52 protein-coding genes and 1 pseudogene (1 of these 53 only partly in view) are annotated in these 56,118 nt (G+C 73.2%); 30 read left to right on the top strand and 23 right to left on the bottom strand.

What is annotated here, in order from left to right:
• The 6 genes from OO62_RS28160 to OO62_RS28135 form a co-directional block, all read left to right on the top strand.
• Window positions 1–1,686, top strand: partial view of a DUF4231 domain-containing protein gene (locus OO62_RS28160; RefSeq protein ID WP_129322966.1) — the 3' portion only. 135 nt of this gene lie to the left of the window's left edge; only the last 1,686 of its 1,821 coding nucleotides appear in the window; the start codon falls outside the window, past its left edge; it ends in the stop codon at window positions 1,684–1,686.
• Complete coding sequence (locus OO62_RS37135; protein WP_051733675.1) at window positions 1,683–3,320, top strand: DUF4231 domain-containing protein; 1,638 nt, start codon at window positions 1,683–1,685, stop codon at window positions 3,318–3,320. The genes OO62_RS28160 and OO62_RS37135 overlap by 4 nt, the downstream gene beginning before the upstream one ends.
• Before the next feature lie 102 nt (window positions 3,321–3,422).
• Window positions 3,423–3,782 carry a hypothetical protein gene (locus OO62_RS36615; protein WP_051733674.1) on the top strand — a complete coding sequence of 120 codons (360 nt, stop codon included), beginning with the start codon at window positions 3,423–3,425 and terminating at the stop codon, window positions 3,780–3,782.
• A gap of 234 nt (window positions 3,783–4,016) precedes the next feature.
• On the top strand, window positions 4,017–4,499 hold the full coding sequence (locus tag OO62_RS28145) for a hypothetical protein (protein WP_033270425.1): 483 nt from the start codon (window positions 4,017–4,019) through the stop codon (window positions 4,497–4,499).
• The gene (locus OO62_RS28140; RefSeq protein WP_033270424.1) at window positions 4,496–5,224 is read left to right on the top strand and encodes a hypothetical protein; all 729 of its coding nucleotides are present in this window, start codon (window positions 4,496–4,498) and stop codon (window positions 5,222–5,224) included. The genes OO62_RS28145 and OO62_RS28140 overlap by 4 nt, the downstream gene beginning before the upstream one ends.
• 42 nt (window positions 5,225–5,266) lie before the next feature.
• On the top strand, window positions 5,267–6,169 hold the full coding sequence (locus OO62_RS28135) for a transporter substrate-binding domain-containing protein (RefSeq protein WP_051733673.1): 903 nt from the start codon (window positions 5,267–5,269) through the stop codon (window positions 6,167–6,169).
• Here OO62_RS28135 and OO62_RS28130 read toward each other — a convergent pair.
• Complete coding sequence (locus tag OO62_RS28130) at window positions 6,109–6,723, bottom strand: dihydrofolate reductase family protein (RefSeq protein WP_051733672.1); 615 nt, start codon at window positions 6,721–6,723, stop codon at window positions 6,109–6,111. The genes OO62_RS28135 and OO62_RS28130 overlap by 61 nt on opposite strands.
• Before the next feature lie 152 nt (window positions 6,724–6,875).
• Between OO62_RS28130 and OO62_RS28125 the strand changes: the two genes are divergently transcribed.
• Together OO62_RS28125 and OO62_RS28120 are read left to right on the top strand one after the other, a co-directional pair.
• Window positions 6,876–8,438: a S53 family peptidase gene (locus tag OO62_RS28125; protein WP_033270423.1), complete on the top strand. Its 1,563-nt coding sequence runs from the start codon at window positions 6,876–6,878 to the stop codon at window positions 8,436–8,438.
• Window positions 8,439–8,522: 84 nt separating this feature from the next.
• Window positions 8,523–8,732, top strand: a complete 210-nt coding sequence (locus OO62_RS28120; RefSeq protein WP_051733671.1) for a hypothetical protein — start codon at window positions 8,523–8,525, stop codon at window positions 8,730–8,732.
• A gap of 76 nt (window positions 8,733–8,808) precedes the next feature.
• Here the strand turns inward: OO62_RS28120 and OO62_RS28115 are convergent, their stop codons facing one another.
• The 3 genes from OO62_RS28115 to OO62_RS28100 all read right to left on the bottom strand — a co-directional run bounded on the left by OO62_RS28115 (window position 8,809) and on the right by OO62_RS28100 (window position 11,994).
• On the bottom strand, window positions 8,809–9,873 hold the full coding sequence (locus OO62_RS28115; RefSeq protein WP_398742057.1) for a trypsin-like serine peptidase: 1,065 nt from the start codon (window positions 9,871–9,873) through the stop codon (window positions 8,809–8,811).
• 174 nt (window positions 9,874–10,047) lie between these two features.
• Window positions 10,048–10,983: an SDR family oxidoreductase gene (locus tag OO62_RS28110; RefSeq protein ID WP_078617391.1), complete on the bottom strand. Its 936-nt coding sequence runs from the start codon at window positions 10,981–10,983 to the stop codon at window positions 10,048–10,050.
• Window positions 10,984–11,073: 90 nt separating this feature from the next.
• Window positions 11,074–11,994, bottom strand: coding sequence for a DUF4429 domain-containing protein (locus tag OO62_RS28100; protein ID WP_033270421.1), 921 nt, complete (start codon window positions 11,992–11,994; stop codon window positions 11,074–11,076).
• A 165-nt stretch (window positions 11,995–12,159) separates the two neighbouring features.
• Between OO62_RS28100 and OO62_RS28095 the strand changes: the two genes are divergently transcribed.
• The 4 genes from OO62_RS28095 to OO62_RS28080 all read left to right on the top strand — a co-directional run bounded on the left by OO62_RS28095 (window position 12,160) and on the right by OO62_RS28080 (window position 17,438).
• Window positions 12,160–13,839: an alkaline phosphatase D family protein gene (locus tag OO62_RS28095; protein ID WP_078617390.1), complete on the top strand. Its 1,680-nt coding sequence runs from the start codon at window positions 12,160–12,162 to the stop codon at window positions 13,837–13,839.
• 146 nt (window positions 13,840–13,985) lie between these two features.
• Window positions 13,986–15,293, top strand: coding sequence for a multidrug effflux MFS transporter (locus OO62_RS28090; protein ID WP_033270420.1), 1,308 nt, complete (start codon window positions 13,986–13,988; stop codon window positions 15,291–15,293).
• A 107-nt stretch (window positions 15,294–15,400) separates the two neighbouring features.
• Window positions 15,401–16,456, top strand: a complete 1,056-nt coding sequence (locus tag OO62_RS28085; RefSeq protein ID WP_033270451.1) for a serine hydrolase domain-containing protein — start codon at window positions 15,401–15,403, stop codon at window positions 16,454–16,456.
• A gap of 31 nt (window positions 16,457–16,487) precedes the next feature.
• A complete protein-coding gene (locus OO62_RS28080) occupies window positions 16,488–17,438 on the top strand; it encodes a small ribosomal subunit Rsm22 family protein (protein ID WP_033270419.1) in 951 nt (316 codons plus the stop codon).
• A 24-nt stretch (window positions 17,439–17,462) separates the two neighbouring features.
• On the opposite strand, the gene ddaH is transcribed toward OO62_RS28080, so the two are convergent.
• Window positions 17,463–18,311: a dimethylargininase gene (ddaH, locus tag OO62_RS28075; RefSeq protein WP_228332422.1), complete on the bottom strand. Its 849-nt coding sequence runs from the start codon at window positions 18,309–18,311 to the stop codon at window positions 17,463–17,465.
• 121 nt (window positions 18,312–18,432) lie between these two features.
• Complete coding sequence (locus tag OO62_RS40040) at window positions 18,433–18,609, bottom strand: DUF6243 family protein (RefSeq protein ID WP_164993270.1); 177 nt, start codon at window positions 18,607–18,609, stop codon at window positions 18,433–18,435.
• Between the two features lie 158 nt (window positions 18,610–18,767).
• Here OO62_RS40040 and OO62_RS28070 point away from each other — a divergent pair, with 158 nt between their 5' ends.
• Window positions 18,768–19,367 carry a TetR/AcrR family transcriptional regulator gene (locus OO62_RS28070; RefSeq protein WP_033270418.1) on the top strand — a complete coding sequence of 200 codons (600 nt, stop codon included), beginning with the start codon at window positions 18,768–18,770 and terminating at the stop codon, window positions 19,365–19,367.
• A 161-nt stretch (window positions 19,368–19,528) separates the two neighbouring features.
• Window positions 19,529–20,281 (top strand): bifunctional DNA primase/polymerase, encoded by a 753-nt coding sequence (locus OO62_RS28065; RefSeq protein ID WP_033270417.1) that lies wholly within the window; start codon window positions 19,529–19,531, stop codon window positions 20,279–20,281.
• An 81-nt stretch (window positions 20,282–20,362) separates the two neighbouring features.
• Here the strand turns inward: OO62_RS28065 and OO62_RS28060 are convergent, their stop codons facing one another.
• From OO62_RS28060 to efeO, 4 genes are read right to left on the bottom strand one after another with little or no spacing between them, the layout of a single operon-like run.
• A complete protein-coding gene (locus OO62_RS28060; RefSeq protein ID WP_466978258.1) occupies window positions 20,363–21,292 on the bottom strand; it encodes an SCO2278 family lipoprotein in 930 nt (309 codons plus the stop codon).
• Window positions 21,225–22,217, bottom strand: coding sequence for an iron uptake transporter permease EfeU (efeU, locus tag OO62_RS28055; RefSeq protein ID WP_033270415.1), 993 nt, complete (start codon window positions 22,215–22,217; stop codon window positions 21,225–21,227). The genes OO62_RS28060 and efeU overlap by 68 nt, the downstream gene beginning before the upstream one ends.
• 45 nt (window positions 22,218–22,262) lie before the next feature.
• Window positions 22,263–23,600, bottom strand: a complete 1,338-nt coding sequence (efeB, locus tag OO62_RS28050) for an iron uptake transporter deferrochelatase/peroxidase subunit (protein WP_033270414.1) — start codon at window positions 23,598–23,600, stop codon at window positions 22,263–22,265.
• 24 nt (window positions 23,601–23,624) lie between these two features.
• Entirely contained in the window at window positions 23,625–24,779 is a 1,155-nt protein-coding gene (gene efeO / locus OO62_RS28045; protein ID WP_033270413.1) for an iron uptake system protein EfeO, read from the bottom strand.
• Window positions 24,780–25,073: 294 nt separating this feature from the next.
• Between efeO and OO62_RS28040 the strand changes: the two genes are divergently transcribed.
• Window positions 25,074–25,784, top strand: a complete 711-nt coding sequence (locus tag OO62_RS28040; protein WP_033270449.1) for a PhzF family phenazine biosynthesis protein — start codon at window positions 25,074–25,076, stop codon at window positions 25,782–25,784.
• Window positions 25,785–25,807: 23 nt separating this feature from the next.
• On the opposite strand, the gene OO62_RS28035 is transcribed toward OO62_RS28040, so the two are convergent.
• Window positions 25,808–26,521, bottom strand: coding sequence for a biliverdin-producing heme oxygenase (locus tag OO62_RS28035; protein ID WP_078617388.1), 714 nt, complete (start codon window positions 26,519–26,521; stop codon window positions 25,808–25,810).
• A 215-nt stretch (window positions 26,522–26,736) separates the two neighbouring features.
• Window positions 26,737–27,594, bottom strand: coding sequence for a type I methionyl aminopeptidase (map, locus tag OO62_RS28030; protein ID WP_033270412.1), 858 nt, complete (start codon window positions 27,592–27,594; stop codon window positions 26,737–26,739).
• Between the two features lie 66 nt (window positions 27,595–27,660).
• On the opposite strand from map, the gene OO62_RS28025 reads away from it, so the two are divergent.
• Window positions 27,661–27,891, top strand: coding sequence for a hypothetical protein (locus tag OO62_RS28025; RefSeq protein ID WP_033270411.1), 231 nt, complete (start codon window positions 27,661–27,663; stop codon window positions 27,889–27,891).
• 37 nt (window positions 27,892–27,928) lie between these two features.
• Here OO62_RS28025 and OO62_RS28020 read toward each other — a convergent pair whose 3' ends face one another.
• The 3 genes from OO62_RS28020 to OO62_RS28010 form a co-directional block, all read right to left on the bottom strand.
• Window positions 27,929–29,194, bottom strand: coding sequence for an MFS transporter (locus OO62_RS28020; RefSeq protein ID WP_078617395.1), 1,266 nt, complete (start codon window positions 29,192–29,194; stop codon window positions 27,929–27,931).
• A gap of 197 nt (window positions 29,195–29,391) precedes the next feature.
• On the bottom strand, window positions 29,392–30,021 hold the full coding sequence (locus OO62_RS28015; protein WP_033270410.1) for a hypothetical protein: 630 nt from the start codon (window positions 30,019–30,021) through the stop codon (window positions 29,392–29,394).
• A gap of 81 nt (window positions 30,022–30,102) precedes the next feature.
• Window positions 30,103–31,062, bottom strand: coding sequence for a dihydrodipicolinate synthase family protein (locus tag OO62_RS28010; protein WP_033270409.1), 960 nt, complete (start codon window positions 31,060–31,062; stop codon window positions 30,103–30,105).
• 265 nt (window positions 31,063–31,327) lie between these two features.
• Here OO62_RS28010 and OO62_RS28005 point away from each other — a divergent pair, with 265 nt between their 5' ends.
• From OO62_RS28005 to npdG, 6 genes and pseudogenes are all read left to right on the top strand, one after another.
• Window positions 31,328–32,011 carry a FadR/GntR family transcriptional regulator gene (locus tag OO62_RS28005; RefSeq protein ID WP_033270408.1) on the top strand — a complete coding sequence of 228 codons (684 nt, stop codon included), beginning with the start codon at window positions 31,328–31,330 and terminating at the stop codon, window positions 32,009–32,011.
• Between the two features lie 272 nt (window positions 32,012–32,283).
• Window positions 32,284–32,508: pseudogene (locus tag OO62_RS38355) on the top strand (sialidase family protein); the annotation flags it as partial.
• Window positions 32,505–33,839, top strand: a complete 1,335-nt coding sequence (locus OO62_RS27995; protein ID WP_033270406.1) for an ABC transporter substrate-binding protein — start codon at window positions 32,505–32,507, stop codon at window positions 33,837–33,839. The pseudogene OO62_RS38355 and the gene OO62_RS27995, both read left to right, overlap by 4 nt.
• Window positions 33,836–34,816, top strand: a complete 981-nt coding sequence (locus OO62_RS27990) for a carbohydrate ABC transporter permease (protein WP_033270405.1) — start codon at window positions 33,836–33,838, stop codon at window positions 34,814–34,816. Before OO62_RS27995 ends, OO62_RS27990 begins: the two co-directional genes overlap by 4 nt.
• Entirely contained in the window at window positions 34,813–35,715 is a 903-nt protein-coding gene (locus tag OO62_RS27985; RefSeq protein ID WP_051733670.1) for a carbohydrate ABC transporter permease, read from the top strand. The genes OO62_RS27990 and OO62_RS27985 overlap by 4 nt, the downstream gene beginning before the upstream one ends.
• A gap of 79 nt (window positions 35,716–35,794) precedes the next feature.
• Window positions 35,795–36,526, top strand: a complete 732-nt coding sequence (gene npdG, locus OO62_RS27980) for an NADPH-dependent F420 reductase (protein WP_033270404.1) — start codon at window positions 35,795–35,797, stop codon at window positions 36,524–36,526.
• 61 nt (window positions 36,527–36,587) lie between these two features.
• On the opposite strand, the gene OO62_RS27975 is transcribed toward npdG, so the two are convergent.
• Entirely contained in the window at window positions 36,588–36,989 is a 402-nt protein-coding gene (locus tag OO62_RS27975) for a hypothetical protein (protein WP_033270403.1), read from the bottom strand.
• 189 nt (window positions 36,990–37,178) lie between these two features.
• Between OO62_RS27975 and OO62_RS27970 the strand changes: the two genes are divergently transcribed.
• On the top strand, window positions 37,179–37,370 hold the full coding sequence (locus OO62_RS27970) for a hypothetical protein (RefSeq protein ID WP_033270402.1): 192 nt from the start codon (window positions 37,179–37,181) through the stop codon (window positions 37,368–37,370).
• Between the two features lie 76 nt (window positions 37,371–37,446).
• On the opposite strand, the gene OO62_RS27965 is transcribed toward OO62_RS27970, so the two are convergent.
• The gene (locus OO62_RS27965; protein ID WP_033270401.1) at window positions 37,447–38,244 is read right to left on the bottom strand and encodes a site-2 protease family protein; all 798 of its coding nucleotides are present in this window, start codon (window positions 38,242–38,244) and stop codon (window positions 37,447–37,449) included.
• 170 nt (window positions 38,245–38,414) lie between these two features.
• Here OO62_RS27965 and OO62_RS27960 point away from each other — a divergent pair, with 170 nt between their 5' ends.
• Window positions 38,415–41,768: an AfsR/SARP family transcriptional regulator gene (locus OO62_RS27960; protein WP_033270400.1), complete on the top strand. Its 3,354-nt coding sequence runs from the start codon at window positions 38,415–38,417 to the stop codon at window positions 41,766–41,768.
• A 51-nt stretch (window positions 41,769–41,819) separates the two neighbouring features.
• Here OO62_RS27960 and OO62_RS27955 read toward each other — a convergent pair whose 3' ends face one another.
• The 3 genes from OO62_RS27955 to panB all read right to left on the bottom strand — a co-directional run bounded on the left by OO62_RS27955 (window position 41,820) and on the right by panB (window position 44,972).
• Complete coding sequence (locus OO62_RS27955) at window positions 41,820–42,650, bottom strand: ABC transporter permease (RefSeq protein ID WP_033270399.1); 831 nt, start codon at window positions 42,648–42,650, stop codon at window positions 41,820–41,822.
• On the bottom strand, window positions 42,647–43,684 hold the full coding sequence (locus OO62_RS27950) for an ATP-binding cassette domain-containing protein (protein ID WP_033270398.1): 1,038 nt from the start codon (window positions 43,682–43,684) through the stop codon (window positions 42,647–42,649). The genes OO62_RS27955 and OO62_RS27950 overlap by 4 nt, the downstream gene beginning before the upstream one ends.
• Window positions 43,685–44,111: 427 nt before the next feature.
• Window positions 44,112–44,972, bottom strand: coding sequence for a 3-methyl-2-oxobutanoate hydroxymethyltransferase (gene panB, locus OO62_RS27945; protein WP_033270397.1), 861 nt, complete (start codon window positions 44,970–44,972; stop codon window positions 44,112–44,114).
• Window positions 44,973–45,199: 227 nt separating this feature from the next.
• On the opposite strand from panB, the gene OO62_RS27940 reads away from it, so the two are divergent.
• From OO62_RS27940 to OO62_RS27925, 4 genes are all read left to right on the top strand, one after another.
• A complete protein-coding gene (locus OO62_RS27940) occupies window positions 45,200–46,819 on the top strand; it encodes an MFS transporter (protein WP_033270396.1) in 1,620 nt (539 codons plus the stop codon).
• On the top strand, window positions 46,816–47,478 hold the full coding sequence (locus tag OO62_RS27935; protein WP_033270395.1) for a TetR/AcrR family transcriptional regulator: 663 nt from the start codon (window positions 46,816–46,818) through the stop codon (window positions 47,476–47,478). The genes OO62_RS27940 and OO62_RS27935 overlap by 4 nt, the downstream gene beginning before the upstream one ends.
• Before the next feature lie 275 nt (window positions 47,479–47,753).
• The gene (locus OO62_RS27930; RefSeq protein WP_063739063.1) at window positions 47,754–48,758 is read left to right on the top strand and encodes an endonuclease/exonuclease/phosphatase family protein; all 1,005 of its coding nucleotides are present in this window, start codon (window positions 47,754–47,756) and stop codon (window positions 48,756–48,758) included.
• A 149-nt stretch (window positions 48,759–48,907) separates the two neighbouring features.
• On the top strand, window positions 48,908–50,128 hold the full coding sequence (locus OO62_RS27925; RefSeq protein ID WP_033270393.1) for an MFS transporter: 1,221 nt from the start codon (window positions 48,908–48,910) through the stop codon (window positions 50,126–50,128).
• A 60-nt stretch (window positions 50,129–50,188) separates the two neighbouring features.
• Here the strand turns inward: OO62_RS27925 and OO62_RS27920 are convergent, their stop codons facing one another.
• The 3 genes from OO62_RS27920 to OO62_RS27910 form a co-directional block, all read right to left on the bottom strand.
• On the bottom strand, window positions 50,189–51,943 hold the full coding sequence (locus OO62_RS27920) for an NAD+ synthase (protein WP_033270392.1): 1,755 nt from the start codon (window positions 51,941–51,943) through the stop codon (window positions 50,189–50,191).
• Window positions 51,944–52,094: 151 nt separating this feature from the next.
• On the bottom strand, window positions 52,095–53,849 hold the full coding sequence (locus tag OO62_RS27915) for a multicopper oxidase family protein (protein WP_033270391.1): 1,755 nt from the start codon (window positions 53,847–53,849) through the stop codon (window positions 52,095–52,097).
• A gap of 87 nt (window positions 53,850–53,936) precedes the next feature.
• Window positions 53,937–54,125 carry a hypothetical protein gene (locus tag OO62_RS27910; protein WP_033270390.1) on the bottom strand — a complete coding sequence of 63 codons (189 nt, stop codon included), beginning with the start codon at window positions 54,123–54,125 and terminating at the stop codon, window positions 53,937–53,939.
• A gap of 196 nt (window positions 54,126–54,321) precedes the next feature.
• Here OO62_RS27910 and OO62_RS27905 point away from each other — a divergent pair, with 196 nt between their 5' ends.
• Together OO62_RS27905 and OO62_RS27900 are read left to right on the top strand one after the other, a co-directional pair.
• Window positions 54,322–55,077: a DUF998 domain-containing protein gene (locus tag OO62_RS27905; protein ID WP_398742058.1), complete on the top strand. Its 756-nt coding sequence runs from the start codon at window positions 54,322–54,324 to the stop codon at window positions 55,075–55,077.
• Entirely contained in the window at window positions 55,074–56,000 is a 927-nt protein-coding gene (locus OO62_RS27900; RefSeq protein WP_078617387.1) for an alpha/beta fold hydrolase, read from the top strand. The genes OO62_RS27905 and OO62_RS27900 overlap by 4 nt, the downstream gene beginning before the upstream one ends.
• The last annotated feature ends 118 nt before the right edge of the window (window positions 56,001–56,118 follow it).

Below are 56,118 nucleotides of genomic sequence, written 5' to 3'. Positions count from 1 at the left end.
AAGCTCCCGGTCCTCCTGGTGAGCGGCGGGGCGGACGAACCCCGTCCACGGGTGACGGGAAAGCCGGCAGCGGCTCTGGGCGGAGCCGTCTTACAGGCCGTGGAAGTGAGCGGCGCAGCTCTGGTCGACGACGCCGTCGGCTCCGTGACCCCTGCGGCCCTGGCCGCCGCCCGGGCCCGGGGATCGAGGCCGCCACCGGTCGTACTCGGGGTGATGCCGGGGCGTCGGGCAGGACGGCCGGGAGGCTCCGGAGGCGACGGTGCGGAGCCCGAGCCGGACCGTTCACCTGCCCCTGAGCCGGACCGTTCACATGTCATCGTGCTCGACGGGGCGGACAGCGCAGAAGCGGCCGCATGGAAGCCGAGGGCGGCCACCGCGCTGGCCGCGGGAGCGCCGGTGGTGATGGTGCTGGCGGGCGGCGGTGCGGTCGCCCGGGCGGAACTGCTGGCGGCGGTGCGCCGTGGGATACCGGTCTTCGTCCTCGGCTGGTCCGGTGGGCTGGCCAGGCAGCTCGCCGAGCGCCGGCAGCGGGTCCGCCGGACGGGCCGGCACCGTCGTCTGCCGCACCGGCCTCATCGCCCGGTCCCGCGCAAGGCAACGGACTGGGAAGCGGAGGCGGAGACGGAGGAAATCGTCCGGCACGGCGACCTGCGCGTCCTCGCCGAGCACGACTCCGGTGCCCTCGCCCGGCGCCTGGCCTGGGAACTGCAGGACGAGCCGCTGCTCAAGGCGGCCTGGCAGACGTTCGCCACGTACGACTGCCTCGCCTCCCGCCTGCGCCGGGCCTTCCAGCGCATGCAGGCGCTGATTCTCGCCCTCGGGGTCTTCGCCACGCTCATCGCGCTGATCGACGCGGAGATCGGCGGCCGGAGGCTGCACTGGGTCGTGGTTGCGACACCGGCGGCCGTCTCGGTCCTCATCGCCTGGTCCAGCCGGCACGCCCGCGGACCGCGATGGATCGCCCTCCGCGCCGCGGCGGAGGAGGTGAAGGCCGAGATATACCTCCACCGGACGCTGGCGGACGCCGACGACGTGCGGCACGACAGCGGACGCCCGTCCGGCGACCGGTGCCAACTGCTCAGAAGACTCACCGATATCGAGGGCCGGCTCGTCCGGACCAACGCGGCCACCGCTCCCCTCACGCCGTACGACGGTCCGCTGCCGCTTCCGGTGCGCGGCAGCGGGGACACCGACGACGGCCTGAGCCCGCTGACCGCCGCACGCTATGTCGAGATCCGGCTGGAGGGTCAAGTGGCCTACTACCACGCCCGCGTCCGGCATCTGCACCGTGTGCGGAGTCTCCTGGAAGCGCTGGCGATCTCTGCCGGCGCGGCGGGAACGCTTCTCGCGTCCGTCGGGGTGGACCCCTGGATCGGGTTCACCACCGGCCTGTCGACCGCTGCCCTGGCCGCCCTGGGCTACCTCCAGGCCGACAACATCATCATGGCGTACAACCGGGCAGCCGGCGATCTTGAAGTGCTGCAGCAGGGCTGGGAGATGCGCGGCCCCGAGGAACAGGGCAAGCGCCCGCTCCTCACTCTGGTCATGAAGACGGAAGCGGTCCTGCACGGGGAACGCGCCCGATGGGTGCACCAGATGAGCGAGGTCCTGCAGGCGCTCAGGGAAAGGCAGGAGCTGGAGGTCAAGAAGCCGGTACCCCACGGCGGTTCGAAGGGCAGGTCATGAACCCGAAGTCGTCGGCCACCGCACGGCTCACCGCCGGTGAGGGGCGCCTGCCCTTCATCCTCCGCGTGGGCGTGACCGGCCATCGCCGGCTCGATCACCCCGACGACCTCCGGCCGGCGATCCACGAGGCGGTCCGCGGGCTCGGCGCACGCCTGCTCGGCGCCAAGGCGCCGCTGCCGCCCGTACTCGTCCTCTCCGCGCTGGCGGAGGGCGCCGACCGCCTGGCGGCCCGCGAACTGCTGACCGGGCCCGGAGCCATGCTCGAAGCGGTGCTGCCGCTGCCCCCGGAGGACTACCTGAACGATTTCGGCAGCGCGGAGTCCAGGGCCGACTTCTTCGCCCTGCTCGGCCGGTCAGCGGCCACCTGGCAGGCACCTCCGAGCACGACGAGGGAGGAGGCGTACGAGAGAGCCGGCCGTCGGATCGTGGACCGGTCCGACGTGGTGGTCGCCCTCTGGGACGGCCGGCCCGCCCGGGGGCGGGGCGGCACCGCGACCGTCGTGAGCTATGCCGAGGACCGCGGGGTGCCACTGGCGTGGATCCGGACGACGGGTGATCCGGGACCGGAGTACCGGCTGGACGACGTCCGGGCCCGCGGCATGAGAGCGGCCGCGTACGAGTTCCGCCAGTACAACGCCATGAGAGTGGGGGACTTCCCGCGGCGCGTGAGCACGGAGCGGGACCGCCTCAGGCCGGAGCCCGGTGGCCGGTCGACGGCTTTCGCGCAGGCCCACGAGGTCGTGGCGGACTGGATCGTCCCCTACTTCGTCCGGGCGGACACCCTGGCGTCCCGCCTGCACCGGCAGTTCCGCCTGATGAGTGCGGCGATCTTCCTCATGGCGGCGGCGGCCGTCGTCGCCGTCGCCACCCAGGTCACCTTCCTGCCCAGGCATGACTGGATCACCGCGGTGGAGGTCGTCCTGCTCGCCCTCCTGCTCGTACTGCCGGTCCTGAACCACCGACGCCGGGTGCTCGACCGCTGGATCTCCTACCGGTTCCTGGCCGAGCGATTGCGGTCCGAGTACTTCTTCGCCCTCTGCGGAACGCGGAGCCACCGGGTGCGCCCCGGCAGCGGCAGCCAGTTCTTCGACCCGTCGGAGGCATGGGTCAGACGTGCCGTGATGGAGGTGGTCGCCGTCCGCCCGACCGTGCGGACGGCGCCGTCGGACGTCCACCTGCTCAAGCAGTACCTGTGCCGGCACTGGATCCGCTCCCAGATCGACTACCACCGAAGGGCCGCTCGGCGGCAGGGGGCTTGGGAGACACGGCTCTATCTCGTCACCAGCATCATCTTCGGCATCACCTTGATCGCCGCCGTCCTGCACATGCTGGGCACCGGTCAGGACGCGGACCGCGACTCCACCTGGGGCCTTCTCCTCATCGTGCTGTCGATCGGCATGCCGACTCTCGGCGCCGCCGTCCACGGGATCCGGACCCAGGCGCAGTTCCGGCAACACTGCCAGCGCTACCGGCGGATGGCCCAGCTGCTGGCGGACCTCGAAACGACGTTGCAGGAGGCCCGCACCCTGGAGCGGATCCGCGAAGTCGCGATCGAGACCGAACGCGTCATGAGGGAGGAGACCAGTGCCTGGTTCGGCGTCATGCGCTTCCACGACATCGAACTGATCTCCTGAGGCCCGGCATGCCCCGGGGGCGTCCGTGCGGGGCGTGTCCGGGAGTGGGGGATGTCGTTCTCATCGTAAAAGCTCATGTCCGCACCTTCTTAAGGAGTCTTGATGCGACGAGTCCTCACGGCGGCCGCTACCGCCGCAGCCGCCCTGATGGGGTCGGTCGGTGCCGCCCAGGCCGTGGAACTGCCGAAGGCGCCTGACGTGGGCGGGCTGTCGGCCGTCGACACGGGTGGCGCGGGGGAGGCGGCGGGTGGTGCCGCGGAGACGGCCGGCCGGGCGACGGGTGCGGTGGCGGAGACGGCTGGTGGTGCGGTGGGCGCTGCGGCGCCCGTTACGGGGGAGACCACGGGTGCGGCGGCGCCCGCCGTCGGCCAGGGTGCGGGCTCGGCCGCGGAGATGCTGGGGGAGACGGCGAAGATGGGTACCGAAGGCGCGCTTCCGGTGCCGGGGGCGGGCCTGTCGTAGTCGTCGCGCCTTCTCGGCCTCGCGTCGCCCCTGGTCGCAGGGGCGGGGCGGGGCCTTTTTGCGGGCTGGGGGGTGGGGTGGGGCGGCGCACCGTGCGTCTCTCGCAGTGCTGGTGGGAAAACCGGCCCGAAACCCCCCATTGGTATGGGTGTGATGCACCCTCAACATGGGTAACACGCCTTTCCCGTAAGGGTGTTGCGGCATTATGCCCGTGACCATGAGGGGGAGGCCCGGATGTCCGACCTGGCGACCGTATCCGCCGAGATCGCTCCCTATCTCGCGCTGGCCGCGAACAGCCTGGGCACGTCCGTCATCACCGCTGCCCAGCAGCGGATCGCCGAGCGCACCGTGACCGCCGGCGAGGGTTTCTTCCGGCGGCTGCTGCGCCGCGGGGACGACGCCGGCGGGGGGCTCGACGGCGGTGCCGATCAGCCGCTCCTCGACGCCGACCGCGCCGATGCCCTCGACGCGCTGCTCGCGTCCCTCACCGGCCAGGAGCGGCAGGTGCTGTCCGCCGCGGTGACGTCCTGGCTGCGGGCGCCGGCGGCAAGGCGGGACGCGCCGCACCTCCTGGACCAGGTCACCCGGCTCGCCTCGTTCGCGGGCGGGTCCACCGTCTACAACACGCCGACCGCGACCGGGCAGGGCTCCATCGCGGCCGTCGAGATCCACGGCGACATCCACATGGGCGGGTCGGACGGGCGGGGCGGGGCGTGAGTCGCGCCGGCGGGGGCGGCGACGTCTACAACAGCCCGACGGCGCACGGCGATCACTCCATCGCGGCCAACGACATCCGGAACGTGATCATCCGTTGGGTGATGCACCCCAGCGCGCGCTGGCTGCCCCTGCTGCTGGCCTGCGCCGCCGTGGTGGCCGCCGGGGCGCGGTGGCCGGACGGACCGGCCCGGCAGTACGTCCTGTGGGGCGTCCTCACCGGCCTCTCGCTGCTCGCGGCCGCCGCCCGGGTCCTCGACCGACGACCCCGTGACGCCCTGGTGATCGGCGTGCTGTCGCTGGTCTCCGTGCTGGCGACGGTCGGCGGCTGGCTGACGTTCCAGCAGGTCGTGGCGCACGGCGAGATCGATGTGACCGGGCAGGTACGCACCGAGGGCCGGCAGCCGCTGGACGAGGAGGCCCACCGCACGCTCACCCTCCGTCTCGACGCGCCCGCCCTCGCGGAGCCGCGCGACGCCCTGCGGCTGACGCTGGCCATCGCCGACCACGACCCGGCCGGCCCGACCTGCCTGCCGGACACCCGCGCCACCCTCTCGCTGCTCACCTCGGGCGCCGCCGCCCAGCCGACGGACGTCCGTCCCGGCGGCACCGCCGACTTCTCGCTCGGGGCGCGGGCCGGGGCCGTACGCATCGGGGTGCGGCTGCACACCGCCCGGGGCTGCCGGATGGACGTACGGGCGACGGGCGCGGTGCTGCACGACAAGTAACCGGACGCATGACGCCGGGCAGCCGGCGGGAACGGGGGAGAGATGACCACAGGAGCCGCACGCGCCCCGCACGGACGGCGCCGTGCCCGCCGGCACCGCGCGCTCGCGGCCGCGGCGCTGGCCACGCTCGCCGCGTCGGCCGCCGCCTGCGGCACGTCGGAGCCGCCGTCGCTCTTCGCGTCCGGCAAGGTCTCGGTCGGGGCGAAGAACGACCAGCCGGGGACGGGCGTGGTCCACACCTACAAGTTCTCCGGGTTCGACATCACCGTCGCGCGGCAGATCCTCGCGTCCGTCGGTGCCGAGCCGGACTTCGGGATCGTGCCGTCCGAGGACCGCAGCGCGGTGCTCACCGGGAAGAAGAAGGACCTGGTCGTGGCGACGTTCTCGATCACCGTCGACCGGATGAAGGAACTGGACTTCGCGGGCCCGTACGCCTCGACGTACCAGGGCATCCTGGTGCGCCGGAACGACCACCGGATCCGCAAACCGGACGACCTCTTCGGCAAGCGCGTCTGCACCTGGCCGGGAACCACCTCGGCGACCACGCTGGAGGGCCCGGAGTACAGCCGGATCGCGGTCTACGAGCGGCCGGACGCCTCCAGCTGCCTCGCCGACCTCAAGGTCAAGAAGGTCGCCGACGCGGTCTCGACCGACCAGATGATCCTGTACGGCTTCACCCAGGAGAACCCCGACCTGCGGGTCGTCCCCGACCTCACCTACGGCTCCGCCAACCACTACGGCATCGCCATGAACAAGGGGCACCGCAAGGACTGCCTGCGGCTGCGTGACGCGCTGCGCGAGTACGTCGGCAGCAACACCTGGAGCCACGACTTCTCGACCTCGCTGTGGTCCATCCCGAAGGCCGACCCCACCTGGGAGACCGACTACCGGCCGCGCGAGGAGACCATCGACGCGCTCTCCTGCCGGGACCGGCCCAGCGCCTGACGCCCGTAGTGGAGCAGGACGACCCCGTTGCCGAAGGTCCGGCTCCCGATGAGCGTGAGGCCCCTACGGGTGTCCGCGGACGGGAAGAGCGGCCTGCCGCGGCCGAGGACGACGGGGTGGACGTAGAGGCGGTACTCGTCGACCAGGTCGTGGCGCAGGAAGGACGCGGCCAGGTCGGCGCCGCCGAGCGCCAGGTCCCCGCCGGGCCGCGCCTTGAGCGCCTCGATCTCGTCGACGTCGACCTCCCGCGCGATCGTCGTGTTCCAGTCGGCCCGCGGCAGGGTCCGGGAGTACACGATCTTGGGCATCTCCCGCCAGATGGCGGCGAATTCGGCCTCCGGGCCGGTGGCTGCGGGGTCGGCGTCGGCGGTGGGCCAGTAGCCGGCCATCAGCTCGTGGGTGACGCGCCCGCTGAGGAAGGCGCCCATCGCGGCGAGCTGCTCGTTGAAGTGGCGGTGCAGCTCGTCGTCGACCAGGTGCCAGTCGAGCTCGCGGTCCGGGCCCTCGAAGAAGCCGTCCACGGACACCGACATCATCAGCACGATCTTCCTCATCGCACCCCTCGCCTCCTGCCCCGCCGCACCCCGCGCCGCGGTCGCCGCGGCGCCCGTCGAGGTGGGTCACGGGCGCGACCCTACGCCCGGCCGGGCCCGCGGCGGCGGCCTCGACATGCGGGCGGAGCGTTACCGGGCCGATACTTTGTGCTATGAATGAGCAATTTGTCCCCATTCCCGGCAGTGAACGCTCGGCGGCGCCCCAGGCGCGCTCCGCCGGCCCCCTCGCCGCGTCGGCGCCCGTCGAGGCCACCATCGTGCTGCGGCGCCGCGCGGAGGTCCCCCACGAGCTGGTGACCGGGCCCGAGACCATCCCGCAGCCCGAGCTGGCGGAGCGGTACGGCGCCGAGCCCGCCGACGCCGACCGTGTGCGCGACGTCCTGAGCCGCTTCGGCGTACGGGTGACCGACGTCGACCTGGCCTCCCGGCAGATGCGGGTGACGGGCACCGCGGAGCAGATGACCGCGGCGTTCCGCACCGAACTCTCCCGGGCGGCCAGCCCCGACCCGGCCGGCGGCGCACCCGTCGAACACCGGCACCGCGAGGGCACGCTGGAGGTGCCCGCGGAGCTGGACGGCCTGATCGTGGCGGTGCTCGGCCTGGACGACCGCCCGCAGGTGCGTCCCCATCTGCGGCACGCCCATGCCGAGGCCCGCCGGATCTCCTACAAGCCGACGGAACTCGGGAACGTGTACCACTTCCCGCCCGGGACCGACGGCAGCGGCCAGGTCCTGGCCGTGGCCGAATTCGATGGCGGTTACCGGAAGGGGGACCTCGACGCCTACTTCCGCTCGCTCGGTCTGCCGACGCCGCAGGTGACCGCGGTGAGCGTCGGGACCGGCCGCAACCACCCCGGCCGGGACGCGGACGTCGAGGTGGTGCTGGACATGCAGGTCGCGGGCGCGCTGGCGCCCGGCGCCGAGCAGAAGGTGTACTTCGCCCCCAACACCGACCAGGGCTTCATCTCCGCGGTGAGCCAGGCCGTGCACGCCACGCCCACGCCCGCCGCGCTGAGCATCAGCTGGGGCGCGCCGGAGGAATTCTGGACCGAGCAGGCCCGTGCCGCGTTGGACGAGGCGTTCGCCGACGCCGCGGCGCTCGGTGTGACGGTGTGCGTGGCGGCCGGCGACGACGGCAGCGACGACGGCGTCCACGACGGCCGGGCGCACACCGACTTCCCGGCGTCCAGCCCGCACGCCCTGGCCTGCGGCGGCACCAGCCTGGACGCCGACCCCGCCACCGGTGAGGTGCACAGCGAACGGGTGTGGGGCGGCGACGGCGGCGGCGCCACCGGCGGCGGCGTCAGCGTGGCCTTCGGCCTCCCGGTCTGGCAGAACGCGGCCGGTGTTCCGCACAACGGCAGCGCCCCCGGGCGCGGCGTGCCGGACGTCTCGGGCGCCGCCGACCCCGCCACCGGCTACGAGGTGCTGGTCAACGGCCGGGCCACGGTCGTCGGCGGCACCAGCGCGGTCGCGCCCCTCTGGGCGGCGCTGACCTGCCGGCTGGTGGAGGCGCTCGGCCGTCCGCTCGGCATGCTCCACCCGCTGCTGTACTCCGGCGTGACGCCCGGACACACCTCGCGGGGTTTCCGGGAGATCAACGACGGAACCAACGGCGCCTTCCGGGCCGCCCCTGGCTGGGACGCCTGCACCGGCCTGGGAGTCCCGGACGGTACCGAACTGCTGGCGTCCCTGCGGGAGTTGACCTCCCGCTGAGGGCCGTCCCCGGGCCGGGCCCCCACCCGGCGCCCAGTACCCTCAGGTGGATTTCCTTCGCATGGGTGTACGGGTGGGGGCGGCATGCTCAAGCACTACTACCGGTTGGTGTACTGGAAGCGGCGGATCGGCCGCGCGCTGGGCAGCGGCCGCCGGGGGCCCCGGCGGCGCCGGCCCCGGCTCGCCCCGCACCTCCAGCCGTTCCTGGTGTTCGGCGCGCTGGTGGCGATCGCCGTCGCGGCGTCGGCGCTGGCCGGGGCGGGCTACGACGATTTCGGCTGGGCCCGGCCGTGACGGGCCCACCGGCCGTGACCGGGCGGCCCGTACGGCGGCCGGGCTCCCGGCGCGCCGCACGGTCCGTCCGCGTGCGTCAGGACGCCTGGGCCTTGTCGTACAGGGCCTTGGCGTCGTCGCCGAAGTACGGCCCGAACATCGTGTTCGGGAGGAACTGGTAGCCGAAGCTGTTGACCGAGGACTGCAGCCCGGTGCCGGTCTTCTCGTCGAACGAGGTGAACCACGGGCCGCCGCTGGAACCGCCGGTCATGTTGCAGGACAGGCCGTGGTCGTTGGAGAACAGCGGGTCCTTGAGGGTGGTGCCGCTGCAGTAGATCAGCTTGGTGCCGTCGTACGGCGCCGCGGCGGGGTAGCCGAAGGCGTACATGGCCTTGTTGTAGCCGGAGTTGAAGGACAGCCCCTGGCCGCCGACGACGTCGGTGAGCTTCTTGCCGTCGAGCGGGGCGACGACCGCCGCCCCCACGTCGTAGTTGATGTCCTCGCTCGCGGTCCACTGCGGGGTGGAGAGCGTCGAGGCGGCCGCCCACTTGCCGTACGGGGCCTGGCCGTCGTGGTAGCCGGGGACGAAGACCCAGTTGGTGTGCCAGGCGCCCTGCAGCTTCACGCAGTGCCCCGCGGTGAGCACCGTGCTCTTGTTGGCGCTGGTCACCGCGTCGCCGGAGCAGGAGGCGTTGCGGCCCTGATAGGTGAAGAACACCCGCCCGGTGGTCCTGGTGACCGCGCCCTGGCCGGTCCAGGGCCCGCCGGCCTGCGGGAGGACGCCGGACAGCGCCGCGGGCACGTGCGGGAGCCGGGGGAACCGCGGAAGGGTGGGCGGCACCTTCAGCGGGGCGCCGTGCGGGACCGCGCCGGCGGTGCGAAGGGCGGCGGACGCGCCGGATCCCTTCGCCGGGGCGCCGAGGTCCAGCGGGGCGGCGGCGCGCATCCGGTCCGCGGTCCAGAAGGCGTCGAGGGCGGCGCGCGGGGCGGGGGAGCGGTGGGAGCCGTGCGGCGTGGCGGCGCCGGCCGGGCCGGTGGGGAGCAGCAGGGCGAGCAGCGTGCCGGCGGCCGTCAGGGTGCCGAGCGCGGCCCGGGACCCGGCCCCGGTACGCGCCTTGGATATGCCGTCAACGGCCTTTGTGCCACGAGCGGTTCGTCTCACGCGTAACTCCTTCTGCGGGGGCCGCGCGCGGTACAGCGCGCGGCCGCGGGGGACGGGGCCGCGCGACCGCGGCCCGGCAGACGAGTGGTGCGGATCCGAGGTAAGGGTGCCACCGGAAGCGGCAGGAGGGCAGGGGGCGGACGGGGATCGGTGGCCCGGGAGTCCCCGTCGAGGTCAACCCCGGCCGATGTACGGCATGTTCGTCGCCAGCACGGTCGCGAACTGCACATTGGCCTCCAGCGGCAGCTCGGCCATGTGGACGACCGTGCGGGCGACATCGGCGGCGTCCATCACCGGCTCGGTCGCCATCTGCCCGTTCGCCTGCAGGATCCCGCTCTGCATCCGGCCGGTCATCTCGGTCGCCGCGTTGCCGATGTCGATCTGGCCGCAGGCGATCCGGTACGGACGGCCGTCCAGGGACAGCGACTTGGTCAGGCCGGTCACCGCGTGCTTGGTGGCGGTGTACGCGATGGAGTGCGGCCGCGGCGCGTGGGCGGAGATGGACCCGTTGTTGATGATCCGTCCGCCCTGCGGGTCCTGGTCCTTCATGACGCGGAACGCCGCCTGGGCACACAGGAACGCGCCGGTGAGGTTCACGTCCACCACCGCGCGCCAGTCGTCGTGTCCCAACTCCTCCAGCGGCCCCGTCCTGCCGAAGGTGCCGGCGTTGTTGAAGAGCACGTCGAGCCGGCCGAAGCGGTCCCGTACGGCGGCGAAGAGGGCGTCGACCTGCTCGGGGCGGGTCACGTCGGTCGGCACGGTCAGCACCGCGGGGCTGTCGGGGCCGGTGAGGCCCATCAGGCGGGAGGTCTCCGCCAGCGCCTCGGCGCGCCGGCCGGCCAGCGCCAGCGTCCAGCCGGCCTCGGCCAGGGCCCGGGCCACCGCCCGTCCGATGCCGGAACCGGCGCCGGTGACCACGGCCACCTTCCGGGGCGCCGCCCCGCCCTGCCGGGCCTCCTGCGGCGCCGAGGCCGTCTGCGCGCTCTGCCCGGCCCGTGAGGCGGGGGCCGGCAGCGTCGGCCGGGTCGCGGTCGCCGCCCCGCCCACCTGTCCGGCCCGCGCCGTCGGGGATGCCTGTGCCGCCCGTGCCCGCTCTGTGTTCTGTGCCATGGCGGCAGCGTAAACGCCGCACCCGGAGCAGACCGGGCGGCCGCGGCGCGTCTCGCGGATCGGACGCGCCGGGTCCGGCCCGGCGCACCGTCAGGGGGTGTGGAAGCGCCGCAGGACGGCGGCCTTGGTGGCGGTGAACTCGTCCTCGGTCAGGATGCCCTCCTGGCGCAGCGTGCCCAGTTCGCGCAGCCGGCGCAGCAGGGCGTCGTGGTCCTCGGCGGGGGCGGCCGCCGGCCCGGGGGCGGGGAGCGCCCGGGAGTCCGCGGACGGTGCGAGGGCGGCCGGGGCGTCCGCGGTCCTGGTGCCGGCGGCCGGGTGCGGCAGCCGGACCGTCACCGCGGCCGCCAGCAGCGCCGTGGTGCCGCTCTCCTTCTTGAAGCCCCACAGCTCGATGGAGTTGGGGTCGTGCTCGGGCTTGGGACGGTCGGTCGTGTGGTGCGTACGGAAGCGGAGGTAGCCGGACTCCAGGCCCGCGGCGGCCCGCCACTCCACCGCCGCCAGATCGGCCAGTGCGAACTCCCGGGGGCCGTGATTCCGTTTGATCTCGCTGGTGTTCCAGCGCCACTCCAGTGTCACCCGCTCGCCGTCGAAGGCGGCCACCCCGTCGACCCCGGCGGCGGTCAGCGGCACGGCCGGGCCGGGCAGCAGGTAGCGGTCGCAGGGCCCGTCCGGTATCTGTTCCAGCAACAGGGCCTGCCGCACCGTGTCGACGAAGTACTCGGCGACGTCGACCCGCCCGGCGTCCACCGCCATCTGGTACGGGTTCGCGTCGTCCGGCAGGCCGCCGCCGGTGACCATCAGCAGCGGGTCGGCGCCGTCCCGTAGTCGCAGGCGTAACCGGCCGCCCTTGCGGGCCGGTTCGTGGGCGATGCCGGCCAGCGCGGTCAGCGGCACCGTGAACTCGCCCAGGTCCTGGCGGAGTTTGTGCACCCCGCGCTCCCGCCCGGGCACGATGCGCACGCCCTCCCCGTCGAAGCTCCAGCTGCCGTCGCGCCCCATCAGTTCAGCCATGGTCCGAATCCTACGGAGCCACGCCCGGTGCCGTGATTGTCCGGGCGCGTCCGATGCGGGTCCAAGCATCATCCCGCGGTCACGCATGCGTCGTGCACGGGACAGCGGCGCGCCGTCCCGCACCCCTCCAATCCTTGGGGACAACCGCCGCCAGGGGAGGGCCAGATGCCGCAGACCGCAGCGTACGAGCAGGAGATCCGGGCAGCCGCCGCACACCTCGCGCACGCGGTGCGCCCCGCGCGGGCAGGCGCCGGCGCGCACGTCGGCCGCCGGCGTTTCCTCACCGCCACCGGGGCCGCCGCCGCACTCGCCTTCGCGACCAACCTGCCGGGCGCGGGCGCCGCGTACGCCGCCGAGGCCGACGCCCGCAAGATCACCGAGAACCCCTTCACCCTCGGCGTCGCCTCCGGGGACCCGCAGCCCGGCTCCGTGGTGCTGTGGACCCGCCTCGCGCCGCGCCCGTACGAGCCGAGCGGGGAAGGCATGCCGCATGCCAGAGTCACCGTCCGCTGGGAAGTCGCCTACGACGAGCACTTCACGCGGCTGGCCGGCCGGGGCCGGGCGGAGGCGCACCCGGAGTTCAACCACTCCGTGCACATCGAGCCCACCGGTCTCGCGCCCGACCGCGTCTACTACTACCGCTTCCGGGCCGGCAGCTGGATCAGCCCCGTCGGCCGCACCCGCACCGCGCCCGCCCGCAGCGCCCAGCTCTCCGAGCTGAAGCTCGCCGCGGTCTCCTGCCAGGCGTACCACGACGGCTACTTCACGGCGTACCGGCACCTGGCGCAGGAGGACCTCGACGTCGTCTTCCACCTCGGCGACTACCTCTACGAGTACCCGGTCGGCGCGCACGGCGGCGCCCGCGCCTACACCGACCGCACGCTGCCCGCGCTGTTCAACCGCGAGACGGTCACGCTGGAGGACTACCGGCTGCGCTACGCCCTCTACAAGTCCGACCCGGACCTCCAGGCCGCGCACGCCGCGCACCCCTTCATCGTCACCTGGGACGACCACGAGGTGGAGAACAACTACGCCTCCGACATCAGCGAGGACGCCCTGCCGCCCGCCGAGTTCCTCATCCGCCGGGCCGCCGCCTACCGCGCGTACTGGGAGAACCAGCCGCTGCGCCGCCCGCAGCGGCCCGACGGCCCCGACGCCCGGCTCTACCGGCGCCTGCAGTACGGCCGGCTCGCCCAGTTCGACATCCTCGACACCCGCCAGTACCGCTCCGACCAGGCTTACGGCGACGGCTGGCACACCCCGGGCCCGGAGTCCGAGGACCCCCGTCGCACGCTGACCGGCGCCACCCAGGAGCGCTGGCTGATCGACGGCTGGCGGCAGTCCACCGCCCGCTGGAACGTGCTGCCGCAGCAGGTCACCTTCGCCGAGCGGCGCAACGCCACCGGCCCCGGCTACCAGGTCAGCATGGACGCCTGGGACGGCTACCCGGCCTCCCGCGAACGGGTCCTGGCGGGCGCGGAAGCCGCCGGGGTGGACAACCTCGTCGTACTGACCGGCGATGTGCACGTGCACTACGCCTTCGACATCAAGCGGGACTTCACCGACCCCCGCTCGCGCACCGCGGGCGTGGAGTTCGTCACCACCTCGATCAGCAGCGGCAAGAACGGCGCGGACAAGCCCGCCAACTGGGAGACGTACCTGGCCGCCAACCCGCACATGAAGTTCTACAACGGCCGCCGCGGCTACCTGACCGTGACCCTGGACGAGGCGACCGCCCGCGGCGACTACCGCACGGTGTCCGCCGTCACCACCCCCGGGGCGCCGGTGCGCACCGCCGCGTCCTTCGTCACCGAGGCCGGCGACCCGGGCCTCAAGCCCGCCTGATCCAGGGGTCGTACGCCCCGCCGGGACCGGGGTCCCGGGCCCGGCGGGACGTATGTCCTAGGTCCAATGGAGGGCCCCGAGGACGGCTGGAACCCGCCCCGTGCATGACACCATGGTGCAGCCATCACCGACCCATGGAGACGCTCATGACGGAGCCCGGGACCCGCGCTGCCGAGACGGGGGATTCGCCCGCGATAGCCGGGCGGGACGCGGCACCCGGTGCCCCCGGGGTACGGCCGTCGTCCCGCCGCACCAGCCTCCTGGTCACCTTCGTCCTCGGGGGTCTCACGGCGGTGCCGCCGCTCTCCATGGACATGTACCTGCCGGCCCTGCCGCAGGTCACCGCCGTGCTGCACAGCCCGGCGGCCACCGTCCAGCTGACCCTGACCACCTGCCTGGCCGGGATGGCGCTGGGCCAGATGATCGTCGGGCCGATGAGCGACAAGTGGGGGCGCCGCCGTCCGCTGCTGGCCGGCATGGTGATCTACGTGCTGGCCACCGCGCTGTGCGCGCTCGCCACCGACGCCGAGGTGCTCATCGCCTTCCGGCTGCTCCAGGGCCTGGCGGGCGCCGCCGGCATCGTCATCGCCCGGGCGGTGGTGCGCGACCTCTACGACGGCGTCGCGATGGCCCGCTTCTTCTCCACGCTCATGCTGATCTCCGGCGTGGCCCCGGTCGTCGCCCCGCTCATCGGCGGGCAAATCCTCCAGATCACCGACTGGCGCGGCGTCTTCGTCGTGCTGACCGCCGTCGGCCTGGCCCTCACCGCCCTGGTCTGGCGCACCCTGGACGAGACCCTGCCGCCCGAGCGCCGGCACCCCGGCGGCCTGGGCGAGGCGCTGCGCACCATGCGCGACCTGCTCGCCGACCGGGTGTTCTCCGGCTACCTGCTCGTCGGCGCCTTCGCCTTCGCCGCCCTCTTCGCCTACATCTCGGCCTCCCCGTTCGTCATCCAGGAGATCTACGGCGCCTCCCCGCAGGTCTTCAGCCTGCTCTTCGGCATCAACTCCGTCGGCCTGGTCGCGGTCGGCCAGCTCAACGGCAAGCTGCTGGTCGGCCGGGTCGGCCTGGACAAGGTGCTGGGCACCGGCCTGGCGGTGACCGCGCTGGCCGCCACCGCCCTGCTGCTGATGGGCTCCGGCCTCTTCGGGCACGTCGGGCTGGTCCCCATGGCCGCCGGCCTGTTCGTCCTGATGGCCTCCATGGGCCTGATCATGCCGAGCACCAACACCCTGGCCCTGCTGCGCACCCCGCACGCGGCCGGCTCCGCCTCGGCGCTGCTGGGCACCTCGACCTTCCTGCTGGGCTCGGTGGCCTCCCCGCTGGTGGGCGTCGCGGGCGAGCGGACCGCCGTACCGATGGCCCTCGTCCAGCTGTGCTGTGCCGTTTTGGCGCTCGTGAGCTTCCTGGGACTGTGCCGCCCGTGGCAGCGTAGGGAGGAGAGCACCCCGTAGGGGTATCGCAGAGGGAGGACCGGACCCTGAGCGCACCGAGACTCACCTACGGCACGCCGACCCGGGCGGGGCTGGACCCGGCCTGGGTGGAGCGGCTGGTGCGTGGCGTGTGCGCGCTGCCCGAGGGCCGGCCGTCGTGGTGCCCGGGCGCGGTGGTGCTGGCCGGCCGCGGCCCGGTCGTGGTCGCCGAGGCCGCCGCCGGCTGGGCCCACCGCTACCGGGCGTACGACCCCGCGCAGGACCGCGGCCTCGATCTGCCGCGCGACCTGTGGGAGCCGATGCGGGTCGGCACCGTCTTCGACCTCGCCTCGCTCAGCAAGCTCTTCACCGCCATCGTCGCGATCCAGCAGGTCGAACGGGGCCGGCTGTTCCTCAACGACCCGGTCCGGGCGCACCTGCCGGCCTTCGCCCCGGGCATCACCGTCCGGCAGCTGCTCACCCACACCTCCGGGCTCGCCCCCGAGCTGCCGTTCTACGAGCGCGCGGAGCGCGGCGCCCAGCTGGAGCTGCTGTGGCGCGAGACCGCCGCCCCCACCGGCCGCCCCGACACCAGCTACCTCTACTCCGACCTCAATCTGATCTGCCTCCAGCTGATCCTGGAGCAGCTCACCGGGCGCCCCTTGGACGCGCTGGTCCGCGAGGGCATCACCGGCCCGCTGGGCATGTCCAGCACCTGCTACGGCCCGCTGGCGCCGCACGGGGTGGCGGCCACGGAGGACCAGCGGCGCCCCTGGGCCAAGGTCGACCGCGGGATGCTCCGCGGCGAGGTGCACGACGAGAACGCCTGGGCGCTGGGCGGGGTGGCCGGCCACGCGGGCCTCTTCTCCACCGCCCAGGACCTGGCCGTGCTGTGCCGCACGCTGCTCAACGGCGGCGCGTACGGCACCGCCCGGATCCTCGGCGCCGGCGCGGTCGCCGCCCTGCTCGATCCGCCCGGCCTCGGCTTCGGCATCGACCAGCCGTATTTCATGGGGGAGTTGGCGGGCCGCGGCGCCGCCGGGCACACCGGTTTCACCGGCACCAGCCTGCTGCTGGACCGCGCCACCGACACCTTCCTGATCCTGCTCGCCAACACCGTCCACCCGCGCCGCCGCACCGGCGGCAGCGCCCCGCGCGCCGCGGCCGCCACCCGGCTGGCCAGAGCGGTGGTCCGGGGCGGCTGAGGGGCCCTTCCGGCGCCGTAGAATTCCTTCAATGCACGAGGAACTGCGCGCCGCACTGGCCGGCCTGCTCGACGGCCTGCCGCCCAAGCAGGCCGCGCAGGCCGTGGACCGCCTGATCGCCAACTACCGGGGCCGCACCCCCACCGACGCCCCGGTGCTGCGCGACCGCGCGGACGTGGCCGCGTATGCCGCCTACCGCATGCCGGCCACCTTCGAAGCCGTACGGGCCGCTCTGACCGCGTTCGCCGTCCGCGTCCCCGACTGGTCCCCGGCGACCCACGTCGACATCGGCGGCGGCACCGGCGCCGCCACCTGGGCCACCGCCGCCACCTGGCAGGGCCACCACAGCACCGTCCTGGACTGGGCCCAGCCCGCCCTCGACCTCGGCGCGGAACTGGCCGACGGCATCCTCCCCGGCACCGACTGGCAGCGCCGGACCCTCGGCGAAGGACTGACCCTGCCCGCCGGCACGGACCTGGTCACCGTCTCCTACGTCCTCGGCGAGCTGCGCCCCGAGGACCGCCGCGCCGTCGTCGCCGCGGCCGCCACGGCCACCGCCGTCGTCCTCGTCGAACCCGGCACCCCGGACGGCTACCTCCGCATCCGCGAGGCCCGCACCCAGCTCGTCGAGGCCGGCCTGCGCGTCGTCGCGCCCTGCCCGCACAGCGGCAGCTGCCCGATCGTCCCCGGGCAGGACTGGTGCCACTTCGCCGCCCGGGTCAACCGCTCCTCCCTCCACCGCCAGGTGAAGGGCGGCTCCCTGCCGTACGAGGACGAGAAGTTCAGCTACGTGGCCGCCACCACCCTCGACGCCGCCCCGGCCGCCGCCCGCATCGTCCGCAAGCCGCAGCTCCGCAAGGGCCAGGTCCTGCTGGACCTGTGCACCACGGCGGACGGGCTGGAGCGCACCACGGTCTCCAAGCGCCACGGCGCCGCGTACAAGGCGGCCCGCGACGCGGCGTGGGGCGACGACTGGGCCTGACCGGCCCGGCGGCCGCCCGGGGGCTCACCCCGGCCGCACCTCCGCCGTCACGCACTTCACGCTGCCGCCGCCCTTGAGCAACTCGCCCAGGTCCATCCCGAGGGGCTCGAACCCCCGCTCCCGCAGCGGCCCGAACAGCCCGACCGCGCCGGCCGGCAGCAGCACATGGAGCCCGTCGGACACCGCGTTCAGGCCGAACGCCGCGGCGTCGGCCGCCGACGCCACCACCGCGTCCGGGAACAGCCGCGCCAGCACCGCCCGGCTGCCGGGGGAGAACGCACCGGGGTAGTACATGATCTCCGCGCCCCGCCCGCCGGGCTCCCCGTCGCCCCCGTCCAGCACGCACAGCGCCGTGTCGAGGTGGTAGAACCGCGGATCGACCAGGTCCAGCCCGATCACCGGCCGCCGGAAGTACTCCTGGGCCTCCGCGTGCGACAGCGGGCTGCTGCGGAAGCCGCGGCCGGCCAGCAGCCAGGACGCGGTGACCGCGAAGTCCCCCTCGCCCTCGTTGATGTGCAGCGGCTCCCGTACGTCGGCGAACCCGTGCTCCCGGTACCACCGGGCGTGCACCGCGGCCTCGGCGCCGCGCTCGGCGAAGGCGAACCGCGCCCCGAGCACCCGCCCGTCCACGACGGTGGCGCCGTTCGCGGTGAAGACCATGTCGGGGCACCCGGGGTGCGGCACCAGCTCCTCGACGGTGTGGCCGAGCGCGCGGTAGCGGTCGCGCAGGTCCTCCCACTGGGCCTGCGCGACGGCGAGGTCGACCGGTTTGCCGGGGTCCATCCAGGGGTTGATGGAGTAGCTGACCCGGAAGTACGCGGGCGGGCACATCAGGTAGCGACGGGGGATGGCGCTGCGCCGGGGAGTACGCAAGGAGGGCTCCTCACGGTGACGGAACTCCGCGCGGGCACGCGATCCCGCCCGCGCTCAGGAGCATCGTCCGCCGTGCGGAGCCCTCGCGCCCGCACCGGAAGCCGTTCGGGTGGCTCCGGGCTCACTCCGTGCGCGCCCGCTCCTGGAATCTGCGCAGCAGATCACGCCGCTGTGCCTGCTCCTCGGCGCGCTCCCGGCCGCCGCGGCCGGCGCTCCCGCCGCCGCGCAGCGCACCGCGCGACAGCTTGCTCCGGGTGCCGCCGACGCCCAGCATGCCGCCCGCGTTTCCCTTGCTCATGGGATCCCCTCTCCTTGCCGCCGAACGAGGTCTCCACCGGACGGGAGACCTGCACCGAGCGAGACGGACCGTCTCGCTCTCACTGCCCCCACTATCCACGAGACGTTGCGTCTCGTCAAGACGATACGTCTCGCCTCTCTCTCGCTAGACTCCGCGCCATGGCCAACAAACCCGCCCCCGACGCCACCCGCCGCAGTGAGCGCTCCCGCCGTGCGATCTTCGACGCCGCCCTCGTGCTCGTCGGCGAGGTCGGCTACGACAAGCTCACGATCGAAGGCATCGCCTCCCGGGCCGGGGTCGGCAAGCAGACGATCTACCGCTGGTGGCCCTCCAAGGCCGCCGTCCTCCTCGACGCGTTCACCGCCGACGCCGACGAGGACTACGCCAAGGGCCTCCCGGACACCGGTGACCTGGCCGCGGACCTGAAGTTCGTGCTGCGGGCGACCGCCGACGAGTTCAACGACCCGGCCTTCCAGGCCCCCTACCGCGCCCTCGCGGCGGCCGGCGCCGGCGACGAGGAGCTCTCCCGTACCTTCGTCGGCCGGCTGCTGGAGCCCGGCATCCGCGTCTACGTCGAACGGCTGCGTGCGGCGCAGGAAGCCGGCGAGGTCGCCGCCGACGTCGATGTGCGGGTGGCCGCCGAGATGGTGCTGAGTCCCTTCTCACAGCGCTGGCTGATGCGCACCGGCCCCTTGACCTACGAGTTCGTCGACACCCTGGTCGACCAGGTACTGCGCGGTCTGCGGCCCCGCGACTGAGCCCGCCCGGCGGGCCGGGGTGGAGCGGCAACCTGTCGGCGATGAGGTGAATTGCCGGTATTGGTGCCCCCTTCGTTCACCCCGGATCTCCACACCGGTCACCCGAGGCGCAGGATGGTGGCAGCATTGATCCCAGACCACCGCTCGAAGTGAGGGGATAGATGGAACGCAAGAGCAGGTTCTCCCAGTGGCTGCGCCGGCCGAAGAGCGGATCGGACGGGCGCGATACGGACACGGGATCAGCGGCTGCCCGCAGCCGCGAGGACCTGCTGCTGGCCGCGGCCGGAGCGGGCTTCCCCATCGCCCCCGCGGCCCACCCCTCCGGCTACGGCTGTTCCTGCGAACGCATCGGCTGTCCCACCCCCGGCCGGCATCCCGTCTCCTTCGGCTGGCAGACCGTCGCCACCACCGACCGCGACAAGGTCGCCGCCTGGATCCGCACCCTCCCGCAGGCCAACTTCATCACCGCCACCGGCATCGCCCACGACGTGCTCGACGTCCCCGTCGAGGCCGGCCGCAGCGCCCTGGAACGGCTGGAGGCCGCGGGCATCGAGGTCGGGCCGATCACCCTCAGCGGGGCCGGCTTCGGCGACGGCCGGATGCTGTTCTTCACGGCCACCCGCGGCACCCCGGACGACGAGGACGAGTGGTGGCCCTGCGAGCTGGACTGCCACCCCGAGACCCTCGACGAGCACCCGGGCCTGCGCTGGCACTGCCGCGGCAGCTACGTCCTCCTGCCGCCCTCGACCCTCCCCGGCGACCAGCCCGCGGTGACCTGGCTGCGCGGCCCCGAGCTGCCGCTGCCGGACCCGCTGACGCTGCTGGAGTCGCTCACCGACGCGTGCGCCGAGTTCCACGACCGCACCGACCGCGAGCCCTACCACGAGACCGCGGCCTGGCCGATCGGCCGTTAGCGCGCACGCCGCGCGCCACCCGCACGCAGGACGAAGGGGCCGTCGGATCCGTCCGACGGCCCCTTCGTCCTGCGACCTGCGTTACTGCGCCCGCACCGAAGTGATCCGCTCGTTGCGGCTCAGCATCTGGATCTTGCCGCCGGCGTCCTCGGCCGGAACCTTCACCGCCTGCCCCGAGACCGTGGTGAACGTCAGCCGGTTGGAACCCTTCGGCGACCCCTCCACGATGCCCTGAAGGCTCGCCGGCACGGTGATCTTCGCGCCCTCGAACCACGTCTTCTGCGTGTGGTAGACGGTCGAGAAGAACACCAGCGCCCCGCCGTCCGCCGTGCGCAGCGCGACCGGCGGGTAGTCCGCCGGCTGATCCTCCCACTGGAGGCGGGCACCGACCTGGGTCGCCTGCTTCGCGCGCAGCGCCCGCAGCTTGTCGGTGTTCTTGCCGGGCGCGAAGGCGTCGCCCTTGCCGGTGTTGAGGTAGTCCGCGTAGGTCCGGCTCAGCTTGCCCGGGGCGACCGCCAGACCGGACCCGCCGCCGGCCGGCACCGCCTCGGCGTAGCCGTCCGCGTCCTTCTTCAGCTCCGGCGCCTTGTTGCCGTCGAAGGTGGCGAAGTACACCGCACGCCACTTCTCGTCGATGCCGTTGCGGCTGAACACCAGGAACCACCGGCTCGGCGAGCCGTCGGGGCCCTTGCGGTTGCTGAGCGCGTCCGCGACGAAGTACTTCGGCCAGCCCGCCTGCTTGGGCACGGTGAAGTGCGCGTCCTTGAACTCCAGCGGCGGGAAGGCCGGGTTGCCCTGCGGGCGCAGCGCGTGCGCCGCCTTCACCCCCGCCTGGTCGATGGCGAGCAGCGCGCCCGCCTCGATGGCGGGGTTCAGCGCCGGGTCGAGCTGACGGTTGGCCTTGTTGTAGCCGTCGGTGAAGTGCGCGAGCGCCTTGGCGCCCTCAGCCTTCCCCACCGCCGGCAGCATCTCCCTCTCGCCGTGCACCGTCATGCACCCGCTCAGTATCACCAGCGCCGTCGCTGCCGACGTCAGTGCTGCGGGCACCCGGAACGGCGACCTGCGTGTCATGGGGCTCGGGCTCCTTCGGGGCGACCGGGGCGGACTGGGCAGCCGCCGGGGTGGCACGATTCGGCGCAACCCTACCGGGGGCGAAGAAGAACGACAGCGTGGGGACCAGATACAGAGCCCACACCGTGACCTGGAGGACGGTCGGGTCCGGCTGGAAGTTGAAGATGCCCTTGAGGAGGGTGCCGTACCAACTGTCCGCCGGGATCTGCGCGCTGATGTCGAACGCCTGCGAGCCGAGCCCCGGCAGGATGTCCGCCTCCTGAAGATCGTGGAAGCCGTACGCCAGCACGCCCGCCGCGACCACCACCAGCATGGCGCCGGTCCAGGTGAAGAACTTCGCCAGGTTGATCCGCACCGCGCCGCGGTAGAACAGCCAGCCCAGCACGACGGCCGTCAGCAGCCCCAGCAGCGCCCCGATCAGCGGCCGTACGCCGTCGTTGGCGGACTGCGCGGCGGTCCAGATGAACAGCGCGGTCTCCAGGCCCTCCCGGCCGACCGACAGGAACGCGGTGATCACCAGCGCCACGGTGCCCATCTGCAGCGCCGCGTCCAGCTTGCCGTGCAGCTCCTTCTTCAGATGCCGCGCGGTGCGCCGCATCCAGAAGACCATCCACGTCACCAGGCACACCGCGATGATCGACAGCGAACCGCCGAGCGCCTCCTGCGCCTTGAACGTCAGCGTCTCCGAGCCGAACTGGAGCGCCGCACCGAACGCGAACGACAGCACCACCGCGAGGGTGATGCCGAGCCAGACCGGGCGCAGCGCCTCCCGCCTGCCGGTCTTGACCAGATAGGCGATCAGGATGCAGACGACGAGGCTGGCTTCCAGGCCCTCGCGCAGACCGATCAGGTAGTTGCCGAACACGCCGGTCCCTTCCCTTCCTTGAACTTCATCGCCATGTCGGCGGTGTCAGGCGAACAGCTGCCGGCCCCACCAGTCGTCCGCATTCCGGACGCCCGGCGGGACCGCGAAGACCGCTGAACCCACGTGCTGGATGTACTCGTTGAGCGCGTCGTTGGCCGCCAGCCGCCGCTGGAGGGGGACGAAGCCCTCGCGGACGTCGCGCTGGTAGGCGAGGAAGAACAGCCCCGCGTCCAGCCGCCCCAGGCCGTCCGTGCCGTCGGTGAAGGAGTAGCCGCGGCGCAGGATGCGTATCCCGCCGTTGGTGTCCGGGTGCGCCAGGCGGACGTGCGCGGTCGGCAGCATCGACTTCAGATGCGGCTCGTCGCGCTCGTTCTTCCGGCCGACCGGGGCGCCCTCGCCCTTGTCGCGGCCGAAGACGTCCTCCTGCTCCTTGAGCGAGGTGCGGTCCCAGGTCTCGATGTGCATCCGGATCCGGCGGGCGACGAGGTAGGAGCCGCCGGCCATCCAGCCGGCCTTGCCCTTCTCGTCCTTCTCGCCGACCCACACGTGCTTGTCCAGCGCCGCGGTGTCGGTGCCCGCGATGTTCCGGGTGCCGTCCTTGAAGCCCAGCATGTTGCGCGGCGTCTGGGCGTCCGGCGTCGTCGAGGACGTCTTGCCGAAGCCGAGCTGCGACCAGCGGATGGCGATCTTGCCCATGCCGATCCGGGCCAGGTTGCGGATCGCGTGCACCGCGACCTGCGGGTCGTCCGCGCATGCCTGGATGCACAGATCGCCGCCGCTGCGCGTCTTGTCGAGGTTGTCGCCGGGGAACTGCGGCAGGTCGATCAGCGCCTCGGGCCGCCGGTCCTTGAGGCCGAACCGGTCCTTGCCGTCCTTCTCGAACAGCGTCGGTCCGATGCCGAAGGTCAGGGTGAGCCGGGACGGCGGCAGACCGAGCGCCTCGCCGGTGTCGTCCGGCGGGGCCTCCGCCAGTCCGCCGACCGCGCCGTCGCCGACCGCGTCGCCGGCCGTCATCCGCGCGGCCGCCTTCGTCCACTCCTTGAGCAGCGCGATCAGCTCGTCGCGGTCGTCGGTGGTGACGTCGAACGCGGCGAAGTGCAGCCGGTCCTGGACGGCGCTGGCGATGCCCGCCTGGTGCGCGCCGTGGAAGGTGATGGCGGCGCCCGCGGTGGCGTCCGCGCCGGCCGGCTGGGCGTCGCTGCCGGTGCGCAGCGCCGCCGCCGTCCCGCCGGCCGCGACCGCGCCGAGCGCCAGCCCGGCCCCGCCCCAGCCGATCAGCGAACGCCGGGAAGGCGTCCGCCCGTTGGCCGGCTGCGTGCCCTCGGCACCCTTCTCGTTGCCGGCGGTCGCGTCCGTGCTCGTCTTGCCGTCGTCGTGCGTCATCTTGACCCCTTGCCCTGCGGCGGACTACTTGACGGTGGCCACGGCGGCGGCCAGCTTGGACAGCGGCTCCGCGAGCGCGTTGACGCCGTCGGACAGCTCCTTGCGCTCGCTCTTGGAGACCGTGTCGTACGAGGCGAAGCCGTCGGCGGCCTTGTCGTCGCGGTGCTTGTCGAGCTGCGCGTGGATCGCCGTGAACTGCTTGTCCAGCTCCTTGGCCAGCGCCGGCTCGTTCTTGGCGGCGACCGGCTTCAGCAGCTCGTACGCCTTCTCGGCGCCCTCGACATTGCCCTGGAAGTCGATCAGGTCGGTGTGGCTGTAGCGCTCTTCCTCACCGGTGACCTTGCCGGTGGCCACCTCGTCGAGCAGCTCCTTGGCGCCGTTGGCCATGCTGGTCGGGGTGATCTCGGCCTTGCCGACCCGCTTCTGCCAGTCCTTCAGGTCGGTCATCAGCTGGTCGGCGAGCTTCTTGTCGTCCCCGGAGATCTTCTTGGTCTCCCACAGGGACTTCTCCAGCTTGTGCCAGCCGGTCCACTTCTGGCCCGGCTCCAGCCCGTCGGCCCGCACATCGACCTTGGGGTCGATGTCACCGAAGGACTCGGCCACCGGCTCGGTGCGCTCCCAGCCGACGCGGGAGAGCGCGTACGCCTTCTTCGCCGCCTCCAGGTCGCCGGCCTTGACCGCGTCGGCGAACTTCTGCGCCTTCGGGAGGGTCTGGTCGGCCTGCTCCTGCACGTACGTGCGGTAGGCGGCGACCGCGGCGTCCAGCTTCGGGTCGCGCTTGGCCGTGCCGGCGGCCTTGCCGCTGGCGGTGACCTTCTGCCGGATGCCGTTGCCCTTCATGCCCGGCTTGCAGGCGATCTCGTACGAACCGGCCTTGACCTCGGCGGTGATCTCCGCGCTGGTGCCGGGCCCGATGTTCTCCCGCTCGGTCACGATCCGGTCGCCCGGCGCGTAGACGTACACCTCGGTGACCTTGGAGCCCTTGTTCTGCACCGCGAAGCGGACGTGCCCGGCGGGGAACTCCTTGGTGGAGAGCTCGCAGCTGGAGTCGGTCGCGGTCACCTCGACGGTCCCCTTGCCGCCCCCTTTGCCGTCGTTCTTCGCGGCGCAGCCGGCGACGGCGGTGACGGCCGCCGCCGCGGCGACGGCGGCGACGGCGGAGGAGCGAAGGGCTCGCATACGGGGCTCCAAGCGGGCTCGGATGTACGGAAACGACGTACGGAACAATAGACAGGGGTCAGGGTCGCCACTAAGGCGGCCCTAACTTATCTGAGGCTTACCTACTTCTGGCCACTCTGTCCAGTGATCCCGCTCTCATGCGCAACGGCCCGATCACGGATCGGCCCGCCCGGGGTCACGGAACCGTCACGCGCGGGTCAAGGTAAGGGCCGCCCTCGCTTACCGGTCATGACCTGCGCTTTCGCCGGCCCGGCGACCCCTGGCGCCCGCCGGCCCCTGCGATTCAATGGCCCGATGACCGACATCGAGGTGCTCCGGGTGTTCTGCGGGCCGGACGGGGCCGCGGGTAACGCGCTGGGCGTCGTACGCGACGGCGCGGCGGTCCCGGGCGACGCCGAGCGGGCCGCGCTCGCCGCCCAACTCGGCTTCAGCGAAACGGTGTTCCTCGACGACGCCGCGCGCGGCACCGTCGACATCCGCACCCCGAGCGTCCCGCTCCCGTTCGCCGGCCATCCGCTGGTCGGGCTGGCCTGGCTGCTGCGGAGCCTGGGGCGGCCGCCGCGCGTCCTGCGCCCGCCGGCCGGCGAGGTCGAGGTCCGCTTCGAGGGCGACCTCACCTGGGTGCGCGGCCGCGCGGAGTGGGTGCCGTCGCGCCGGACCGCACGGTACGCCTCGGCGGCCGAGGTCGACGCACTTCCCGCGCCGCCGCCGGGCGAGGGGTGGCTCTACGCCTGGGCGTGGCAGGACGAGTCCGCGGGTGTGGTGCGCGCGCGGGGGTTCCCGCGCCGCATTGAGGAGCGCGGCGTCAGCCGCTCCGGTGGAGCCGGTGCTCGTACCGGGGCGATCGTCGAGGACGAGGCCACCGGCGCCGCCGCCGTGCTGCTGACCCATGAGCTGGGCCGGCCCCTGGACATCCGCCAGGGCGCCGGCTCGCAGCTCCTCACCCGGCCGTACCCGGACGGCACCGTCGAGGTCGGCGGCCGGGTGCGGCGCGAGGTGCCGTAGGGCCCGCGCGGGCCGACGTGGGCCTACGCGCTCAGCGGGAACTGCTCGCCCAGCTCCCGGAAGACCGCGGTGTTGAGCCGGAAGGCGAGCTTGCACTCGTCGACGACCCGTTGCTTCTCCAGGTCGTCCAGCGGCAGCGCGTCCAGCAGCGCGCGGTAGGCGCGCTTGAAGGCGGCGGGGTTGGCGATGTCCTCGAAGACGTAGAACCGCACGCCGTCGCCCTTGCGGGCGAAGCCCCAGGTCTTCTCGGCCGTGCCGCGGATGATCTGGCCGCCGGAGAGGTCGCCGAGGTAGCGGGTGTAGTGGTGGGCGACATAGCCGGCCGGCCAGTCGCGGGCACAGGCGGTGACCCGGTCCGCGTACGCGGCGGTGGCCGGCAGCGGCGCCAGCCCGTCGCGCCAGGACGGGCCGCCGAGGTGGGCGAGGTCGCGCTCCAGCTCGGCGGTGCGGGCCAGCTCGGGGCGGAGGAAGGGGCCGGCGACCGGATCCCCGGCGAGCGCCCCGGAGGCGTCCTCCAGCGCGCGGTAGAGGAACCACAGCTGTTCGGTGTAGCGGCGGTACGCCGTCACGCCGAGCCTGCCGCCGAGGAGGTTGCTCATGAACGGCGCGTGCTCGGCCTCGGTGTGCTGGTCGTGCGAGGCGGTACGGATGACCGTGGAGAACGGCGTCGCGGGCGCGGGCGCGGGGGGCGGGGCGCCGGACGAGCGGCGCGGGCCGGTCGGGCTGGACGCTGCCAAGGCGGACCTCCGGGGCCGTGGGGAGCGGCCGGGAACGGGGACCGCGGTGACGGGGTCCCACCGGGCCGCCCGGCACCTGGCCGGTGCCTGGGTCAACCTTTCCCGACGTCCTGTCGGTAAACCAGCCTACGCCTGTTCCCGACATCCTGTCGGTAAAAGTTCCGGCCAGGGACCGGTGACGGCGGGGCCCGACGCGGCAGACCCCGCCGGCCGCGTCAGGGGAGGGTGAGGATCTCCGCCCCGGTGTCCGTGACCACCAGCGTGTGCTCGAACTGCGCGGTCCGCTTGCGGTCCTTGGTGACCACCGTCCAGCCGTCCTGCCACATGTCGTACTCGTGCGTGCCCAGCGTCAGCATCGGCTCGATGGTGAAGGTCATGCCGGGCTTGATGTCGGTGGTGTGGTGCGGGCTGTCGTAGTGCGGAACGATCAGGCCGGAGTGGAAGGACGAGTTGATGCCGTGACCGGTGAAGTCACGGACCACGCCGTAGCCGAAGCGCTTGGCGTAGGACTCGATCACCCGGCCGATGATGTTGATCTGCCGGCCCGGCTTGACCGCCTTGATCGCGCGGTTGAGCGCCTCCTGGGTCCGCTCCACCAGCAGCCGGGACTCCTCGTCGACCTCGCCGCACAGGTACGTGGCGTTGTTGTCGCCGTGCACACCGTGGATGTACGCGGTCACGTCCAGGTTCACGATGTCGCCGTCCTTGAGGACGGTCGAGTCCGGGATGCCGTGGCAGATGACCTCGTTGAGCGAGGAGCACAGCGACTTGGGGAAGCCCCGGTAGCCGAGCGTGGACGGGTAGGCGCCGTGGTCGCACATGAACTCGTGGGCGACCCGGTCCAGTTCGTCGGTCGTCACACCGGGCTGGATGTGCTTGGCGGCCTCCGCCATCGCCTGCGCGGCGATCCGGCCGGCGATCCGCATCTTCTCGATCGTTTCGGCGTCCTGCACCTCGGGCCCCGTATAGGGCGTGGGCGCGTCCTTCCCGACGTACTCGGGGCGCCGGATCGAGGCGGGGACGGGGCGGGTGGGGGAGATCTTCCCCGGGACAAGAAGCGACTGGCCAGACATGCCAGCGAGTGTATCCGCGGGCCGTCGGGCAGGATGAAGGTCACGGAAGACCCACAGGAGGCGGCGATGGCGCTGTTCAAGAGACGGACGGCCGGTAAGCCCGGCGAGTGGTACTACTGCCTCAAGCACAAGAAGGTCGAGGACGGCCCCGAGTGCCGGGCCGCCGACCGCTTCGGCCCCTACGCCACCCGCGAGGAGGCCGCGCACGCCATGGCCACCGCGCAGGAGCGGAACGTGGAGTGGGAGACCGACCCCAGGTGGCAGGACACGGGCCGGAGCGGCCCCGACGAGGACTGAACCGCCGGCCCCGCCCCGCCGGCCGGACCGGCGCGGGTCAGGCGACGGCCGGGGCCGCGCCGGGATCCCGCGGTGCGGCGCCGTCCCGGTCCCCGCGCCCGCTCCCGGCGGCCCGCCGCTCCCGCATCCGCCGGGCGTGCTCATCCGTCCGGGAGTCGTACGCCATCAGCTTCGGCAGGCCCAGCGCCAGCAGCGCCACCCCCGCGAAGCACAGCAGCCCGCCCGCCGACACCGACGCCCGCACGCCCGTCAGCGCCGCCATCCCGCCGGCCCGGACCTGGCCCAGCTGCGGGCCCGCCGAGTACGACAGCAGCTCGATGCCGGCCAGCCGGCCGCGCAGCTCGTCGGGGATGGTCTGGTTCCACAGCGCCGAGCGGAAGATGCCGCTGATCATGTCGCAGGAGCCGGCCAGTGTCAGGCACAGCAGCACCAGCCAGACGTCGTGCAGCAGCCCGGCGGCGGTGATCGCCAGCCCCCACCCGGCGGCGGCCAGGGCGATCGCCCGGCCCTGCCGGTGCACCCGCGACGTCCAGCCGCTGGTCAGGCTCACCACCAGGGACCCGGCCGGCAGCGCCGCGTACATCAGCCCCAGCGCCCAGGGCGCGTGCAGGTCCTCGGCGAGGAACGGGAACACCGCCAGGGGGAAGGCGAACAGCATCGCGGTCAGGTCGATCGCGTAGGTGCCCAGCAGCTCCTTGCGGCTCCACGCGTAGCGCGCGCCCTCGGCGATCCCGCGCAGCGACGGCTTGCGCGCCTCGTGCGCGGCGGGCTGCGGCGCGAGCCGCACCGCGAGCAGCACGGAGATCCCGTAGGTGGCCGCATCGATGGCGTACGCCCAGGTCAGGCCGGCGTACGCGAGCAGGCCGCCGGCCAGCGCCGGGCCCGCGACGGCGCCGATCTGCCAGCGCAGCGCGTTGAGCGCGGCGGCTGCGGCGAGCTGGTCGTGCGGGACGATCCGCGGCACGATCGCGTCCAGGGCCGGCCGCTGGAGACCGGTCAGCGCGCTGGACACCGCCGCGGTCGCGTACAGCGGCCATACGAAGGGGTGCGGCAGCAGGCTGTTCAGGAGCAGCACCACGGCGATCACGCCGAGCGCGCTCTCCGTCCACAGGATCAGCCGGCGGCGGTCCATGGCGTCCGCGAGCGCACCGCCGTACAGCCCGAAGACGATCAGCGGGACGAGTTCCACCGCACCCAGCGCACCGACCGCGAGGGTGGAGCCGGTCAGCTCCTTGAGTTGCAGCGGCAGCGCCACGAAGGTCAGGAAGCTGCCGAAGACGGTGATCGCGCCCGCGCACCACATCAGCCGGAAGTCGTGCGAGGAGCGCCAGGGAGCCGGGTCCGGCAGCAGGGCGCGCAGGCGCCGGCGCGCGGGCCGTCCGGGGGCGGGGGATGGGGGGTCGTCCGAGGTCACGGTGCACCATCGTCCGCCCGGGCGCGGGCCGGCGCAAAGGATTTACGCCCCGGCCGGCCGGGGCCCGCCCGGGCCCGGATGCCCGCTCACCAGCGCGGTGGCGGCGGGGCGGTCAACTGGTCGGCGAGACGGGCCAGTCGGTCGCGGAAGCGGCGCCGCCGGCGGGGCGCGGGCAGGCTGTTCTCGCCGGCCGCCGCGCTCACCAGGTGCTGGACGGTGTCGAGGTCGAGGTCCTGGGCGGTCCCGGCGGCGCCCTCGGGCGGGCCCGGCGGGGCGGCGAGCGCGTCATGGGCGAGGGCGTGCAGATCCCGGTCACCGCCGTCCAGGGCGAGCACCGTCGCACCGTTGCGCCGGGCGTCGTGCACCCGCTCCAGCAGCCCGGCGCCGGGCTGCTCCGGCGTCACGACCAGCAGCGTCTCGCCGCGCCCGGCCGCCGCCAAGCGCCCGAGACCCACCGCGAGATGAGCCGGCGCGCCACCCGGGACGCGATGCCGCACCAGCGTCGGCGACAGCTCCGGCAGCCCCGACCAGGCGGCCTCGTCGTCCAGATGGGCGGCCAGGTGCCAGGGCTCGTAGGCGGCGCTGCCGACCAGCAGCAGCCCGCCGCCGTGCGCGGCCACGGCGGTACGCAGCGACCCGGCGAACCGCCGGGTGTCCTGGATCCACTCGGTCCCGGCGAGCACCTCACGCAGCAGCGCGACCCGTACGGCATCCATGCCGGCATCCTTCCCCGGGCCCGGGACGCCTGGTTGTGCCTTCAACGGCATTCACCCGTACGGGACTTGCCCCGGCGGCCTTCAGCGGACCGGCGGCAGGCCGGCGGCGGTGAGCCGACGTCCTACCTCCTGGACCGACTCCTCGCTCAGCGGGCGCTGGGGGAAGGCCGTGGTGCCCCGGGCGAGCACGCCGAGCAGGTGCAGGGCGGCTTTGAAGGAGCCCAGGGCGGAGGAGCTGCGGCCCATCTCGGCCTCCGGACCGGCGTCGGTGATCGCGAAGAGCGCGACCAGCCGCTCCTGCTCGGCGGCCGCGCGCTCCCAGTCGCCGGCCAGTGCGGCGTCGTAGAGGCGTACGTAGCCCGCCGGGTCGACGTTGCCGAGGCCCGGGACGACGCCGTCGGCGCCCGCCAACAGGGCGGCGTCCACGGTCAGTTCGGAGCCGGTGAGGACCGAGAAGCCGGGCGCCCGGCCGGTGCGGCGGCCGGCGCGGCCGCCGAGCCGTACGAGCAGCCGGCGCAGCGCGCCCTCGTCGCCGCTGCTGTCCTTGAGCCCGGCAAGCGTGCCGTCCGCGGCCAGTTCGGCCACCAGGGACGGCGGGAGCTTGGTGTGGACGGCCATCGGGATGTCGTAGGCGAAGAGCGGGAGGTCGACGGTGGACCGCAGCCGGCGGAAGTGGTCGGCGATCTCCCGGGGGTGGGTGCGGGTGTAGAAGGGCGCGGTGGCGACCAGGGCGTCGGCGCCGAGGCCGGCGGCGGTGCGGGCGTGGTCGAGGACGCGCGGGGTGGTGGTGTCGATGGCGCCGGCGAGCACCGGGACCCGGCCGCCGGCGGCCTTGACGACGGTTTCCAGGGCGGTGGCGCGCTGGTCGTCGGTGAGGTAGGCGACCTCGCTGGTGGAGCCGAGCGCGAACAGGCCGTGCACCCCGCCGTCGAGGAGGTGGCCGACCAGGCGGGTCAGCGACTCGGTGTCGACCTCGCCCTGCGGACCGAGCGGGGTGCAGACCGGGGGGATCACGCCGTGAAGGGGGGCGGGCAGTGCCATGACGGGCTCCGGGGTCTCCGATGTCGGACGTGGGCGTCGTGGGTGGCGATGTCGTCAGACATGGGACATGGGATGTCCTATGTCAGAGCACAATAGCCCTGTTCACAGGCGGTCGGTCAAGGATGTGCGTACCGGGCGATGCGGGTCCCTGCTCCTTCAGGGCTTGGGTGGGGGTCCCCCCTCTCCTCAAGAACTCGGGGGAGTCGCGGCCGGCGTCGCGGCCGGGCTGACGGTGCGGCACACGCGGTGCGGAGAGGGAGATTCGATGGCGCGAGGGACGATGTCCGAGGACGTGCAGGCGCAGATCAAGCAGTTGATCCTGCAGGGCGGGCTGGTGCCGGGCGACCCGCTGCCCACCGAGGCCGAGCTGGTCGGCCTGCTCGACGTCAGCCGCAACTCGGTGCGCGAGGCGCTCAAGGCGCTGCAGGCCATGCGCATCGTCGAGATCCGGCACGGCTTCGGCACCTACGTCGGCCCGCTCACCCTGGAGCCGTTCGTCGAGGGTGTCGCCTTCCGCGCGGCGGTCCGCCACCACCAGGGCGAGCCGAGCCTGTACGAGCTGATGGAGGTCCGCGAGGCGCTGGAGGCGGGCCTGATCGGCGCGGTCGCCCGCGAGCTGCCCGCCGAGGACCTCACCGTCCTCAAGGGCCTGGTGCAGCGGATGGCGGAGGAGGCGCGCGGCGGCATGGTGCAGAGCGCCACCGACCGGGCCTTCCACCTCGCGCTCTACCGCTCCCTGGGCAACCACCTCCTGAGCGAGGTGCTGGACGCGTTCTGGGCGGCGCTGCGCCGGGTGCGCGAGGACCTCTCCGACGGCCGCCCCGACCCCGAGGTGACCTACCGTCAGCACAAGGAGATCGTGGACGCGCTGGAGGCGGGCGACGGCGACCGCGCCGTGGAGGCGATACACCGGCACTTCGACGGCATCCGGCGCCGGCTGGCGGAATAGCGGCACCGCCCCGTTGATCCCGTTCACCGGGATGCCATCCCGTGTCGGCGGTGTCGTTGCCGGCGCGGAAATGCGCCATGTGTGCTGTCTTGACGGTCAGTTGGGCGCTCCCTATGGTCACCGCACAGGACAAGGGACGTCCTACGTCCCTGCCCATTGGGGGTGACCCGTGGCGTACGAGAGCTCGGTGCCGCGACGACGACGGCGCGTCCTGGCGCCCGCTCCGCGAGATCACCGACCAGGCCGAACTGCCGCAGTGGCGCTGGCACGCGACCGGACCCGGCCACCCGGCCGCCCGCGCCCTGCTCACCCTCCGCGCCGGCCGCGACGGCGGCCTGACCTGGCCCACCGCGCACGCAGTCAGCGGGCTCCCGGGCGCCTGCTCCGACCTCGTACGCCTCGACCCCGAGACCGTCGGACTGCTCCCCGAGACCGGTGACTTCAGCGCGTACTCGACGATCACCTTCCGCCGCATCCCCGTGGAGGAACCGCGATGACCAGCAATCCGATGCACCGCAGAACGGTCCTGGGCGGGGCGGCCGCGCTCGCCGCCGGCTTCGCGCTCGCCGGCTGCGGCGACAGCGGCGACGGTGACGGCCGGGCGCCCCGGGAACGCAAGAAGGGCCAGAAGATCAACCTGACCTTCTGGTCCTGGGTGCCGGGCATCGACAAGCCCGTCGACCTGTGGAACCGCAAGAACCCGGAGGTGCAGGTCAAGGTCGAGAAGGTGTCGGCGGTCAACGGCGAGCAGTACGCGAAGATGCACGCCGCCGTGAAGGCCGGCAACCCGCCCGACCTCGGCCAGATCGAGTTCCCGGTCATCCCCAGCTTCCTGCTCGACAACGGGCTGCTCGACCTCGCCCCGCTCGGCGCCGCCCGCCACAAGGACAAGTTCTTCGGCTGGCAGTGGCAGCAGTCCGTCTTCGGCAAGGGCATCTACGCCGTTCCGCAGGCGTCCGGGCCGATGGGCCTGTTCGTCCGACAGGACCTCTTCGACGAGTGGGGGGTGCGGACCCCCACCACGTGGGACGAGTACGAGGCCGCCGCCAAGGCCGTCCGCAGGAAGGGCGCCTGGATCGAGACCTTCGCGCCCACCAACGGCAACCGGTTCTCCGGCCTCGCCTGGCAGGCCGGCGCCAAGTGGTACGCCAACCACGGCGACACCTGGATCGTGCACATCGACGACGAACCCACCCGCAGGGTCGCCGACTACTGGGAATCCCTCGTCAAGCAGAAGCTCGTCAAGACCATCCCCGACCGCCAGAACGCCTGGTACAAGGACCTCCAGACCGGCGCCATCGCCGCCTGGGTGGGCGCCAGTTGGGGCGACGCACTGCTGGTCGGCAACGCGCCGGGCACCAAGGGCAGATGGCGGGCCGCGCCGCTGCCGCAGTGGCAGGCCGGCGGCAAGGACTTCGCCAACTGGGGCGGCTCGACCACCGCCGTCTTCGCCAAGGCGAGCTACCCCAAGGACGCCCTGGACTTCGCGGTCTGGCTCAACACCGACCCCGAGTCGATCGCCCTGCTCATCGACGGCGGCTACGGCTTCCCCAGCGCGAAGAAGGGCTACTCCACCGCCGACCTCGACGTCGACAAGGCGTTCTTCGGCGGCCAGGCGTACAGCAAGATCTTCGCGGACGCCGGGGCCCACGTCGACACCAGCTGGCAGTGGGGCCCCGGCGTCGACACCCTCTACCAGCGGCTCGGCGACGCCTTCACCGACGCGCTCGCCGACGGCAGCTCCTTCCGCTCCGCCCTCACCAAGGTGCAGGGCCAGACCCTCGCCGACCTCAAGGGCAAGGGCCTGAAGGTGGAGAGCGGCGGGTGAGCCGGGACACCCTGAGCCGCGCCGCGCCGGTCGCCCCCGGGCGGCCGGCCCCGCGCCGCCGCCCCCGCCGCGCGACCCGCACCGAGGCCCGCAACGCCCGGGCCGCGGCCTGTTTCGTCCTGCCCTTCCTCGCCGTCTTCTGTCTCTGCTTCCTCGCCCCGATCGTCTACGCCCTCCACCAGAGCCTGTACACCACCGAGCGCACCGGCCCGCTCGGCCTCGGCGGCCGGGAACACGAGGCGTTCGCGGGCCTCGCCAACTACGCGCAGGCGCTCTCCGACGGGCGGTTCCTGGCCGGCTTCGGGCGGGTGCTGCTCTTCGGCGCCGTGCAGATCCCGCTGATGCTCGTCCTCGCCACCGCCCTCGCCCTGCTCCTGGAGAGTGCCGGTGCCCGCGCCGTCACCTTCTTCCGCAGCGCCTTCTTCCTGCCGTACGGCGTGCCCGGGGTGATCGCCTCGATCCTCTGGGGCTTCCTCTACGTACCCGGCATCAGCCCGCTGGTGAAGATCGCCGGCGCGCTCGGCTGGGACGTGGACTTCCTCTCCCGCGGCAGCGTGCTGTGGGCCATCGCCAACATCGTCGTCTGGCAGTTCACCGGCTACAACATGCTGGTGCTGATAGCCCAGCTCAAGGCCGTACCCGGCGAGCTGTACGAGGCGGCGCGGATCGACGGCGCCAACGCCTGGCAGGTCGCCCGGCACATCAAGCTCCCGCTGATCCGCCCGGCGCTCGTGCTGACCACCGTCTTCAGCATCATCGGCACCCTCCAGCTGTTCGCCGAGCCGATGGTGCTGCGGCCGCTCGCCTCCTCCATCGACTCCGGCTTCACCCCCAACCTGCACGCCTACAGCGAGGCGTTCGTCGGCAACAACCAGCATGTGGCGGCGGCCGAGGCGGTGCTGCTCGCCCTGGTGGCGTGCGGGCTGTCCTTCGGCTTCCTGCGGCTGGTCGGCGGGCGCGCGAAGGACCGCGGATGACCCGGCTCCCCGCCCGCGCCCGGACGCCCCGGCGCCCGGCCCGCGCGCGGACCACCCAGCCCCCCGTGCGCTACCGGATCATCACCGCGTCGCTGCTGACCGTCGCCGCGCTCTACTTCCTGACCCCCGTCTACTGGCTGATCGTCTCCACCACCAAGAACAGCGCCGACCTCTTCGGCACCTTCGGCTTCTGGTTCTCCGCCCATCCGCACCCCCTCGACCACCTCGCCGACGTCCTCACCTACGACCACGGGATCTACCTCCGCTGGTTCGCCAACTCCCTGCTGTACGCCGGGATCGGCGCGGTCTGCGCCACCCTGCTGTCCGCGGCGGCCGGCTACGCGCTGGCCAAATTCCCCTTCCGCGGCCGGGAGGCGGTCTTCAACGTCGTGCTCGCCGGGGTGCTGATCCCCGGGACCGCGCTCGCCCTCCCGCTCTACTTCCTCTTCAGCTCGATGGGCCTCGCCGACACGTACTGGGCGGTCCTCATCCCCAGTACGGTCAGCCCCTTCGGCGTCTACCTCTGCCGGATCTACGCGGCCGCCGCGGTGCCCGACTCGCTGCTGGAGGCGGCCCGGATCGACGGCGCGGGCGAGGCCCGGATCTTCGGCGGGCTCGGCCTGCGGCTGATGACGCCCGCGCTGGTCACCGTCTTCCTGTTCCAGTTCGTCCACATCTGGAACAACTACTTCCTGCCGCTGGTGATGCTCTCGGACTCCGACCTCTACCCGATCCAGCTGGGCCTGACGTCGTGGACCGGTTACGCGGACCGCCAGCCGGTGCTCTACCAGTACACGGTGGGCGGCGCGTTCCTGTCCGTGCTGCCGCTGATGGTGCTGATGACCGTGCTCCAGCGCTACTGGCGTACGGGGCTGACGGAGGGCAGCGTCAAGGCGTGATCCCGGCGGGCCGGCGACCGGCGGCACCACTCGCTCACCGGCCCGCGCCCGGCCGCACCCGCGTGACAGGATCGCTGGCATGACTACTCCTGACGATGCCCACTCCCCGAACGCCGCGACCCGCGCCAAGGCCGCCCTCCGGCGCGACCCGTGGGACCTCCCGGACGTGTCCGGTCTCGTGGTCGGTGTCCTCGGCGGCACCGGTGACCAGGGCCGCGGCCTGGCCTACCGGCTCGCCAAGGCCGGCCAGAAGGTGATCATCGGCTCCCGCGCCGCCGAGCGCGCACAGAACGCCGCCTCGGAGCTCGGCCTCGGCATCGAGGGCGCCGAGAACGCCGAGTGCGCCCGCCGCAGCGATGTGGTGATCGTGGCCGTGCCCTGGGAAGGACACGCCAAGACGCTCCAGGCGCTGCGCGAGCCGCTGGCCGGCAAGCTCGTCATCGACTGCGTCAACCCGCTCGGCTTCGACAAGAAGGGCGCCTACGCGCTCAAGCCGGAGGAGGGCAGCGCCGCCGAGCAGGCCGCCGCCCTGCTGCCCGACTCCCGGGTCGCCGCCGCCTTCCACCACCTGTCCGCGGTACTGCTCCAGGACCCCGCGATCGAGCAGATCGACACCGATGTGATGGTGCTCGGCGAGTCCCGCGCCGACACCGACCTGGTGCAGGCGCTGGCCGCCCGCATCCCCGGCATGCGCGGCGTCTTCGCCGGCCGGCTGCGCAACGCCCACCAGGTCGAGTCGCTGGTCGCCAACCTGATCTCGGTCAACCGGCGGTACAAGGCCCACGCCGGGCTGCGGGTCACGGACGTCTGAGTCCCGCGTTCCGCCCGTCGGGCCGGCACCCCTTCCGGGTCCCGGCCCGACGGGCGGGGCCTCAGCGGGGGAAGGTGACGGTGGCGTTGCCCCGGATCGGCTCACCGTCGTTGAGCTTGGTGAACTCGAAGTAGTACGCGCCCGCCACGGGCGCGTCGAAGTACGCCCGCCGGTGCGGGACGCACCGCACGGTGTGCCCCTCCATTTTCGTGTCGGGGCCCACCTTCTTCCGGATGAGCAGCGCATGGAACTCCCGCTGCGACCAGCACCGGGTGAACCGGATGTGCAGCTTGCCGGCCCTCTGCGCCCAGGTGGTCGAGTACATCCTGTACGTGAAGGAGAAGGAGACCTTCTTCTCGGCCGCGGCCGCCGGCGTCGCCTGCGCGAGGGCGAGGGACGCGGCGCACAGCCCGGCGGCGGCGACCCGGCCGAGCCGCGGCCGGAGCAGGAGAGGGCGGACCATGGTGTTCTCCCGGTGACGAGGGGACGGTCGGGCGACGGCGAGGACGCATGCCGTCCCCCTGCCAACGGCTCCGCAGGGTTCCCGGACACGCGCCGCTCGCCCCCCGGCCGGGTGGGGGCGGGCCCTGGTCCGTCGGGTCATGGGGGACACTGGGGAGGACCGCACCACTCTCCGACAGGAGCCGATCCCATGCCCCGACTCGCCCTCATGGCCCTCGCCGTCTGCGCTCTCGCCGTCGCCGCAGCCGTCGTCTCCTTCGTGGAGGGCAGCTTCGTCGGGATCGTCTGGGTCCTGCTGGCCGGTATCTCCAGCAACATGGCGTGGTTCTACGTCCGCAAGGCGAAGCTGGAGCGGGCCCAGCAGGCCGAGGTGACCGGCTGAGCCGGCGCCGGCCCTGGGCCGCGTCTTTCGGAGCATGCCGGGCCCGCTGATCCGGCCTGATCCGGCCGGACCCCGCCTAGTAGACCTGCGGCACCTGCGGCGCGCCCTGCCAGAAGCGGAAGAACTCCTGGCCGAAGTAGGTGTCGAAGCGGGACACGCCCAGGCCGCGCAGGATGACGTCCACCAGGTCGAAGAAGACCTGGTTGACCTCGGGCACCCACAGCAGTCCGAAGACCGCGAGCAGTCCGAACGGCGCGAACGGCTCCACCTGCCGGCGCAGCCCCGGTGACAGCCAGGGCTCGATCACGCCGTAGCCGTCGAGCCCGGGCACCGGGACGAAGTTCAGCAGGGCGGCCGTGACCTGGAGCAGCGCCAGGAACGCCAGCGCGAAGCGGAACGTCGTCGGGACGCCCTCCAGCCCGTGCAGCCAGAACGGGGCGGTGCACACCGCGGCGAAGACGATGTTGGTCAGCGGCCCGGCCGCCGAGATCAGACTGTGCCGCCAGCGCCCCTTGATCCGGGCGCGCTCGATGAACACCGCGCCGCCCGGCAGCCCGATGCCGCCCAGGATCACGAAGATCACCGGTAGCACGATGCTCAGCAGCGCATGGGTGTACTTGAGCGGGTTCAGCGTGAGGTAGCCCTTGGCCTCGACGGAGATGTCACCGCTGTGCAGCGCGGTGCGGGCGTGGGCGTACTCGTGCAGGCACAGCGAGACCACCCAGCCGGACACCACGAACAGGAACACCGCGAAGCCGGTGTTCGAGGCGAGGGTGCCGCTCCACACGGCCCACCCCGACACCGCCAGGACGGCGACGAGCGCGAGGAAGACCGGACTGACGCGGCGGTCGGCGCGCCGGATTGCTGTGGTCATGGTGGGCGGGCTCCCGAAGGTCAGCGGATCTCGTGAGGGGCAGCAACGACCGTAACCGCGCGGGGGCGCCCGGCGCACCGGTCTTCCGGTACCCGCCCCGCCGGCCCGGCACGTGTCCCGAAATCGAAACAGGTGGCGAAGGACCTCCCACCTTGAACGACAATGGGCCGGTGCGTTACGGAATTCTCGGCACCACCCAGGCCGGCCGGGCCGACGGCACCCCCGTCGCCGTCGGCGGAGCACGCCTGCGCGCGCTGCTGGCCGCCTTGGCGCTGCGCCCCGGCCGCGCGCTGACCCCGGAGGTGCTGATCACCGATGTCTGGGGCATGGACCCGCCGGCCGACGCGGCCGGTGCGCTCCAGGCGCTCGTCGGCCGGCTGCGGCGGGTGCTGGGCCGGGACGCCATCGTCTCGGTCGACGGCGGCTACCGGCTGAGCGCCGAGCCCGACGCCGTCGATCTGCACCGCTTCGAGCGGCTCGCGGCGGACGGCGTGCGGGCGCTCGCCGAGGCGGATCCGGCCCGCGCCGCCGCCGTGCTCGACGACGCGCTGGGGCTCTGGCGCGGTCCGGCGCTCGCCGACCTGCCCGAGCCCGGCGTGGAGGCGGCCCGCGCCGAGAGCCGCCGCCTGGACGTCCAGCGCACCCGGCTCGCCGCCGACCTGGCGCTCGGCCGCCCCGACCGGGCGCTGCCGATGCTCCTCGCGCTGTGCCGCGACCACCCGCTCGACGAGCCGCTCCAGGCGCTGCGCCTGCGGGCGTTGCGCGCGGCGGGACGCGGTGCGGAGGCGCTGGCGGCCTACGAGGAGATACGCACCGGCCTCGCCGACCGCCTCGGCACCGACCCGGGCCCGGAGCTGCGGGCCCTGCACGGCGAACTGCTGCGGCCGCAGCCGGCCGTGGCGCCGGCCCCGGCCCCGGCCGCCCCCGCGCCGGCCCCCGCCCCCGTGCCGGCCCCCGCCCCCGTGCCGCCCGGTAACCTCCGTGCCCGGCTCACCTCGTTCGTCGGCCGGGAGGCCGACCTCGCGGCCATCCGGTCCGATCTGGCCGAGCACCGGCTGGTGACGCTGCTGGGGCCGGGCGGCGCCGGCAAGACCCGGCTGTCGCAGGAGGGCGCCGAGACCGCCGCGGCCGCGCGGCCGGACGCCTGGCCGCACGGCGTCTGGCTGGCGGAGCTGGCGCCGGTGGACGATCCGCAGACCGTGCCCGAGGCGGTGCTGACCGCGCTGGGCGCCCGCGAGACCGTCGTCCGCGGCACCACCGCCGACGGACTGCGGGCCGCCACCGACCCGACCGCGCTGGACCCGCTGGGCCGGCTCGCCGAACACTGCGCGGGCCGCCGGATGCTGCTGGTCCTCGACAACTGCGAGCATGTGATCGACGCCGCCGCCCAGCTCGCCGAGCGGCTGCTGGCCGACTGCCCGGGCGTCACCGTGCTCGCCACCAGCCGGGAGCCGCTGGCCGTACCGGGCGAGGTGCTGCGGCCCGTCGAACCGCTGCCGGACCCGGTCGCGCTGCGACTGCTCGCCGACCGCGGGGCCGCCGCCCGCCGCGGCTTCCGCGTCGCGGACGACCTGGCGGCCTGCTCCGAGATCTGCCGCCGGCTGGACGGCCTGCCGCTGGCCATCGAACTCGCCGCCGCCCGGCTGCGGTTGCTCACCCCACGCCAGTTGGCGGACCGGCTCGACGACCGCTTCCGTCTCCTGACCAACGGCAGCCGCACCCTGCTGCCCCGGCAGCAGACCCTGCGGGCGGTGGTGGACTGGTCCTGGGACCTGACCGACGAGCCCGAGCGGGCGGTGCTGCGCCGGCTGTCGGTCTTCGCCGGCGGCTGCGACCTGGCCGCCGCGGAAGAGGTGTGCGCGGGCGACGGCGTCGAGGGGTACGAGGTGGCCGGCCTGCTCGGCTCGCTGATCGACAAGTCGCTGGTGGTGGCGGCGCCGGCCGGTTCGGGCAGCGATGCCGGCGGGCAGATGCGCTACCGGCTGCTGGAGACCGTGGGGGAGTACGCCGCCGAGCGGCTGGACGAGGCCGGAGAGCGGGCCGCCGCCGAGCACCGCCACCTCGTCGCCTACCGCGAACTGGCCCGTACCCGCGACCCGTTGCTGCGCGGCCCCGGTCAGCGCGCGGCCATGGAGCAGCTGGAGCTGGAGCACGACAACCTGCGCACCGCGCTGCGCCGCGCGGTCGCCGCCGGGGACGAGCACGAGGCGCTGTGCCTGGTGCTGTCCCTGTACTGGTTCTGGTGGCTGCGCGACCACCGCAGCGACGCCCGCCACTGGTCCGCCGCGGTCGCGGCGCTCAGCCCCAACCCGTTCCTGCCGCCGGTCGAGCCGGCCCCCGAGCTCTACGAGCGGCCCATCGACGCCCCGCCGCCGATGCCCCCCGAGCAGCTGCTGGAAGCCCGCCGCGAGATCCGGCTGGTGGCGCTCTCCAGCATGGACAGCGACATCCAGGCGCTGAGCAAGCCGGAGATGCAGGAGGAGCTGGCCGGCATCCTCGCCGCGTACCGCATCGGGATGCCGCAGACCTGCAAGGTGCCCGGGGTGATGTGGCACTACGCGGTGCTGCTCACGGGCCACTTCGAGGAGCTGGCGGCGCTGATCGACAGCGCGGTGCTCGCCTGCCGCGACTTCGGCTACGTATGGGAGCTGGCCTACGTCCTGCAATTGCGCTCCAAGATCTTCAACGACCGTCCCGGCGTGCTGTCCCAGGCCGCCCGCGACTCCGACGAGGCCCTGCGGATATTCCTGCGGGTGGGCGACGCCTGGGGCGCGGCCGAGGCGCTGGCCGGACGCGCCGAGACCCACGAGAAGCGCGGGGCCTACGAGCCGGCGGCGGCCGACTACCGGGCGGCGATGGAGCACGCCGAGAGTCTGGGGGCCCACGGCCAGACGCTGCTGCTGCGCTGCCGGCTGGGCGCGGTGCTGATCGAGGACGGCCAGGGGGACGTCGGCGAGCAGATGCTGCGCGAGGTGCTGGCCGAGGCCGCGAAGGGCAACAGCGGCCGGGACACCGAGCCGTTCGCCCGGATGACCCTCGCCATGCGACTGACGATGACGGGCCGCTACGACGAGGCCCGCACCGAACTGAACGCCGTGCGGGAGGTGTTCACCCCGCGCGCCCCGGACCTGTTCGTCGGGCTGCTGGAAGCCGCGATGATCTCGCTGGACCTGGACGAGGGGCACCGCGACGAGGGGCTGCTGACGCGCATCCGGTCAGCCCTGGAGATGCTTCAGGACCGGCTGACCCATATGGTCGCCCCGGACCTGCCGGTGGTCCAGCTCCTCACCGGCGCCCGGGTGTTGATGGCCGTACGCGGTGCGCCGGCCGGCCCGGACGCGGCGCGCCTGGTGGGCGCGTACGACGCCCTGCGGGGCACGACACACGTACCGGCGATGATCGTGCGCGACGACCGGGACCGTACGGAGGCGGAGGCCCGGGCGCTGCTGGGCGATGCCGCGTTCGAGACGGCGTACGCCGAAGGCGGTGACCTCTCTCTCGAAGAGGCCACCGCCCTCATCTGACGCGAGCCGGGCGAAGGCCGTCCCGCAGGGAAGCCCCCTGCGGGACGCGCGTCAGGTCTTGCTGCGGAACTTGGCGACCGCGAGCGGCATGGTGACGGCCGTGATGGCGACCGCCCAGCCGAGAGTGACCAGCACCGGATGCGCCACCGCGCCCTGGCCGTTGATCAGCGCACGGGCCGCGTCCGCCAGGTTGGACAGCGGGTTGACCTTGGTGAAGCCCTCCAGCCAGCCGGGCATCGACGTCGGCGGCGCGAAGATCGACGAGCCGAACTGCAGCGGCATCAGCACCAGCATCGCCATGCCCTGCACCGCCTGCGGGGTCTTCACGGCGAGTCCCAGCAGGATGAAGATCCACATCAGCGCCGCACCGAAAACGGTGGCCAGCACGATCGCGCCGAGGAACTCCAGGACGCTGCCACGGATCTCCAGACCGAGCAGGAAGCCCATGCCGAGCAGGATCGTGGTGGCGATCAGCATCCGGACGATCTCGACGACGATCTTCGCTATCAGGACCGAGGACCGGGCGATGGGCATCGTCCGGAAGCGGTCCATCACGCCCTTGCGGAAGTCCTCGTTGACGCCCGTGCCCACCGCCATGGCGATGTTCATGCCCATCATCGCCATCATGCCGGGCACCAGGTACTGCACGTACTCCTGCTGGTTGCCCCTGCCGGCGATCGCGCCGCCGAAGACGTACACGAACAACAGGATGAAGATGACCGGCATCAGCAGGACGTCGAACATCGACTCCGGGTCCTGCTTGATCTGCAGGGCGTTGCGCCGGGCCAGCGCGCCGATGTGCCGCAGGTTGTTGCGCAGCCCGATCCGGCCCTCGTCCGCACCGGACCTGGTCACCGGCGCCGTCATCGTCGCGGCACTCATGCCGTCACCTCCGCGTACTGCTGGTCGGCGGCGTCGCCGGCCGGGCCGCCGTCCGCCGCGTCGGACGTCTTCTGGCCCGTGATGGCCAGGAACACCTCGTCCAGGCTGGGCAGATGGGTGGAGATCCCGGCGAGCGCGAAGCCCCGCGCGCCGAGCACCCCGACCACCGCGGTCAATTGCTCGTCGCTGATGATCGGGACATTGACCACACCTCCGTCGTGGTCAGCCGTCGCGCCCGCGATGCCGTCCAGACCGGCCTGCGCGATGGCGCCGACCATCCGGTCCAGCTCACCCGCGTCCGCCGGCCGGATCTGCAGGGTGCGCCCGCCGACCTTGGCCTTCAACTCGTCGACCCGGCCCTCGGCGATCACCCGGCCGCGGTCGATCACGGTCAGTTCGTTCGCCAGCTGCTCGGCCTCTTCCATGTACTGGGTCGTCAGCAGTACGGTCGCGCCCTCGCGCACCATCCGCTGGACCTCCTCCCACACCTCGTTGCGGGTGCGGGGGTCGAGGCCGGTGGTCGGCTCGTCCAGATAGAGGACGGCCGGGCGGCCGATCATCGAGGCGGCCAGGTCCAGCCGCCGGCGCATACCGCCCGAGTACTTGGCCGCGGGCCGCTTGGCGGCCTCGGTCAGCGAGAACCGCTCCAGCATCTCGTCCGCGCGGCCGCGGGCGTCCTTGCGGGACAGATCGAGCAGCCGCCCGATCATGTAGAGGTTCTCCCAGCCGGAGAGCTTTTCGTCGACCGAGGCGTACTGCCCGGTCAGGCCGATCGTGCGGCGCAGCGCGCGGGGCTGGCGCACCACGTCGTAGCCCGCCACCACGGCGTGGCCGGCGTCCGGCACCAGGAGGGTGGACAAGCAGCGTACGAGCGTCGTCTTGCCGGCCCCGTTGGGACCGAGCACGCCGAGCACGGTGCCTTCCTTCACGTCCAGGTCCACCCCGTCGACGGCCTTGACCTCGCCGAAGTGCTTGACCAGACCGCGCACCTCCACGGCGTTGCCGCCCTTGGTGGTTATCGTCTGTCGCGTCATGCCCCTTACGGTGCCAGGGGCCACCGACAGGCCGCCGACATCTTTCCGACATCCCACGTTGTTGTCCGTCCCGCCGTGTGCCTTCTCGCCGTTGCGCCTGCGGCGGGCCGGGTTGTTGTCGGGTGCGGTGCCGGCCCTCCAGACTTCGTCCTCCGGTCCAGCCCCTCCCGTGAGTGGACAGACAAAGGCCGGTGGGGGCGAGCGTCCGTAAGACTCCCGCCCCCACCGGCCTTTTTCCTACCCACTACGGGAGGGGCCGCGCCGCAGGACGAAGTCCGGAGGAGCGGCACCGCACCCGACCACTCACGCCCGCCGCAGGCGCCACGGCGAGCAACGAGCACGGCGCCGCAGACGACAACGTGCGGGGGCGCCGCAAAGCGCAACGGCGAGCAACCACCACGGCGGGACAGACAACAACGTGGTCGGCTCAGTGGAACGTATGCGCCGCGGCAGGGAACGTGCCCCCCACGACCTCCTCGGCGAATGCCTTCGCCGCGTCGCCGAGCAGGTCTCGCAGTTGCAGGTACTGCTTGACGAACTTCGGGACATGGCCGGCCGTCATTCCGGCCATGTCGGTCCACACCAGTACCTGCGCGTCGCACTCCAGGCCCGCGCCGATGCCGACGGTCGGGATGTGCAGCGAACGGGTGACCTCGGCGGCCAGCTCGGCCGGTACGGCCTCCAGGACGACCGCGAACGCGCCGGCGTCCTGCACCGCCTTGGCGTCCCGCAGCAGTTGCTGGGCGGCTTCCTCGCCGCGGCCCTGCACGGGGTAGCCGCCGAAGGCGTTGACCGACTGCGGGGTGAGGCCGACGTGCGCCATCACCGGGATGCCGGAGGAGACCAGGAGTTCCACCTGGTCGGCGGAGCGCTCACCGCCCTCCAGCTTGACGGCGCCGACCCCGGCCTCCTTCATCAGCCGGGTGGCGTTGCGCAGTGCCTGCACCGGCCCTTCCTGGTACGAGCCGAACGGCAGGTCGCCGACGACGAGGCTGCGCTTGGTGCCCCGTACGACCGCGGCGGACAGCAGGGTGATCTCGTCCATGGTGACCGGCACCGTGGAGTCGTAGCCGAGGTGACAGTTGCCCATCGAGTCGCCGACGAGCAGAACGGGGATGCCGGCCTCGTCGAAGACGGAGGCGGTCATCGCGTCGTATGCGGTGAGCATGGGCCACTTCTCGCCGCGTTCCTTGGCGGCGGCGATGTCGCGCACGGTGATCCGGCGCGAGCTCGTTCCCCCGTAGAGCGACTTGGGGACCGGCTTCTGGGCAGGCGAAGGCTGCGTCATGGTGACGGCTCCTGTTCGTCATCTCGAGGCACCCTGACGGTGTCCCCGGACTCCCCACCATGCTGGCACGGCCCGCGCGCAAAGGAAAAGGGGAGCGACGCGGGGCCGGCTGTGACGCCCGTCCCGGTTTGCGGCGCGGCCCGCCCCGAATTGTCCCGGTCCGCGGTTGCTCCATTCGTGAGTTTCGATACGGAACGGATCCGTATCGAAAGCCGTAAGGTGCCGTTATGGCCACCTCTTCCACCCCGCCCGGCGGGCCGCCCGTCCGTCAGGTCCCCGACCGCATCCACCGCCGCCGCTGGGCGATCCTGTACACGCTCATGCTCAGCCTGCTGATCGTGGTGCTGGACAACTCCATCCTGAACGTCGCCATGAAGACGATCGCCACGCCACGCCCCACCGGTCTCGGTGCCACCCAGAGTGAGCTGGAGTGGGCGATCAACGCCTACACGCTGGTCTTCGCCGGGCTGCTGTTCACCTCCGGCCTGCTCGGGGACCGCCTGGGCCGCAAGAAGGTGCTGCTGTTCGGTCTGGCGGTCTTCGGCGCCGGCTCGGTGCTCGCCGCGTTCGCCGGCTCGCCCACTCAGCTGATCGCCTTCCGTGCCGTGATGGGCCTGGGCGGCGCCTTCGTCATGCCGGCCACCCTCGCCGTCCTGATGAACGTCTTCGAGCGCGACGAGCAGCCCCGGGCGATCGGCATCTGGGCCGGCGGCGTGGGCCTGGCCATCGCGATCGGCCCGATCGCCGGCGGTCTGCTGCTCGACCGCTTCTGGTGGGGCTCGGTCTTCCTGGTCAACGTCCCCATCGTGCTGATCGCGCTGACCGCGATGCTGATCCTGGTGCCCGACTCCCGGGACCCCGCCCCCGGCCGGATGGACCCGGCCGGGGTGCTGCTGTCCGTCGTCGGCCTGGTCCTGCTGGTCTACGGGATCATCAAGGGCGGCCAGCTCGCCGACTTCACCGACCCGCAGGTGGTCGGCACGGTCGCCGGCGGCCTGGTGGTGCTCGGGGTGTTCGTGGTGCACCAGAAGCGCAGCGACCATCCGTCGATCGACATCGGCTACTTCCGCAAACCCGCCTTCTCCGCCGCCGTCGCCGCCATCGCGCTGGTCTTCTTCTCGCTGATGGGCGTCACGTTCTTCATCGTCTTCTACGTGCAGAGCGTGCGCGGCTACAGCCCGCTGCAGGCGGGCCTGCTGATCCTGCCGCTGGCCGCGGCACAGTTGATCTTCGCGCCGCGGGCCCGGCTGGCCGTGGACCGCTTCGGCGCCCGCGCGGTGTGCACCTTCAGCATGTTCGTGGTGGCCGACACCATGGTGGGACTGCTGCTGCTGGACACCGACACCCCGCTCTGGGTCATGGAGGCGCTGTTCTTCCTCCAGGGGGCCGGGATGGCGCACATCATGCCGCCGGTCACCGTCGCGATCATGCAGTCGCTGCCACGGGAGAAGGCCGGCTCCGGCTCGGCGCTCAACAACGTCTTCCGGCAGGTCGGCGGCACCCTCGGGGTCGCGGTCCTCGGCTCGCTGCTCTCCACCAGCTACCGCGACCGGATCCAGGGCCGGCTCGACGCGCTGCCCGGCCTGCCGGCCGCGGCCCGGCACGCGGCCGGCGAGTCCATCGAGGCGACCCTCGGTCTCGCGGCCGGGATGGGCCCGGCCGGCCGCCCGCTGGCCGCCGCGGCCGACCGGGCGTTCCTGCACGCCATGCACGTCACCGCCCTCGGTTCGGCCGCGGTCTCGATCGTCGGTGCCCTCGTCGTGCTGGCGTTCCTGCCGGGCAAAATGGAACCGGCGCCGCAGCCGGCGGAGCCGCGGGACGAGCGGAAGGCGGGCGCAGCGAGATGAGCCGGGCGGCGGAGGACCCCGAGGTGGCGGCGGCCGGGACGCGGCCGGGCCCGGCGGCCCCGGGGCGCCGCGGCCGGCCGCGCAGCGCCGCGGCCGACTCCGCCATCATCGAGGCCGTGCTGCGCCTCATCGAGGACGGCGTCTCCATAGGCGACCTGTCCATGGAGCGGATCGCACGCGAGGCCGGCGTCGGCAAGGCCACCGTCTACCGCCGCTGGCCCGGCAAGAGCGCCCTGATGCTCGACGTGATGCGGTCCCTCGACGCCCAGGGCCCCCGGCTGGACGGCGCCTCGGTACGCGACGACCTGGTCTCCCTGCTGGAGTTCCTGCGCCGCCGGGGCCTGGCCAGGCGCAGCTCCGCGCTGCTGCGCACGGTCGTCGCCCACGTCCAGACCCAGCCCGAGCTGTGGGCCGAGTACCACGACACGGTGGTGCGGGGCCGCCACGAGGCGCTGCTCGACGTGCTGCGGCGCGGGATGGCCAACGGTGAGATCCGCACCGACCGCGACCCGGAGACCCTCGCCGACCTCTTCGTCGGTCCGCTGCTGGCCCGCGCGCTCCTCCACGAGTGGAAGGAGCTGCCCGAGGGGTTCGCCGCGGATGTCGTCGACATGGTCCTGGAGGGCGTACGGCCCGGTCCGCGGGCCGCCGCGGGCTGAATCCGGCGCCCGCTCCCCGGAGTTGGGGCCCGGCCGGCCCGAGGTGCGGCCGCCCCGTTCCACCCGCTCATATGACCGGACCATGCCCGTTCTGTCACAGCCGCCGTCACGATCCCCCGGGCCGGAACCCCGACCCCGCGCCGTGCCGTCCTCCCCTGCGACAAGGCGCAGCACGAATCTAAGAAAGCGCATTACGGCCATCGCCTAGGGTCGTGGATCACAGGCGAGGCGCACCGGAGCAAGGCAGTGAGGACAGCTACATGGCGCAGGCATACATGACGGAGCCGGGACAGGGACAGGGGCCCGGACGGGCCGGTTCCCGGGCCGAACGCCTGCGGAACTGGTGGCGCCCGGAAGGCATGTGGCGGCGCGGCCTGGTGCTCGCGGTGCTCGCGGTGCTGCTCGGGCTGGTGATGATCCTGCACGCCCGGATCCCCAATGCGGTCGGGAACCTGGGCAGTCTGGTGGAGACCTTCCTGCCGTGGCTGGGGCTGGGCATCCCGCTGCTGCTGCTCTGCGCGGTCCTGCGCCGCTCCACGACCGCGCTGATCGCGCTGGTCCTGCCGGCCTTCGCCTGGATCAACCTCTTCGGCGGGCAGCTCACCGACAAGGCCGGCGCCGCCGGCAACCTCACCGTCGTCAGCCACAACGTCAACGCCGACAACCCCGACCCGGCGGCCACCGCCCGGGACATCGTGGCGTCCGGCGCCGACGTCGTGGCCCTGGAGGAGCTGACCGGCCAGGCGCTGCCCAGCTACCGCAAGGGACTGGCCGAGGCGTACCCGTACCACACGGTCGAGGGCACCGTCGGGCTGTGGAGCAAGCGCCCGCTGACCGACACCAAGCCGGTGGACATCAAGATGGGCTGGACCCGCGCGCTGCGCGCCACCGTCACCGCCGCCGACGGCCGGCAGTTCGCCGTCTACGTGGCGCACCTGCCGTCGGTACGGGTCAAGGTCGAGGCCGGCTTCACCGCCAATCAGCGCGACGGCAGCGCCGAGGCGCTGGGGGAGGCGATCGCCGCCGACCCGGTGAAGAAGGTCATGCTGCTCGGCGACCTCAACGGCACCATGAACGACCGCTCGCTCGCCCCGGTCACCTCGCAGATGCGCTCCGCACAGGGCGCGGCCGGTGACGGCTTCGGCTTCAGCTGGCCGGCGGCGTTCCCGATGGCCCGGATCGACCAGATCATGATGAAGGGGATGGACCCGGTCAAGGCGTGGGTGATGCCGTCGACCGGCAGCGACCACCTGCCGGTCGCCGCGTCCGTGAAGATCTGACCTGCGCCGACGGGCGGGGGACCGGGAACGACGCGGGCTCGTAACGTCCCGTTCCCCCGTCGGAATACTGGGCCTGCGACACTTTGTTCCGTAAGAGAACTTAACCCGAAGTCCTTGTACGGAACGTCCCCCGAAAGGTCCAGGTCTTCATGCCCTTGGCTCTGCTCGCACTCGCGATCTCGGCCTTCGGTATCGGCACCACGGAATTCGTGATGATGGGCCTGTTGCCCAACGTTGCGGACGACCTGGGCACCTCGGTGCCCACCGCCGGCTACCTCGTCTCCGCCTACGCCCTCGGTGTCGTCATCGGCGCCCCGCTCCTGACCGCGCTCGGCTCCCGCATCCCGCGCAGGCGGATGCTGGTCGCGCTGATGGCGGTCTTCACGGCAGGCAACCTCGCCTCCGCCCTGGCCCCCGACTTCGGGCTGCTGATCGTCGGCCGGCTGCTGGCCGGCCTCCCGCACGGCGCGTTCTTCGGCGTCGGCGCGGTGGTCGCCGCCCGGCTGGTACGCGAGGGGCGGCAGGCCCGCGCGGTCGCCACGATGTTCCTCGGCCTGACCATCGCCAACATCGTCGGCGTCCCCGCCGCGACCTCACTGGGCCAGCAGTTCGGCTGGCGCGCCACCTTCCTGATCGTCGCCGTCATCGGCCTGGTCGCGATGGCCGCCCTGGCCAAGCTGATCCCGCAGCTCCCGGCCGAGGAGCGCACCGGCCTGGGGCGCGAGCTGCGCGCCCTGGCCGACCGGCAGGTGCTGCTCGGCCTGCTCACCACCGTCTTCGGCTTCGCCGGCATCTTCGCCGTCTACAGCTACCTGGCGTCGATGATGACCCAGGTCACCGGCTTCGCCGAAGGGTCGGTCCCGCTGGTCCTCGCCCTCTTCGGGATCGGCATGACCCTCGGCGCGCTGGCCGCCGGCCCGCTCACCGACCGGGCGCTGCGCCCCACCCTCTACGGGTCCCTGGCCGCCCTCGCCCTGGTCCTGACCGCGTTCCACTTCACCGCCCAGGTGAAGTGGGCGGCCCTGGTCACCGTCGTCCTCATCGGCGCGGTCGGCTTCCTGACCACGACCCCGCTGCAGATGCTGGTCATGAACAAGGCCCACCAGGCGCCCACCCTGGCCGCGGCCTCCAACCAGTCCGCGTTCAACCTCGCCAACGCCGGCGGCGCCTGGGTCGGCGGCCTGGCCCTGGCGGCCAACTGGGGCTGGACCTCGCCGACGCTGGTGGGCGCGGTACTGGCGGCGCTCGGCCTGGCCGTCGCGGTGGTGGCGGGCCTGCTGGACCGAGGCACCCACGACCCGTCGCGCATCGTGGCCCGCAGCGAGGACGCGGGCGTCACCACGGCCGTGGGCGGCGGGCGCCCGGGCTGACCGGTCCGCCGCGCCCGCCCGCCGGGCGGCGGGCCGGCCCCCGCCCGCGTCCCGGCCCCGTCAGCTTCCCTCGCGCCAGTGGTTGGTGATCGGCAGCCGGCGGTCCTTGCCGAAGCCCTTGGCGGAGATCTTGGGCCCCGGCGGGTACTGCCGGCGCTTGTACTCTGCGTGGTCGACCATCCGCAGGACCCGGGTGACCAGGGCCTCGTCGAAGCCCTGGGCGATGATCTCCTCGCGGCCGCGGTCCTGGTCGACGTAGCAGGCCAGGATCCGGTCCAGGACGTCGTAGTCGGGGAGCGAGTCGGTGTCGACCTGGCCGGGGCGCAGCTCGGCGCTCGGCGGCTTGGTGAGGGTGTTCTCCGGGATCGGCGGGGTCCGGCCGCGGTCGGCGGCGGCCTCGTTGCGCCAGCGGGCGAGCTGGTAGACGACCGACTTGTAGACGTCCTTGATGGGGCCGTAGCCGCCCACCGAGTCGCCGTAGAGGGTCGAATAGCCGCAGGCCAGCTCGGACTTGTTGCCGGGGGCCAGGACCAGGTGGCCCTCCTGGTTGGAGATCGCCATCAGGGTGGTGCCGCGCAGCCGGGACTGGAGGTTCTCCTCGGCGAGGCCGGTCAGCGACAGCGCCTCCATGTACGCGTCGAACATGGGGCCGATCGGGACCGTCCGGAAGGACAGCCCCGTGCGGCGGGCGAGTTCGGCGGCGTCCGTGAGCGAGTGGTCGGAGGAGTAGCGCGAGGGCATCGCCACGGCGTGGACGTGGGCGGCGCCCAGGGCGTCACAGGCGAGGGCGGCGACCAGCGCCGAGTCGATCCCGCCGGAGAGGCCGAGGACCACGCTGGTGAAGCCGTTCTTGGCGACGTACGCGCGCAGGCCGACCACCAGCGCGGTGTAGATCTCCTCCAGGTCGCCGAGGCGTTCGGCCTGGCCGCCGACGGTTTCCGGCGGGTACGCCGGCAGCGGGTCGGCGGAGAGCGTGACGTGGTCGACGCGCAGGCCGTCGTCCAGGACGCCGGCCGGCGGTTCGGGCGCGGCGGCGGGCAGGTCGAGGTCGACCAGCACGCAGCCCTCGGCGAACTGCGGCGCCCGCGCGATCACCCCGCCGTCCTTGTCGACCACGATCGAGTCACCGTCGAAGACCAGCTCGTCCTGGCCGCCGATCATCGCCAGGTAGGCGGTGGCGCAGCCGGCCTCCCGGGCCCGCCTGCGGACCAGCTCCAGGCGGGTGTCGTCCTTGTCCCGCTCGTACGGCGAGGCGTTGACGGACACCAGCAGCCCGGCCCCGGCCGTCCGCGTCGCGGGCACCCGGCCGCCGTCCTGCCACAGGTCCTCGCAGATGGCGAGCGCGATGTCGATGCCGTGCAGCCGTACGACGGGCAGCGTGTCGCCGGGGACGAAGTAGCGGAACTCGTCGAAGACCCCGTAGTTGGGAAGGTGGTGTTTGGCGAAGGACAGCACGACGTCGCCGCGGTGCAGGACGGCGGCGGCGTTCTGCGGGGCGCCGGCCGGGCGCCCGTAGCGGGGCCGGTCCTGCGCGGCGCGGTCGAGGTAGCCGACGATCACCGGGAGGTCGCCCAGCCCCTCGGCGGCCAGCCGCCCGGCCAGCCGGCGCAGCGCGACGCGGCTGGCCTCGACGAACGACCCGCGCAGCGCGAGGTCCTCGACGGGATAGCCGGTCAGCGCCATCTCGGGGAACGCGACGAGGTGTGCGCCCTGGTCGGCGGCGTGCCGGGTCCAGTGCACGATCGTCTCGGCGTTCTGGACGAGATCGCCGACGCAGGAGTCGATCTGATTGAGGGCGAGACGAAGTTGAGGCACCCCGCCAGTCTAATCGTCTTACTGACGCAATGGGGGGTCGACGGCGCCTCGGCGGTGTGGCGCACCGAGGACGGGCCGGTGGCGGCGCGGCGGGAAGGACGGGCGGCCCGCCCCTGCCGTGCGGGCCGCCCGTGGTCCGCGGCCGCCCGCCTCACCGCGACGAGCGGTAGCCCAGGATCGTCATCATCCCCGACTCCGAGTGGTACACGTTGTGGCAGTGGACCATCCACAGCCCGGGGTTGTCGGCGTCGAAGTCGACCGGCACCCGGCGGCCGGGCAGCAGGATCGTGGTGTCCTTGAGGGGGCCGCCGTCCGGCAGCGCGAAGGTGTGCCCGTGCAGGTGCATCGGGTGCCACATCCGGGAGTGGTTGCGGAAGACGATCCGCACCCGCTCGCCCTGCCGCACCGGATACCGCTGCGACGGCGTGTACGGCCGCCCGTTGATCGACCAGTTGTACTTCGCCATGCTGCCGGTGAGCGTCATGTCGATGGTGCGGTCGGGGCTGCGCCGCGAGGCCCGCACCGACTCGGCGGCCTTGAGCTGATACGCCGTCATCGGCCTGCTGTCGAGCTGCTCGGGGCGGGTGGACGCGCCGGGCTTGGCACCCGTTCCGGTCCGCAGCACGGCGAGCGCGGTGCGCCGGTGCTTGCCCTCGGCGAGCGCGGTGAACGGGAAGACCCCGTCCTTGGCGGTGACCAGGACGTCGTAGCGCTCCGCCATGCCGATCAGCAGCGCATCGGTCCTGGCGTGCTGGACGGGGTAGCCGTCGGTGTGCGTCACGGTCATCCGGTGGCCGCCGAGCGCGACGCGGTAGGCGGTGTCACCGCTGGCGTTGATGATCCGGATCCGGATGCGGTCGCCGGGCCGGGCGTGGAAGGTCTCCGGGTCCTCGGCCAGCCGGCCGTTGATGAGGTGGAACGGGTGGTCCACATCGCCCGGATCGCCGCCGAGCAGCCGGCTCCGCCCGCCCCTGAGCAGCCGTGACGGCCCGTGGGCGCCCGAGGCGGCGAAGTGCGCGCTCCTGCCGTGCGCGCGGTGCCGGTGGTGCGATCTGCCGCTCTCGCTCGCGTGCATGCCGCCCATGTGGCCCATGCCGCCGTGCGGATGGCCCTTGGTCAGCTCGGCCAGCACCGCGTCCGGGGTGCTGCCGTGGATCCCGTCGAGCCAGTCGTCGAGCAGGACCACCCACTCCTTGTCGTAGGAGAGCGGCTCCTTCGGGTCCTCGACGATCAGCGGGGCGTACAGCGCGCGGTCCAGCTGCACGCCGACGTGCGGATGGATCCAGTGGGTGCCCGGCTCCGCGGCCACGAAGCGGTAGTCGAAGGAGGAGCCGGGCCGGACGGCCCGTTGGGTGACGCCGGGGACGCCGTCCATGTCGTTGCGGACGTGCAGCCCGTGCCAGTGCACGCTGGTGGACTGCGGCAGGTGGTTGTTGAGGGTCAGCTGGATCCGGTCGCCGGCGGTGACCCGGATCTCCTTGCCGGGCAGTTCGCCGTCGTACGCCCAGGTCTTGACGGTCCGTCCGCCCAGGTCGATCCGGGCCTCGGCGGCGGTCAGCGTGAAGCGGCGCACCGGGCCGGTCAGGCCGCGCTTCCGCTCGACCTCGGCGACCTCCGGGCCGTCGGGGGAGACGTAGCCCGACGGGGGGTCCTCGTCGGATCGGTGGTGGGCGGGTACGTGGCTGTGGCGGTGGTCGTGGGCGGCGTGGTGACCCTCGGCCCCGTGGTGGCTGTGGGCGGCGTGCGGGCCGTGTGAGCCGTGCGTGGCGTGCGGGACGTGGGGGCTGTTGCCCACGTCCGTGCCGGCGGGCGAACCGCCGTCCCCGGTGGAGCAGGCGGCCAGCAGTCCGCTGCCGACGGCGGCGAAACCCGCGCCGAGCAGGGCGCGTCGGGAGTGCGTAGGCATGGAGCACCTCGTGGCGGTGTCGGTGGGGTGGGGTGGGGGAGGGGCGCTGCCGCGGACTCCGAGGGGTGTCGGCGGCGGGGCGCGGTCCTACACGCGCGGCACCGACAGTCGGGCGGGGAGTGGGGGGCGCGGCGACGCGGGTATGAGCCACCGGCCGCGCAGCGGGCGGCTGCGGGGGGCCGCGCGCGGGAGGTCCTCGGCGCCGGTGACGGCGACCGGCGCCGCGAACAGCGGCAGCCGGCGGCGGCACGCGGCGGCCTTGCCCTGTTCACGCATCGCGGACCTCTCGACGGAAACGACGATCCGGCGGACCGACCCGGGGGCGGCCGTCCTTGGCACCTTACCCCCGAGGGGTATGGCTCTCCATCCGTGGACCGCCGAACGGGGTGCCGCCCGCCTATCCTTGGCCTTCCCGCGCCCACGACGCATCCGGCACGACGGCCGGCCGGTCCACCCGAACACCTGGATGTCCGTGACCCGTACCCGTTCCGCCCCCGCCCGCAGCCGGGTGGCCGCCGCCCTGCTGCTGCTCGGCGCGGCCGCGTACACCGCATGGGTGCTGGAGCTGGTGCTCGTCACGGGGCTCGACCCCGTCCAGGCGTACGTCAGCGAGCTGGCCGCCGCCGACCAGCCGCTCGGCGGCCTCTTCCGCGCCACCGACCTCGCCGCCGGACTGCTGGTGCTGGCCGGTGCGACGGCCGCGCTGCTGACGACGGAGCGCCGGCCCTGGGCGACCGCGGGCTGGTGCGCGCTGGCCCTCTTCGGCGCCGCCACCGCCGTCGATTCCCGGCTGCCGCTCAGCTGCGCGCCGACCGGTGACCCGGCGTGCGCGGCCCGGGAGACCGCGGGCCTGGTGCCGGCCACCCACGCCGCGCACGCCGTCAGCAGTTCCTGCGCCATGGCCGGCGCGCTCGCCGCGCTCGCCCTGCTGACGTTCGCCGCCCGCCGCGACGACCGCTGGCCGGCGCTCGGCCGCCTCGGTCCGCCCCTGGTGCTCGCCGAACTCGCCGCCACCTTCTGGACGCTGGCCTCCGTCGCGGCCTTCACCGCCGGCCGCGGCACCTGGGCCCTGGGCGCCGGTCAGCGCCTCCAGGTCCTGCTGGTCGCCCTGTACGTCGCGCTGCTCGCGTGGTGCGTGGGACGGCCCGGAGCCGCCGCCCCGCCCGGCCCGCCGGCCGCCCGACCGTCCCCGCGTCCCGAGCGCACCGCAGGAGAAGGAGACCGATGAACCGACCTCGCCGCCGCCCCGAAGGCCCCCTCCCCTCCCCGCAGGCCCTGCCCGTCCCCGGCCGCTTCCTGCGCGTCGACGGCGTGCCGCTGCACGTCCTGACCGAGGGCAGCGGGCCGCTCTGCGTGCTCAGCGGCGGCCTCGGCATGGCCTGGTTCGACTGGGACGCGGTCGCCGCGCTGCTGGCCCCGTACCGCACCGTCGTCCGCTTCGACCGCCCCGGTCTCGGCCTGAGCGCCCCCACGCCGGGCCCGCCCACGCTGGCCGGCGAGGCCGACCGGATCGCCGGTCTCCTCGACGCGCTCGGCCATCCGGGCCCGGCCACCGTCGTCGGCCACTCGCTCGCCGGCTTCCACGCCGAGGCGTTCGCCCGGCTGCACCCCGGCCGCTGCGCCGGGCTCGTCCTGGTCGACGGCAGCATCGAGGAGGACCCGCGGCCCCGGCTGCCGCGCGCGGTGCGGACGGCCTGGGCGGGCGGCCTGGCCGACGCCCTGTCCGCGGCCGGCGTCCCGCGCGCCCTCGGCCCGGCGACCCGCCGCCTGATAGGCCGCGCCTCGACCGTCGGCAGCCATCCGCCGCACCCGTGGGAGCGCGTCGGCTACCGCACCAGCCGGGTCCTGCGCGCCTGTGCCCTGGAGAACGCGACCTACCCGTACCAGGCCGCCGAGCTCGCCGCGCTGCGCCCCGGCCACCCGATGCCGGACGTGCCGGTGACGGTCCTGGCCGCCTACGACGGCAGCGAGACGGCCCGCCAACTGCGCTGGCTGGAGCGCCAGCGGGCGCTCGCCGCGCAACTGGGCGGCCGCTTCGCCGTCGCCGCCCCGGCCGGCCACCTGGTGATGGCCGACGTACCCGCATCGGTGTCCCGCGCCGTCCTCAACCTCTCCGGCACGGACCAGGACGCGCCCGCCCCCCTGCCGTAGGGGCTGTCGTTTGGATCAGGCCGGGCTCGCGGGGTCTGGCACCGCACCTCGCCGCGTTGTCGTCGGTCGCCAGGGCTCCGCCCTGACTCCCTCCTCCGCCTTGCGATGCACGGCACCA

It is taken from the genome of Streptomyces lydicus (assembly GCF_000717345.1).
GTDB lineage: Bacteria > Actinomycetota > Actinomycetes > Streptomycetales > Streptomycetaceae > Streptomyces > Streptomyces lydicus.
The sequence above is the reverse complement of the archived record's forward strand: the minus strand, read 5'-3'. Positions and strand labels throughout refer to the sequence as shown.

Coding starts and splice junctions, on each gene's coding strand:
- OO62_RS37135 (WP_051733675.1), top strand. CDS start 1,683: ATGAACCCGAAGTCGTCGGCCACCGCACGGCTCACCGCCGGTGAGGGG.
- OO62_RS36615 (WP_051733674.1), top strand. CDS start 3,423: ATGCGACGAGTCCTCACGGCGGCCGCTACCGCCGCAGCCGCCCTGATG.
- OO62_RS28145 (WP_033270425.1), top strand. CDS start 4,017: ATGTCCGACCTGGCGACCGTATCCGCCGAGATCGCTCCCTATCTCGCG.
- OO62_RS28135 (WP_051733673.1), top strand. CDS start 5,267: ATGACCACAGGAGCCGCACGCGCCCCGCACGGACGGCGCCGTGCCCGC.
- OO62_RS28130 (WP_051733672.1), bottom strand. CDS start 6,723: ATGAGGAAGATCGTGCTGATGATGTCGGTGTCCGTGGACGGCTTCTTC.
- OO62_RS28125 (WP_033270423.1), top strand. CDS start 6,876: ATGAATGAGCAATTTGTCCCCATTCCCGGCAGTGAACGCTCGGCGGCG.
- OO62_RS28120 (WP_051733671.1), top strand. CDS start 8,523: ATGCTCAAGCACTACTACCGGTTGGTGTACTGGAAGCGGCGGATCGGC.
- OO62_RS28110 (WP_078617391.1), bottom strand. CDS start 10,983: ATGGCACAGAACACAGAGCGGGCACGGGCGGCACAGGCATCCCCGACG.
- OO62_RS28100 (WP_033270421.1), bottom strand. CDS start 11,994: ATGGCTGAACTGATGGGGCGCGACGGCAGCTGGAGCTTCGACGGGGAG.
- OO62_RS28095 (WP_078617390.1), top strand. CDS start 12,160: ATGCCGCAGACCGCAGCGTACGAGCAGGAGATCCGGGCAGCCGCCGCA.
- OO62_RS28090 (WP_033270420.1), top strand. CDS start 13,986: ATGACGGAGCCCGGGACCCGCGCTGCCGAGACGGGGGATTCGCCCGCG.
- OO62_RS28080 (WP_033270419.1), top strand. CDS start 16,488: ATGCACGAGGAACTGCGCGCCGCACTGGCCGGCCTGCTCGACGGCCTG.
- OO62_RS40040 (WP_164993270.1), bottom strand. CDS start 18,609: ATGAGCAAGGGAAACGCGGGCGGCATGCTGGGCGTCGGCGGCACCCGG.
- OO62_RS28070 (WP_033270418.1), top strand. CDS start 18,768: ATGGCCAACAAACCCGCCCCCGACGCCACCCGCCGCAGTGAGCGCTCC.
- OO62_RS28065 (WP_033270417.1), top strand. CDS start 19,529: ATGGAACGCAAGAGCAGGTTCTCCCAGTGGCTGCGCCGGCCGAAGAGC.
- efeB (WP_033270414.1), bottom strand. CDS start 23,600: ATGACGCACGACGACGGCAAGACGAGCACGGACGCGACCGCCGGCAAC.
- efeO (WP_033270413.1), bottom strand. CDS start 24,779: ATGCGAGCCCTTCGCTCCTCCGCCGTCGCCGCCGTCGCCGCGGCGGCG.
- OO62_RS28040 (WP_033270449.1), top strand. CDS start 25,074: ATGACCGACATCGAGGTGCTCCGGGTGTTCTGCGGGCCGGACGGGGCC.
- map (WP_033270412.1), bottom strand. CDS start 27,594: ATGTCTGGCCAGTCGCTTCTTGTCCCGGGGAAGATCTCCCCCACCCGC.
- OO62_RS28025 (WP_033270411.1), top strand. CDS start 27,661: ATGGCGCTGTTCAAGAGACGGACGGCCGGTAAGCCCGGCGAGTGGTAC.
- OO62_RS28020 (WP_078617395.1), bottom strand. CDS start 29,194: ATGTGGTGCGCGGGCGCGATCACCGTCTTCGGCAGCTTCCTGACCTTC.
- OO62_RS28015 (WP_033270410.1), bottom strand. CDS start 30,021: ATGGATGCCGTACGGGTCGCGCTGCTGCGTGAGGTGCTCGCCGGGACC.
- OO62_RS28010 (WP_033270409.1), bottom strand. CDS start 31,062: ATGGCACTGCCCGCCCCCCTTCACGGCGTGATCCCCCCGGTCTGCACC.
- OO62_RS28005 (WP_033270408.1), top strand. CDS start 31,328: ATGGCGCGAGGGACGATGTCCGAGGACGTGCAGGCGCAGATCAAGCAG.
- OO62_RS27995 (WP_033270406.1), top strand. CDS start 32,505: ATGACCAGCAATCCGATGCACCGCAGAACGGTCCTGGGCGGGGCGGCC.
- OO62_RS27985 (WP_051733670.1), top strand. CDS start 34,813: ATGACCCGGCTCCCCGCCCGCGCCCGGACGCCCCGGCGCCCGGCCCGC.
- npdG (WP_033270404.1), top strand. CDS start 35,795: ATGACTACTCCTGACGATGCCCACTCCCCGAACGCCGCGACCCGCGCC.
- OO62_RS27975 (WP_033270403.1), bottom strand. CDS start 36,989: ATGGTCCGCCCTCTCCTGCTCCGGCCGCGGCTCGGCCGGGTCGCCGCC.
- OO62_RS27970 (WP_033270402.1), top strand. CDS start 37,179: ATGCCCCGACTCGCCCTCATGGCCCTCGCCGTCTGCGCTCTCGCCGTC.
- OO62_RS27965 (WP_033270401.1), bottom strand. CDS start 38,244: ATGACCACAGCAATCCGGCGCGCCGACCGCCGCGTCAGTCCGGTCTTC.
- OO62_RS27955 (WP_033270399.1), bottom strand. CDS start 42,650: ATGAGTGCCGCGACGATGACGGCGCCGGTGACCAGGTCCGGTGCGGAC.
- OO62_RS27950 (WP_033270398.1), bottom strand. CDS start 43,684: ATGACGCGACAGACGATAACCACCAAGGGCGGCAACGCCGTGGAGGTG.
- panB (WP_033270397.1), bottom strand. CDS start 44,972: ATGACGCAGCCTTCGCCTGCCCAGAAGCCGGTCCCCAAGTCGCTCTAC.
- OO62_RS27940 (WP_033270396.1), top strand. CDS start 45,200: ATGGCCACCTCTTCCACCCCGCCCGGCGGGCCGCCCGTCCGTCAGGTC.
- OO62_RS27935 (WP_033270395.1), top strand. CDS start 46,816: ATGAGCCGGGCGGCGGAGGACCCCGAGGTGGCGGCGGCCGGGACGCGG.
- OO62_RS27930 (WP_063739063.1), top strand. CDS start 47,754: ATGACGGAGCCGGGACAGGGACAGGGGCCCGGACGGGCCGGTTCCCGG.
- OO62_RS27925 (WP_033270393.1), top strand. CDS start 48,908: ATGCCCTTGGCTCTGCTCGCACTCGCGATCTCGGCCTTCGGTATCGGC.
- OO62_RS27915 (WP_033270391.1), bottom strand. CDS start 53,849: ATGCCTACGCACTCCCGACGCGCCCTGCTCGGCGCGGGTTTCGCCGCC.
- OO62_RS27910 (WP_033270390.1), bottom strand. CDS start 54,125: ATGCGTGAACAGGGCAAGGCCGCCGCGTGCCGCCGCCGGCTGCCGCTG.
- OO62_RS27900 (WP_078617387.1), top strand. CDS start 55,074: ATGAACCGACCTCGCCGCCGCCCCGAAGGCCCCCTCCCCTCCCCGCAG.